At 59.6% G+C, this 57671-nt stretch carries 48 protein-coding genes, 3 tRNA genes, 1 other RNA gene and 1 pseudogene (1 of these 53 running past the window's edge); 17 read left to right on the top strand and 36 right to left on the bottom strand.

Annotation, left to right across the window (positions count from 1 at the left end):
* The 3 genes in view from BZ163_RS17385 to ptsP are tightly spaced (at most 11 nt apart) and all read right to left on the bottom strand, a layout consistent with a single transcriptional unit that may run on beyond the window.
* Nucleotides 1-1322, bottom strand: partial view of a PTS fructose-like transporter subunit IIB gene (locus BZ163_RS17385; protein ID WP_128871935.1) — the 5' portion only. It extends 418 nt beyond the left edge of the window; the window shows 1322 of its 1740 coding nt (coding positions 1-1322); the start codon lies at nucleotides 1320-1322; its stop codon lies off the left edge, out of view.
* Nucleotides 1323-1333: 11 nt separating this feature from the next.
* Nucleotides 1334-2275 carry a 1-phosphofructokinase gene (gene pfkB, locus BZ163_RS17380; protein ID WP_128871934.1) on the bottom strand — a complete coding sequence of 314 codons (942 nt, stop codon included), beginning with the start codon at nucleotides 2273-2275 and terminating at the stop codon, nucleotides 1334-1336.
* Nucleotides 2275-5136 (bottom strand): phosphoenolpyruvate--protein phosphotransferase, encoded by a 2862-nt coding sequence (gene ptsP / locus BZ163_RS17375; protein ID WP_128871933.1) that lies wholly within the window; start codon nucleotides 5134-5136, stop codon nucleotides 2275-2277. Before ptsP ends, pfkB begins: the two co-directional genes overlap by 1 nt.
* 299 nt (nucleotides 5137-5435) lie before the next feature.
* Between ptsP and cra the strand changes: the two genes are divergently transcribed.
* Nucleotides 5436-6431, top strand: coding sequence for a catabolite repressor/activator (gene cra, locus BZ163_RS17370; protein WP_128871932.1), 996 nt, complete (start codon nucleotides 5436-5438; stop codon nucleotides 6429-6431).
* 3 nt (nucleotides 6432-6434) lie between these two features.
* On the top strand, nucleotides 6435-7211 hold the full coding sequence (locus BZ163_RS17365) for a TatD family hydrolase (RefSeq protein ID WP_128871931.1): 777 nt from the start codon (nucleotides 6435-6437) through the stop codon (nucleotides 7209-7211).
* A gap of 130 nt (nucleotides 7212-7341) precedes the next feature.
* Here BZ163_RS17365 and BZ163_RS36460 read toward each other — a convergent pair whose 3' ends face one another.
* The 3 genes from BZ163_RS36460 to ampD form a co-directional block, all read right to left on the bottom strand.
* Nucleotides 7342-8046 (bottom strand): methyl-accepting chemotaxis protein, encoded by a 705-nt coding sequence (locus tag BZ163_RS36460; protein WP_371916815.1) that lies wholly within the window; start codon nucleotides 8044-8046, stop codon nucleotides 7342-7344.
* A 1508-nt stretch (nucleotides 8047-9554) separates the two neighbouring features.
* Nucleotides 9555-10391, bottom strand: coding sequence for a regulatory signaling modulator protein AmpE (gene ampE / locus BZ163_RS17355; RefSeq protein WP_128871929.1), 837 nt, complete (start codon nucleotides 10389-10391; stop codon nucleotides 9555-9557).
* Entirely contained in the window at nucleotides 10388-10948 is a 561-nt protein-coding gene (gene ampD, locus BZ163_RS17350) for a 1,6-anhydro-N-acetylmuramyl-L-alanine amidase AmpD (protein WP_128871928.1), read from the bottom strand. The genes ampE and ampD overlap by 4 nt, the downstream gene beginning before the upstream one ends.
* 232 nt (nucleotides 10949-11180) lie before the next feature.
* On the opposite strand from ampD, the gene nadC reads away from it, so the two are divergent.
* Complete coding sequence (gene nadC, locus BZ163_RS17345) at nucleotides 11181-12029, top strand: carboxylating nicotinate-nucleotide diphosphorylase (protein ID WP_128871927.1); 849 nt, start codon at nucleotides 11181-11183, stop codon at nucleotides 12027-12029.
* A 117-nt stretch (nucleotides 12030-12146) separates the two neighbouring features.
* Here nadC and BZ163_RS17340 read toward each other — a convergent pair whose 3' ends face one another.
* The 17 genes from BZ163_RS17340 to rlmE all read right to left on the bottom strand — a co-directional run bounded on the left by BZ163_RS17340 (nucleotide 12147) and on the right by rlmE (nucleotide 28147).
* Nucleotides 12147-12452: a DUF6388 family protein gene (locus BZ163_RS17340; RefSeq protein ID WP_128871926.1), complete on the bottom strand. Its 306-nt coding sequence runs from the start codon at nucleotides 12450-12452 to the stop codon at nucleotides 12147-12149.
* Between the two features lie 133 nt (nucleotides 12453-12585).
* Nucleotides 12586-12661 (bottom strand) — tRNA-Thr (locus BZ163_RS17335).
* Between the two features lie 172 nt (nucleotides 12662-12833).
* A complete protein-coding gene (gene pnp / locus BZ163_RS17330; RefSeq protein WP_123365224.1) occupies nucleotides 12834-14939 on the bottom strand; it encodes a polyribonucleotide nucleotidyltransferase in 2106 nt (701 codons plus the stop codon).
* A gap of 209 nt (nucleotides 14940-15148) precedes the next feature.
* Nucleotides 15149-15418, bottom strand: coding sequence for a 30S ribosomal protein S15 (gene rpsO, locus BZ163_RS17325; RefSeq protein WP_003176135.1), 270 nt, complete (start codon nucleotides 15416-15418; stop codon nucleotides 15149-15151).
* A 117-nt stretch (nucleotides 15419-15535) separates the two neighbouring features.
* Nucleotides 15536-16453, bottom strand: coding sequence for a tRNA pseudouridine(55) synthase TruB (gene truB, locus BZ163_RS17320; protein ID WP_128871925.1), 918 nt, complete (start codon nucleotides 16451-16453; stop codon nucleotides 15536-15538).
* 3 nt (nucleotides 16454-16456) lie between these two features.
* On the bottom strand, nucleotides 16457-16858 hold the full coding sequence (rbfA, locus tag BZ163_RS17315) for a 30S ribosome-binding factor RbfA (RefSeq protein ID WP_045060039.1): 402 nt from the start codon (nucleotides 16856-16858) through the stop codon (nucleotides 16457-16459).
* Nucleotides 16859-17017: 159 nt separating this feature from the next.
* Nucleotides 17018-19546, bottom strand: a complete 2529-nt coding sequence (infB, locus tag BZ163_RS17310; protein ID WP_128871924.1) for a translation initiation factor IF-2 — start codon at nucleotides 19544-19546, stop codon at nucleotides 17018-17020.
* Nucleotides 19547-19573: 27 nt separating this feature from the next.
* Complete coding sequence (gene nusA, locus BZ163_RS17305; RefSeq protein ID WP_008024459.1) at nucleotides 19574-21055, bottom strand: transcription termination factor NusA; 1482 nt, start codon at nucleotides 21053-21055, stop codon at nucleotides 19574-19576.
* Nucleotides 21056-21102: 47 nt separating this feature from the next.
* Nucleotides 21103-21561, bottom strand: coding sequence for a ribosome maturation factor RimP (gene rimP / locus BZ163_RS17300; RefSeq protein WP_010463487.1), 459 nt, complete (start codon nucleotides 21559-21561; stop codon nucleotides 21103-21105).
* A gap of 138 nt (nucleotides 21562-21699) precedes the next feature.
* Nucleotides 21700-21776 (bottom strand) — tRNA-Met (locus BZ163_RS17295).
* Nucleotides 21777-21873: 97 nt separating this feature from the next.
* Nucleotides 21874-21959, bottom strand: a tRNA-Leu gene (locus BZ163_RS17290).
* A 22-nt stretch (nucleotides 21960-21981) separates the two neighbouring features.
* Entirely contained in the window at nucleotides 21982-22365 is a 384-nt protein-coding gene (gene secG / locus BZ163_RS17285; protein WP_017336473.1) for a preprotein translocase subunit SecG, read from the bottom strand.
* 4 nt (nucleotides 22366-22369) lie between these two features.
* Complete coding sequence (gene tpiA, locus BZ163_RS17280) at nucleotides 22370-23125, bottom strand: triose-phosphate isomerase (protein ID WP_128871923.1); 756 nt, start codon at nucleotides 23123-23125, stop codon at nucleotides 22370-22372.
* A 66-nt stretch (nucleotides 23126-23191) separates the two neighbouring features.
* Complete coding sequence (gene glmM, locus BZ163_RS17275; RefSeq protein ID WP_128871922.1) at nucleotides 23192-24529, bottom strand: phosphoglucosamine mutase; 1338 nt, start codon at nucleotides 24527-24529, stop codon at nucleotides 23192-23194.
* A gap of 15 nt (nucleotides 24530-24544) precedes the next feature.
* Complete coding sequence (gene folP / locus BZ163_RS17270; RefSeq protein WP_128871921.1) at nucleotides 24545-25396, bottom strand: dihydropteroate synthase; 852 nt, start codon at nucleotides 25394-25396, stop codon at nucleotides 24545-24547.
* An 8-nt stretch (nucleotides 25397-25404) separates the two neighbouring features.
* The gene (ftsH, locus tag BZ163_RS17265) at nucleotides 25405-27315 is read right to left on the bottom strand and encodes an ATP-dependent zinc metalloprotease FtsH (protein ID WP_128871947.1); all 1911 of its coding nucleotides are present in this window, start codon (nucleotides 27313-27315) and stop codon (nucleotides 25405-25407) included.
* A 202-nt stretch (nucleotides 27316-27517) separates the two neighbouring features.
* Nucleotides 27518-28147, bottom strand: a complete 630-nt coding sequence (gene rlmE / locus BZ163_RS17260) for a 23S rRNA (uridine(2552)-2'-O)-methyltransferase RlmE (protein ID WP_128871920.1) — start codon at nucleotides 28145-28147, stop codon at nucleotides 27518-27520.
* A gap of 105 nt (nucleotides 28148-28252) precedes the next feature.
* Between rlmE and BZ163_RS17255 the strand changes: the two genes are divergently transcribed.
* On the top strand, nucleotides 28253-28561 hold the full coding sequence (locus BZ163_RS17255; protein ID WP_008057408.1) for a YhbY family RNA-binding protein: 309 nt from the start codon (nucleotides 28253-28255) through the stop codon (nucleotides 28559-28561).
* Between the two features lie 9 nt (nucleotides 28562-28570).
* On the opposite strand, the gene BZ163_RS17250 is transcribed toward BZ163_RS17255, so the two are convergent.
* The 8 genes and pseudogenes from BZ163_RS17250 to grpE form a co-directional block, all read right to left on the bottom strand.
* The gene (locus BZ163_RS17250; RefSeq protein ID WP_128871946.1) at nucleotides 28571-28975 is read right to left on the bottom strand and encodes an MFS transporter; all 405 of its coding nucleotides are present in this window, start codon (nucleotides 28973-28975) and stop codon (nucleotides 28571-28573) included.
* A 28-nt stretch (nucleotides 28976-29003) separates the two neighbouring features.
* Nucleotides 29004-29480 carry a transcription elongation factor GreA gene (gene greA / locus BZ163_RS17245; RefSeq protein WP_128871919.1) on the bottom strand — a complete coding sequence of 159 codons (477 nt, stop codon included), beginning with the start codon at nucleotides 29478-29480 and terminating at the stop codon, nucleotides 29004-29006.
* On the bottom strand, nucleotides 29477-32698 hold the full coding sequence (carB, locus tag BZ163_RS17240) for a carbamoyl-phosphate synthase large subunit (protein WP_128871918.1): 3222 nt from the start codon (nucleotides 32696-32698) through the stop codon (nucleotides 29477-29479). The genes greA and carB overlap by 4 nt, the downstream gene beginning before the upstream one ends.
* Before the next feature lie 117 nt (nucleotides 32699-32815).
* Nucleotides 32816-33952: a glutamine-hydrolyzing carbamoyl-phosphate synthase small subunit gene (gene carA, locus BZ163_RS17235; protein ID WP_128871917.1), complete on the bottom strand. Its 1137-nt coding sequence runs from the start codon at nucleotides 33950-33952 to the stop codon at nucleotides 32816-32818.
* 258 nt (nucleotides 33953-34210) lie between these two features.
* Nucleotides 34211-35014 carry a 4-hydroxy-tetrahydrodipicolinate reductase gene (gene dapB, locus BZ163_RS17230; RefSeq protein WP_128871916.1) on the bottom strand — a complete coding sequence of 268 codons (804 nt, stop codon included), beginning with the start codon at nucleotides 35012-35014 and terminating at the stop codon, nucleotides 34211-34213.
* Between the two features lie 10 nt (nucleotides 35015-35024).
* Nucleotides 35025-36149, bottom strand: a complete 1125-nt coding sequence (gene dnaJ / locus BZ163_RS17225; RefSeq protein ID WP_128871915.1) for a molecular chaperone DnaJ — start codon at nucleotides 36147-36149, stop codon at nucleotides 35025-35027.
* Between the two features lie 297 nt (nucleotides 36150-36446).
* Nucleotides 36447-38362 (bottom strand): annotated as a pseudogene (gene dnaK / locus BZ163_RS17220) (molecular chaperone DnaK).
* Between the two features lie 102 nt (nucleotides 38363-38464).
* Nucleotides 38465-39028 carry a nucleotide exchange factor GrpE gene (gene grpE / locus BZ163_RS17215; protein ID WP_128871914.1) on the bottom strand — a complete coding sequence of 188 codons (564 nt, stop codon included), beginning with the start codon at nucleotides 39026-39028 and terminating at the stop codon, nucleotides 38465-38467.
* A 241-nt stretch (nucleotides 39029-39269) separates the two neighbouring features.
* Here grpE and recN point away from each other — a divergent pair, with 241 nt between their 5' ends.
* Nucleotides 39270-40943 (top strand): DNA repair protein RecN, encoded by a 1674-nt coding sequence (gene recN, locus BZ163_RS17210; protein ID WP_128871913.1) that lies wholly within the window; start codon nucleotides 39270-39272, stop codon nucleotides 40941-40943.
* Between the two features lie 75 nt (nucleotides 40944-41018).
* Here the strand turns inward: recN and fur are convergent, their stop codons facing one another.
* A complete protein-coding gene (fur, locus tag BZ163_RS17205) occupies nucleotides 41019-41423 on the bottom strand; it encodes a ferric iron uptake transcriptional regulator (protein ID WP_003197684.1) in 405 nt (134 codons plus the stop codon).
* Between the two features lie 97 nt (nucleotides 41424-41520).
* Between fur and BZ163_RS17200 the strand changes: the two genes are divergently transcribed.
* On the top strand, nucleotides 41521-42048 hold the full coding sequence (locus tag BZ163_RS17200) for an outer membrane protein assembly factor BamE (protein ID WP_128871912.1): 528 nt from the start codon (nucleotides 41521-41523) through the stop codon (nucleotides 42046-42048).
* A 65-nt stretch (nucleotides 42049-42113) separates the two neighbouring features.
* Here BZ163_RS17200 and BZ163_RS17195 read toward each other — a convergent pair whose 3' ends face one another.
* The 3 genes from BZ163_RS17195 to BZ163_RS17185 are packed head-to-tail and all read right to left on the bottom strand — an operon-like array spanning nucleotide 42114 to nucleotide 44266.
* On the bottom strand, nucleotides 42114-42428 hold the full coding sequence (locus tag BZ163_RS17195) for an RnfH family protein (RefSeq protein WP_128871911.1): 315 nt from the start codon (nucleotides 42426-42428) through the stop codon (nucleotides 42114-42116).
* Nucleotides 42421-42855 carry a type II toxin-antitoxin system RatA family toxin gene (locus tag BZ163_RS17190; RefSeq protein WP_128871910.1) on the bottom strand — a complete coding sequence of 145 codons (435 nt, stop codon included), beginning with the start codon at nucleotides 42853-42855 and terminating at the stop codon, nucleotides 42421-42423. The genes BZ163_RS17195 and BZ163_RS17190 overlap by 8 nt, the downstream gene beginning before the upstream one ends.
* Nucleotides 42856-42862: 7 nt before the next feature.
* Nucleotides 42863-44266: a sodium-dependent transporter gene (locus tag BZ163_RS17185; protein ID WP_128871909.1), complete on the bottom strand. Its 1404-nt coding sequence runs from the start codon at nucleotides 44264-44266 to the stop codon at nucleotides 42863-42865.
* A 118-nt stretch (nucleotides 44267-44384) separates the two neighbouring features.
* Here BZ163_RS17185 and smpB point away from each other — a divergent pair, with 118 nt between their 5' ends.
* Nucleotides 44385-44867: an SsrA-binding protein SmpB gene (smpB, locus tag BZ163_RS17180; RefSeq protein ID WP_123405120.1), complete on the top strand. Its 483-nt coding sequence runs from the start codon at nucleotides 44385-44387 to the stop codon at nucleotides 44865-44867.
* A gap of 143 nt (nucleotides 44868-45010) precedes the next feature.
* Here the strand turns inward: smpB and BZ163_RS17175 are convergent, their stop codons facing one another.
* Nucleotides 45011-45778: a GntR family transcriptional regulator gene (locus BZ163_RS17175; RefSeq protein WP_128871908.1), complete on the bottom strand. Its 768-nt coding sequence runs from the start codon at nucleotides 45776-45778 to the stop codon at nucleotides 45011-45013.
* Nucleotides 45779-46040: 262 nt separating this feature from the next.
* Between BZ163_RS17175 and BZ163_RS17170 the strand changes: the two genes are divergently transcribed.
* From BZ163_RS17170 to BZ163_RS17125, 10 genes are all read left to right on the top strand, one after another.
* Nucleotides 46041-47735 carry a lactate permease LctP family transporter gene (locus tag BZ163_RS17170; protein WP_128871907.1) on the top strand — a complete coding sequence of 565 codons (1695 nt, stop codon included), beginning with the start codon at nucleotides 46041-46043 and terminating at the stop codon, nucleotides 47733-47735.
* A 150-nt stretch (nucleotides 47736-47885) separates the two neighbouring features.
* Complete coding sequence (locus BZ163_RS17165) at nucleotides 47886-48710, top strand: (Fe-S)-binding protein (protein WP_128871906.1); 825 nt, start codon at nucleotides 47886-47888, stop codon at nucleotides 48708-48710.
* Nucleotides 48707-50161: a LutB/LldF family L-lactate oxidation iron-sulfur protein gene (locus tag BZ163_RS17160; RefSeq protein ID WP_128871905.1), complete on the top strand. Its 1455-nt coding sequence runs from the start codon at nucleotides 48707-48709 to the stop codon at nucleotides 50159-50161. Before BZ163_RS17165 ends, BZ163_RS17160 begins: the two co-directional genes overlap by 4 nt.
* Complete coding sequence (locus BZ163_RS17155) at nucleotides 50161-50832, top strand: lactate utilization protein C (RefSeq protein WP_128871904.1); 672 nt, start codon at nucleotides 50161-50163, stop codon at nucleotides 50830-50832. Before BZ163_RS17160 ends, BZ163_RS17155 begins: the two co-directional genes overlap by 1 nt.
* A complete protein-coding gene (locus tag BZ163_RS17150) occupies nucleotides 50829-53639 on the top strand; it encodes an FAD-binding and (Fe-S)-binding domain-containing protein (RefSeq protein ID WP_128871903.1) in 2811 nt (936 codons plus the stop codon). The genes BZ163_RS17155 and BZ163_RS17150 overlap by 4 nt, the downstream gene beginning before the upstream one ends.
* Nucleotides 53640-53768: 129 nt before the next feature.
* Nucleotides 53769-54044: a hypothetical protein gene (locus BZ163_RS17145; RefSeq protein ID WP_128871902.1), complete on the top strand. Its 276-nt coding sequence runs from the start codon at nucleotides 53769-53771 to the stop codon at nucleotides 54042-54044.
* Between the two features lie 298 nt (nucleotides 54045-54342).
* The gene (locus BZ163_RS17140) at nucleotides 54343-54621 is read left to right on the top strand and encodes a hypothetical protein (RefSeq protein ID WP_128871901.1); all 279 of its coding nucleotides are present in this window, start codon (nucleotides 54343-54345) and stop codon (nucleotides 54619-54621) included.
* Nucleotides 54622-54716: 95 nt separating this feature from the next.
* Nucleotides 54717-55110: a transfer-messenger RNA gene (ssrA, locus tag BZ163_RS17135) on the top strand.
* A gap of 184 nt (nucleotides 55111-55294) precedes the next feature.
* Nucleotides 55295-56551, top strand: a complete 1257-nt coding sequence (locus BZ163_RS17130) for an integrase domain-containing protein (RefSeq protein ID WP_128871945.1) — start codon at nucleotides 55295-55297, stop codon at nucleotides 56549-56551.
* A 69-nt stretch (nucleotides 56552-56620) separates the two neighbouring features.
* Nucleotides 56621-57112: a transposase gene (locus BZ163_RS17125; RefSeq protein ID WP_128871900.1), complete on the top strand. Its 492-nt coding sequence runs from the start codon at nucleotides 56621-56623 to the stop codon at nucleotides 57110-57112.
* Nucleotides 57113-57671 lie beyond the last annotated feature (559 nt).

Below are 57671 nucleotides of genomic sequence, written 5' to 3'. Positions count from 1 at the left end.
GCATAACTCTGCGACGCCAGCAGTCCCACCGAGAAGGCATAAGCGGCTTTGTTGATCGGTCCGCCGAGGTCGACGCACATCATGCCGCCGAGCAACACACCGAGCAGGATCGCGTTGGTGGTGCCCATGCTGTCGAGGAAGTGCGTGAGCCCGGTGAGCATCCCGGCCACCGGTTTGCCGACCACGTAGATCATCACCAGGCCGGTGAACAGGCTCGCCAGCAACGGGATGATCAGGATCGGCTTCAGCGCTTCGAGACTTTGCGGCAAGCGCGCGTAGCGATTGATCGCCTGCGCCGCATAACCGGCGATGAAGCCGGCAATGATCCCGCCGATGAAACCGGCGCCCAGGGTGCTGGCCAGCAGACCGCCGATCATCCCCGGTGCCAGGCCCGGACGGTCTGCGATCGAGTAGGCGATGTAACCCGCCAGCAACGGCACCATCAGCTTGAACGCGGTCTCGCCCCCGATCTGCATCAGGGCGGCCGCGAGAGTGCCCTCCTCCTTGAACGCGGTGATGCCGAACACGAACGACAAGGCAATCATCAGGCCGCCCGCCACCACCATCGGCAGCATGAACGACACCCCGGTCAGCAGGTGTTTATAGACGCCGGTCTTCTCTTGCTTGGCCGGGCCTTTGCCGCCGGTGGCAGCCGTTTCCTGCGTGCCTTCAGCCAGCGCCTTGTTCAGCGTCGCTTCGGCTTGCTTGAGCGCAATGCCGGTGCCGCACCGGTAAATCTTCTTGCCGGCGAACCGCTCGGTGGCGACTTCGATGTCCGCCGCCAGCAACACCACATCGGCATCGGCAATGGCGGCGGCGCTCAACGGATTGCGCGCGCCGACCGAGCCCTGGGTTTCCACTTGCAGGTCGTAACCCAGGCGCTTGGCTGCCTGCTGCAAGGCTTCGGCAGCCATGAAGGTGTGGGCGACGCCGGTCGGGCAGGCGGTCACTGCGACCAGCCGCGGGGCGTTTTTGATCACAGCCGCAGGCTCGGTGACCGTTTGCGGGGCGACGTATACCCGGGCTTCTTCAGCACCCCGGCGCAGCACCGCTTCGACATCTTGCAGGGCCTGGGCCGGCGTGCTCTGGAACACCCGCTTGCCGACGAATCGCGACAGGTCCACCGGTGCGCTGGTCACCAACAGTACCCACTCGGCGGCTTCGATCGTGGCCGCCGACAATTGACGCTCCGGATGCGCGGCATCGGTGACTTCGACGCTGGTGCTCCAGCCCTGACGCTGGGCTGCGGCATCGAGCAACCGCGCGCACAGCACACTGGTGACCATGCCGTTCGGGCAGGCCGTAACAATGGCTAACTTCATGACTAACCCTCTTATTGTTCTGTCAGGGGGCGTATGCGCACACCCTGTTCGAGCCGCGCCAATTGCGCGACGTCGCCGATGCCGAAACCGATCTGGGTGACCGCCATCGCGGCAATCGCCGTGGCGGTGCGCAGGGTCTGTTCAGGCGTGTCGGCGCTGAGCAGACCGTGAAGCATGCCGGCCAGTAGCGAATCGCCCGCACCCACGGTGCTGGCGACGCTGACCTTGGGCGGCGCGGCATGCAAGGCCGAACCGACACTGAACCAGTTCACCCCCTCGGCACCGTGGGAAATCACCACGTGTTCGATGCCTTGAGCGTGCAAGCGGCTCGCGGCCTCGGCCTGGGCAGTGACCGAAACCACCTCGCAACCGAGCACGTCGGCCAGCTCTTCGGTGTTGGGCTTGATCAGCCACGGCGCGGCCTTGAGCCCGGCACGCAAGGCTGCACCGCTGGAGTCCAGCGCCACGTTCAGCCCGAGGTTTTTCAACCGCACAATCAACGCCTGCAGCCATTCGGGGCTGATGCCTTGGGGCAGACTGCCGGCAACGACGACCGCATCATGACCGGGCGCCAGTTGCTCCAGGCGATCGAGCAACGCCTGCTGCGCCGCTTCACTGACCAGGGGTCCGGGACCATTGATGTCGGTAATGCGTCCATCGCTTTCCGCCAGTTTGATGTTGCTGCGCGTTTCGCCGGGGACGCGAATGAACGCGTCGATAAAACCGCGCTTGGCGAACAGTGCTTCGAACGCCTGGGGATTATCTTCGCCGAGAAAACCGCTGACCGTGAGCTGATGCCCAAGGTCCGCCAGCACCTGCGCCACGTTCACCCCTTTGCCGGCGGCGTGGGTGTGCATCTCGTCGCTGCGGTTGACCTGTCCGGGGTCCAGGCGCGGCAACTGGACGGTGAGGTCCAGTGCCGGATTAAGGGTCAGGGTCAAGATCTTGGCCATTACAGGGCCTCCACTAATGCGCGCACTTCATTTGCGCTGCCCACGGCCAGGGCCTGTTGGGCAAGGGTTTGAGTCTGGGCCAGGCTGAGTTCGCGGATGCGCGCCTTGACCTCGGCAATGCTGCGGCCCGACACGCTGAGCTCATCCACCCCCAGTCCGACCAGCACCGGCACCGCCAGCGGGTCGGCCGCCAACTCGCCGCACACGCCGACCCACTTGCCATGGGCATGAGCCGCCCGCACGGTGATGTCGATCAGTTGCAGCACCGCCGGGTGCAAGCCGTCAGCCTGGGCCGACAAGGTTGGATGGCCGCGGTCGATGGCCAGGGTGTATTGGGTCAGGTCGTTGGTGCCGACGCTGAAGAAGTCGACTTCCTTGGCCAGCACCGGCGCCAGCAAAGCCGCCGACGGCACTTCGATCATGATCCCCAATTGCAGATCGGCCACGGGGATTTCCAGGCGCAGGCGTTCGGTCATGTCCCGGGCCTGACGCCACTCATCGACGCTACCGACCATGGGAAACATGATGCGCAGCGGACGGTTATCCGCCGCACGGAGCAAGGCGCGCAATTGCGCCTCCATGATGTGCGGGCGTTGCAGGGTCAGGCGAATGCCGCGCACACCGAGGAACGGGTTTTCCTCTTTGGCGATCGGCCAATACGGCAGCGGTTTGTCGCCACCGACATCGAGGGTGCGCACCACCAGCGGCCGACCGGCCAGGCCATCGAGCACGCGACGGTATTCGACTTCCTGGGTGGCCTCGTCCGGCGCTTGCGAGTGGGCCATGAAAATCAGTTCGGTGCGCAGCAGGCCAATGCCTTCGGCGCCCTGCTCCACCGCGCTGGTGACGCCGGCGCTTTCGCCGATGTTGGCGAACACTTCCACGGCGTGGCCGTCGGTGGTCAATGCCGGTTGATGGCGTTGTTCGGCGGCGGCCTTGAGGCGTTGCTCGCGGGTGTCACGTTCTTCGGTGGCGCGCTGCAAGGTGGCCGCGTCGGCGTCCACGTGCAGGCGACCGCGTTGGCCATCGAGCAGCAACGGCGTGCCCGGCGCCAGCAGCAATACCGCCGCACCCGCGCCCACCAACGCTGGAATACCCAGGGCCCGGGCGACGATGGCGCTGTGAGCGGTGGCACCGCCACGGGCGGTGAGAATGCCGGCGACGCGAGTCGGGTCGAGACGGGCAACGTCCGACGGGCCGACTTCATCCATCACCAGAATGTACGGCTGCTCGGGCTCGCTCGGGGTTTCGACACCACAGAGTTGCGCCAGCACCCGCCGACCGATATCGCGCAAGTCGGCGGCACGTTCGGCGAGCAAGGCGTCCTGCAACGACTCCTGCTGTTTGGCAGCCGCTTCAATCACCGCCATCCACGCCGCTTCGGCGCTTTCCCCTTGCTTGAGGCGGGTGGCGACTTCATCGGTCAATTCCGGGTCGTCGAGCATTTCCTGGTGGGTGATGAAGATCTCGCGAATCGCCTTGGATTTGCTGCGCTCGATCAGGCCTTCGATGTCGCGACGCACCTGCGCCAGCGCCTGCTGGAGACGCTCGCGCTCGATGGCGGCGGACTCACCGCGCAGCGGGTATTCAATGGCTTGCAGCACTTGAATGTGCGCCGGGCCAATCGCGATGCCCGGTGCGGCGGCGATGGCCTGAACCAGACTGCCGGACGCTGGCGCAAGGATGACCTCGGCCACATCGGCGATCACTTCGCGCTGTTGGCTCACGGCTGGCAGCGGCTCGACTTCTTCACCGAGGCCTTCTTCGATGGCGGCCATCAAGGCCGGCAAGGCATCGGCGGCGATGCTCGGTTCGGCGACAAACTCCAGCACCTGACCGCGCCGGGCGCCGAGGCTGAGCAGCTTGCTCAAGCTCTTCACCGACACCGCGCTGTCCTGGCCATCGACGATGCGCACACGAATTTCGCCTTCGAAACTTTTCGCCAGTTGCGCGAGGATTTTTGCCGGACGCGCATGCAGTCCGTGGGCATTGGCCAGGGCGATGCGCGCGCTCGGCCAGTCCGCCGGCAGTTCGCCACCGAGTACTTCGAGGACCTTGCGGCTGCTGGTGGCGCGACCCAACTCATGGCCACGACCTTCGATCAACAATGCACACAGCCGCTCCAGCAACGCCTGATGGGCTTCACCAAGGCTGGCCAGGCAGAACAGACCGCTCAACGGCTGGCCGAGATAACGCATCGGCTTGTCCGGGGTGACGAAGGCCAGGCCCGGACGCTTGACCGTTTGCTCACTGTGCAACCACCACAGGCCGTCGCCCAGCGGCAACGCTTCGACCTGCTGCAGCACCGCGGAGAAACCGTTGCTCACGCAGTCGGCCTGACGCAATAAACGCGCACCGCGCCAGACCAGCTCTTCGAAATCATCGGCAGACACACCGAGGCCGATCATCTGCGCATCCAGCGCCAGCTCCTGCGGCGCGCCTTGCAGCAGTTTCAGCAAGGCTTCGGCGGAACTGGCGCGGCGCAGGGCCTGGCCCAGGTCGGTCTCGCCAAGCGCTCGGGTCAGCAGTTGCAGCAGGCGCAGGTGTTCGTCGGATTTGGCCGCAATACCGATCGCCAGGTAGACGATCTGACCGTCGCCCCAATCCACGCCCTCGGGAAACTGCATCAGCCGCACCCCGGTGGAAAACACCTGGTCGCGGGTTTCCGGAGTACCGTGGGGGATGGCAATACCTTGACCGAGAAAGGTCGAGCCCTGGGCTTCGCGCGCCTGCAAGCCGGCGAGATACCCCTCGGCCACCAGACCATCGGCGACCAGGTGCCGGGCCAGCAGGTTCAACGCCGTGGACTTGTCCACAGCCGATTGGCCCATGGAAATCTGCTCTATGGTGAGCTCGAGCATGCTTTCTCCTTTTTGGTGCCTGGGCACCAGGTATTGTTGTGAATGTTCAGCTTAGGCGCTGGGTACGAGCTTTTCAGAAGCCATTTGGCAGTTTCGCGGCAGAACCGGACAAATGCGCCTTAAACGTAGAAAATACGCTTGCTGAAACGTTTAATCTAGATTGATTGGCACGTTACTCGATAATGTCTCATCCTTGAAGCCCAACTTGTCGGATGCGTTGAGACAAGGGTCGCCTGCCTGAATCGGGTAGGATTGGCGAAAATGTCGCGGCACGCTCGAAAAAACAAGGAAATCCCGGGTTGAAACTCAGTGATATTGCACAGTTGGCCGGTGTGTCCGTTACCACCGCCAGTTATGTCATCAATGGCAAGGCCGAACAGCAACGCATCAGCAGTGCCACCGTCGAACGCGTGCGCGCGGTCGTCGAACAACATGGCTTCACGCCCAACCCCCAGGCCGCCGGACTGCGCAGTCGGCACACCCGCACCCTGGGCTTCATTCTGCCGGACCTGGAAAACCCCAGTTACGCGCGGATCGCCAAACTGCTGGAACAAGGCGCCCGGGCGCGCGGCTATCAATTGTTGATCGCCAGCTCCGACGATGCGCCGGACAGCGAACGGCAGTTGCTGCAACTGTTCCGCGCCCGACGCTGCGATGCACTGATCGTCGCCAGCTGCCTGCCGGCCGGTGATGACAGTTACCGTCAGTTGCAAGCCAAGGGCATTCCGATCATCGCCATCGACCGGGTGATGGAGCCTGAGCATTTCTGCTCGGTGATCAGCGATGACCGCGAGGCCAGCCTGCAGCTCACGCGCAGTCTGCTTGAGCCGTTGCCCAAGCAGATCGCGCTGATCGGCGCCCGCCCGGAACTGAGCATCAGCCAGGAGCGTGCGGCCGGTTTCAAACAGGCGTTGGCCGGGTTTGACGGCGACATCCTGATCGAACACGGCGAATCGTTCAGCCGCGAGTGCGGCAAACAGTTGATGGACGAATTGCTCCAGCGCCTGGGCCATTTGCCGGATGCGCTGGTGACCACGTCCTATGTGCTGCTGCAGGGCGTGTTCGATGCCTTGCACGATTTCCCGCTGAAATCCCGCCCGCTGCGCCTCGGCACCTTTGGCGACACGCAGTTGCTGGACTTCCTGCCATTGCCGGTCAATGCCATGGCCCAACAGCATCAACTGATTGCCGACAAGGCCCTGGCGCTGGCGCTGGCCGCCATCGAGCAGTCCGATTACCAACCCGGCGTGCAAGCCATCGCGCGGACCTTCAAGCAGCGCATTCGCCAGGACTGAATCGTGGAGCTGATCGACAGCCACACTCATCTGGATTTCCCGGACTTCGACGAGGACCGCCAGGCGCTGCTGGCCGAAAGCCGCGCCCTGGGGGTGCGGCGGATGGTGGTGCTGGGCGTGTATCAGGGCAACTGGCAGCGGGTCTGGGCGCTGGTGCAAAGCGATCCCGACCTGCATGCGGCGTTCGGTTTGCACCCGGTGTATCTGGATGACCATCGCCCTGAAGACCTGAAAACACTCGGCGACTGGCTGACGCGGTTGGCCGGTCATCGACAGGTGTGTGCAGTGGGCGAGATCGGCCTGGATTACTTCATCGAGACCCTCGATCGCGAACGTCAGCAGGGGCTGTTCGAGGCGCAGCTTGGGCTGGCAAATGACTTCAATCTGCCCGCGCTGATCCATGTCCGGCGCAGCCACGCGGCGGTGATTGCCACGCTCAAACGGTTCAAGTTGCAACGCGCGGGGATCATCCACGCTTTCGCTGGCAGCAAGGAAGAGGCCCGCGAGTACATCAAGCTCGGTTTCAAACTCGGTCTCGGTGGCGCCGCGACCTGGCCACAGGCACTGCGCATGCACCGGGTCCTTGCCGAACTGCCGCTGGATTCGGTGGTACTGGAAACCGACTCACCGGACATGGCGCCCGCGATGTTTCCCGGGCAACGCAACAGCCCGGCGCATTTGCCGGCGATCTGCGAGGCGCTGGCGGGGATCATGGCGGTCAGCCCCGAGCAACTGGCGGCTGCGAGCACCGCCAATGCCTGTGAGTTGTTCAACTGGTAACTCAGTTGTGCACACAATCCCTTGTGGGAGCGGGCTTGCTCGCGAAAGCGGCATGACAGTCGACATAGATGTTGAATATCAGTCAGCCTTCGCGAGCAAGCCCGCTCCCACATTTACTCGCGGTGTGGCACTACACCCGGAACGCGCTGATCAGCTGCTTGAGCTCCACCACCTGAGCCGACAACGCACGACTGGCATCCTCGGTCCGGCTCGCACCTTCGGCGGTCCGCTCGCCGGCGCGGTTGATCTCGACGATGTTCTGGTCGATGTCGTGAGCCACGGCGGTTTGCTGCTCCACTGCGGCTGCGATCTGCTGGTTCTGGTCAACGATCATGCCGACGGCACCGAGAATGTTTTCCAGCGCCTGCTGGACCTTTTCCGACTGCCCTACGGTGCCGCTGGCCATCTGATGGCTGGCGCCCATGGCCTTCACCGCAGCGCCGACACCGCTGTGCAGCCTGGCGATCATCTGCTCGATTTCTTCGGTCGATTGCTGAGTACGCTTGGCCAGGGTCCGGACCTCATCCGCCACCACCGCAAAACCCCGGCCCTGCTCACCGGCCCGGGCGGCTTCGATGGCGGCGTTGAGGGCCAGCAAATTGGTTTGCTCGGCGATGCTCTTGATCACTTCCAGGACGCGACTGATGGACTGGCTGTCGCTGGCCAGTTGATTGATCACCCGCACCGACTGATCGATTTCGTTGGCCAGTGCCGCGATGCTGCCCTGTTGGGACTCCACGAGCCCGCGACCGCTGATGGTCTCGTCGTTGACGCTGTGGGCGCTGCTGACCGCCGCAGCGGCACTGCGCGCCACCTCCAGAGAGGTCGCCGACATCTGGTTCATCGCCGTGGCGACCTGCTCGATCTGCGAACGCTGCCCTGCGACTGCCTGGCTACTCTGGGTGGAGACGTTTTCGACCTGCCCGGCCTGGCGCTCGACCTCGCCGACGGTCTGCCCCACCCGCTCGATCAAGTCATGGATTTTCTTCACGGTGCCGTTGAACACCTCGCCCAACTCGCCCAGTTCATCGCGACTGTTGGCATTGAAGGTCACCGTCATGTCGCCGGCCGCCACCTTGTCCATCATCGCGCCCAGGTGTTTGAGCGTGGTGCGGGTCGACGCGTAGAAGCCGCCGTAAAGGTAAAAAATCAACACGAACACCACCGACAACGCCACAGTCTGCAACACCATGTGAGTGCGGTTCTGATCCAGCCGCTGCTGCAATTGAGTGCCCAGAAACGTCAGGGTGGCTTCGTTGAGTTGATAGGTCTGATCCATCAGGCCCGTAACCTGATCGTAAAAGGCCTGCCATGGCGCATCGAGGGTGTCGGCCATCACCACCTGCTCCTCGAACAGCTCGATGGCTTTTTTCAGCGACGCTTTACTGCTCTCCGCCTGACCGGCCAGGGTTTGCTGCGCCGCGTTGCTTGAACCCAGCGCATCTTGCAACTTCAACCCGTATTCGGCGTGCAGTTTTTCGATCTGTGCCAGTAGCTCGTCGAAACGGGTGCTCGAGGATGAATTGAGAAAACCCTGCCCCAGGGAGTAAGCACCCATGGCTCGACCATCGCCCAGGGTCTGGGTGATGAGGGGGGTGACGTGGGTGATGAGTTCGCTCAGCTGTCGCATGTCGCTTTGGTTGTCGCGGCTGAGCCCGGCCTGACTGGCGACGATCTGGCTGAAGATTTGCGCATTGCCCAGCAACTTGCCGATCAGCGCACTTTTGCTTTGCATCGAGGTTTCCGCCTGCTGGGCCTTGAACGCAGCAATCATTTCATCGCGCTTGGCGTCGAATACGCTGATTTGCTCCGGATCGGTCGCCATCGCCGCCAACCCTTGCATACGCGCGAGGACGCTTTGCTCCAAGGCATTGATCTTGCCCTCGACATTGCTGGCCTTGCCGGATTGACCGAGGGTGACGTTGATCTGTACCAGGTTGTTCAGGGTCTCCAGGTCGCGCCGCAAGGTCAGGCTGCTGCCCAGCAGGTCGAGGCTTTGCAGTTCGACCCGGGTGCCCTGGAATTCGCGATAGGAATCGCGTACCAGATAAAAGTTGGTCACCAGCATCGGCACGAGGAACAGTACGCTGATCAGACTGAACTTCATCCCGAAACTCAGGCGGTTCATCAGCGCGACGGCGGGATAGAGCAAGCTCTTCACGGGTAGTCTCCCTTGGATTTCTTATTTTTATTCAGGCACGGATCGAGAGCAGATTGCCACTATTCGACGCGGTCTCTGTATAACTTAAATCGGCGGGAGGTTTTGTAACTTAAGGTTAACGGCAAAAGATCGTCCGAAGGTTCGGGCCGCGTTCGGACGATCTTTTAATCTTTATGCACCCATCAGGGCAGGACAGTCCACAGCGCAAAACCCGCATACCAGAGCACTGCCGCGCGCAGCAGCAGTTCCCAGATCCGGTCGAGGCTGTTGATGCCATCCGGGCCGACCACCGGTGCCGGAATTTCACCCGCCACCAGTCCGACCTTCTCGATCAACCGGGCGGCGCTGATGTTCCAGTTCAGCAGCTCGTGCAACATCACCCGGCCGACCGCGACAAAGTTGCCGACCAAGGCAAAACTCGCCGCCAGCAACCGCACCGGCACCCAATCGAACGCGTGACGCAGTTGTGCCGCGCGCTCGACCACGGCCGGGTTCTGCCCGTGTTCTTCGGCCAGCGCCAGCAGTCGATAGCTCAGCGCGGCGACCGGCCCCAGCAGGAAATACCAGAAAATCACCGCAAAGAAGCTCTGGTACGCCTCCCACAACAGATGCCCCTGGACCCGCTCCAGCAACTGGTCGGCGCTGTCGGCGCAGATTCCCAGGTCACGTTGCGCCACGTGGGCGGCGGCCTGCAGGTCTTCCCGACGCCAGGCATCGCGAAACGGGCCGAGACCGGCCAGCAGATCACCGCGGCCCAGGCTGTAAATCACCACCAGCAAATGCACGGGCAACGCCAGCAGACCGTAGGCCACCGGTTCCAGCACCAGCAACAGCAAGCCCAGCAGCGCCACGGGCAACAACACCAGCACCAGCAGGATCAGCCATGGCCGATTGACCAGACGTGCACTGGCCTCAAGCTTGTGCAGTTCGCGCACCCAACCGCCATCACGCTGGACCCGATGGCGCAGGGCCGAGAACTTCTCTATCCAGACCGCCAACAGCAACACCAGAAAACTCATTGTTGTTCCTCTTTTTCCAGAGCGGCGCGATAGCGTGCCCAGTCGAACGCTGGCCCCGGATCGGTTTTGCGGCCAGGGGCGATGTCGCTATGCCCGCAGATGCGTTGCGCGGTGATGGCTGTGAAGGTGCTTTGCAGCTGCCGGGTCAGGGCCGTCAACGCCTCATACTGCGCATCGGTGAACGGCAGATCATCCGTGCCTTCGAGCTCGATGCCCACGGAAAAATCGTTACAGGTTTCCCGACCTTCAAAACTCGAGACGCCGGCGTGCCAGGCGCGCTCGAGACACGAGACAAACTGAGTGACAGTGCCATCACGTTCGATCAGGAAGTGCGCCGACACGCGCAGGTCGGCGATTCCTGCAAAGTAGGGATGCTCCGTGACATCCAGACGATTCTGGAAAAATTCCTGCACCTTGCCGGTGGCGAACTGTGCCGGCGGCAGGCTGATGTTGTGGATCACCAGCAGGGAAATTTCGCCCGGGGGGCGCGCATTGAAGTTGGGCGATGGGCATACATTCACGCCCTGACACCAACCGCTCGCGGGGTCCAACTGCATACAGATTCCTTCAACGACGACTGTGTTGGCGCCCAGTATGCCGCGATAGACCCTCAGGGCGCGATCACTTGCCGCGATTGAGCCGTTGCAGGGTGCCGATCACCGACGCCAGGGCCGCTCGAACGGCGAATCGACCGGATGCAGGTCCCAGAGTGATGGCAAAGACGCTGATGCCTTGGGTTGCTCCCCGCCATGGCCCTATAATCGAACCACTTTGTTTGTGGAGTCTGTTATGCCGAATCTACGTCTCGCCGATCTGACCGCCGAAATCGAAGCCAACGTGCGCCGTGCGTTGCGCGAAGACATCGGCAGCGGCGACATCACCGCACAGCTGATCCCGGCCGAACGTCTGGCCAAAGCCACCATCATCACTCGCGACGCCGCCGTCATCGCCGGCACCGCATGGGTCGACGCGGTTTTCCGGCAACTGGACCCGCGGGTTGCCGTGCATTGGCAAGTGAACGATGGCGAACGGGTGAAACCCAATCAGGTGCTGTTCCACCTCGAGGGCCCGGCACGCTCGCTGCTGACCGGCGAACGCAGCGCGTTGAACTTCCTGCAATTGCTGTCGGGGGTTGCTACCCGTGCGCAGGACCTGGCGGATTTCGTGGCCCAGACTCAAGTGAAACTGCTGGACACCCGCAAGACCCTGCCCGGGCTGCGCCTGGCCCAGAAGTACGCCGTGACCTGCGGCGGTTGCCATAATCACCGCATTGGCCTGTATGACGCCTTCCTGATCAAGGAAAACCATATCGCCGCCTGCGGTGGCATTCCCGAGGCCATCAACGCCGCGCACAAGATTGCCCCGGGCAAACCGGTGGAGATCGAAGTGGAAAGCCTGGATGAGCTCAAAGAAGCGCTGGCGGCCGGTGCCGACATCATCATGCTCGATGAGTTGAGCCTGGATGACATGCGCGAAGCGGTGCGCCTGAACGGCGGCAAGGCGAAGCTGGAGGCCAGCGGCGGGATCAACGAAAGTACGCTGCTGCCGATTGCGCAGACCGGGGTGGATTACATTTCGATCGGCGCGATGACCAAGGATGTGAAGGCTGTCGATCTGTCGATGCGCTTGAGCCTTTGATCACACGACTGTGAAATGAATAACTGTAGGAGCTGGCTTGCAGCGAAAGCGGTGGATCAGTCGACATCGTTATCGACTGAAAGGACGCCTTCGCTGGCAAGCCAGCTCCTACAGGGGTCAGACCACCAGATTATTCATCTCGCAGTACTCTTCCCACTCGACGCCCAATACCTCGGCCGCCTCCTTGTGCAGCACCAGGCGCGCCGCCTCGAACTCTTCAGGGCTCGAGGTGTACTTGAGCGTCAGCTCCCAAGGCTGCAAGCCCTGGGATTCCGCCTCATCCTCGAACGCCCACTGGATCTGGTCTTTCTGATCATCGGCGGGCAAGTCCTTGATCTCTTCAGCGAGCTGGGGGGATTCCAGCAAGTATTTCTTCAGCGCTTCTTCGTGCCGGGCTTCTTGAGTCAATTCTTTAACGGTCATGTCGTTCTCTCTGATCTTGGGGAATGGAAGATGGATCTGGATCATCAAGGATCTCTCTGACGCAAAAAACCGTGCAAACCCGGTTTATCTGGCCTTCAGAACCATTCGGGATCATCTGAAAACAAAGTGTCGCTGGTGCCCGAGACAGGAATCGAACCTGCGACCTTCGCGTTACGAGTGCGCTGCTCTACCGGCTGAGCTACACGGGCGGTGGGCTAAACCTAGCACTGACCATGGAGTCAGGCAACTTCGCTTACCGTAAAAGCAAAAGATCGCAGGCTGCGATCTTTTGATCTTTCTGTACAGAGCAAAAAAAAATGCCCCGCAGCTTTCACTGCGGGGCATTTCTACAACGTTGGAACGGTCAGGCGTTGGGCGTGATTAAACGCCCGAAGCCTTGGCCGCTGCCACGTCTTTGATGGACAGCTTGATACGGCCGCGGTTGTCCACGTCCAGTACCAGTACTTCCACTTCCTGGCCTTCTTTGAGGATGTCGGTCACTTTCTCAACGCGAGCGTCGCTCAGCATCGAGATGTGAACCAGACCGTCCTTGCCAGGCAGGATGTTGACGAATGCGCCGAAGTCGACGATGCGCTCAACCTTGCCGACGTAGATCTTGCCGATCTCGGCTTCAGCGGTGATGCCCAGAACGCGCTGACGTGCTGCTTCAGCCGCTTCCTTGGTTTCGCCGAAGATCTTGATCGAGCCGTCGTCTTCGATGTCGATCGAAGCCTTGGTCTCTTCACAGATCGCACGAATGGTCGCGCCGCCTTTACCGATGACATCACGGATTTTGTCGGTGTCGATTTTCATCGCGATCATGGTCGGAGCATTTTCCGACAGTTCGGTGCGGGACTGACCAATGATCTGGTTCATCTGACCGAGGATGTTCAGGCGCGCTTCCAGGGCTTGGCCCAGAGCGATTTCCATGATCTCTTCGGTGATGCCCTTGATCTTGATGTCCATCTGCAGCGCGGTAACACCTTTGGCGGTACCCGCTACTTTAAAGTCCATGTCGCCCAGGTGGTCTTCGTCACCCAGGATGTCGGTCAGGACGGCGAACTTCTCGCCTTCTTTAACCAGACCCATGGCGATACCGGCAACCGGTGCCTTCATCGGAACGCCAGCGTCCATCAGGGCCAGGGAAGCGCCGCAGACCGAAGCCATGGAGCTCGAACCGTTGGACTCGGTGATTTCCGACACCACACGGATGGTGTACGGGAACACGTCGGCAGCAGGCAGCATGGCTGCAATCGAACGACGGGCCAGACGGCCGTGACCGATTTCGCGACGACCGGCGCCACCCATGCGACCACATTCACCTACCGAGAACGGAGGGAAGTTGTAGTGCAGCATGAACGGGTCTTTTTTCTCGCCTTCCAGGGTGTCCAGCAGCTGTGCGTCACGGGCGGTGCCCAGCGTCGCGACTACCAGGGCCTGGGTTTCGCCACGGGTGAACAGTGCCGAACCGTGGGTCTTTGGCAGAACACCGACTTCGATGTTCAACGGACGTACGGTCTTGGTGTCGCGGCCGTCGATACGTGGCTTGCCGTTTACGATGTTTTCGCGAACGGTGCGGTATTCGATTTCGCCGAAGGCAGCTTTCACTTCGCTGGAAGAAGGCTGGCCTTCTTCACCGGACAGCTTGGCAACCACCTGGTCTTTCAGCTCACCCAGGCGAGCGTAACGGTCGGCCTTGATGGTGATGGTGTAAGCCTGGGAGATCGCGTCGCCGAACTCGGCACGGATAGCGCCCAGCAGAGCGGTGGCTTCAGGCGCAGGAGCCCAGGTCCAGGTTGGCTTGGCAGCTTCAGCGGCCAGTTCTTTAACGGCGTTGATCACCACCTGGAACTCGTCGTGAGCAAACAGTACCGCGCCCAGCATCTGGTCTTCGGTCAGCTCTTTGGCTTCCGATTCAACCATCAACACGGCTTCCGACGTACCGGCAACGACCATGTCCAGGCTCGAAGCTTTCTGTTGTTCGTAAGTCGGGTTCAACAGGTAGCCGGTGCTTTCGTGGAAGGCAACACGGGCAGCGCCGATCGGGCCATCGAAAGGAATGCCGGAGATGGCCAGTGCAGCCGAGGTACCGATCATCGCAGCGATGTCCGGATCGGTCTTCTTGCTGGTGGACACGACGGTGCAGACAACCTGCACTTCGTTCATGAAGCCTTCTGGGAACAGCGGACGGATCGGACGGTCGATCAGTCGGGAAGTCAGGGTTTCTTTCTCGGAAGGACGGCCTTCGCGCTTGAAGAAACCGCCAGGGATCTTACCGGCAGCGTAAGTCTTTTCCTGGTAGTGAACGGACAGGGGGAAGAAGCCCTTGCCTGGATCGGCTTGCTTGGCGCCGACCACAGTCACCAACACGCTGACGTCGTCGTCAACGGTGACCAATACTGCGCCGGAGGCCTGACGGGCGATACGGCCAGTCTCGAGGGTAACGGTCGACTGACCGAACTGGAATTTTTTGATTACCGGGTTCACGGTGTCCTACCTTCTTTGTGGCTCTTGGGGAACTTGTCTTCTTGCGAAATTCTTGGGCAACGCCGGGAATCGGCCCGACTGTCATTGTCCAGGTGCTGCGTTCAGGTAAAGCAGGTGTCCAGATAAAACTTGAGGCTGGGAGCCTGCCATGCGCCAGCGGGAAACCCGCTGACGAACGACAGACAACCAACCTCTAGCGCAATCGCTTATTAGCGACGCAGACCCAGGCGACCGATCAGAGCCTGGTAACGGCCCAGATCCTTGCCTTTCAGGTAGTCCAGCAGCTTACGACGCTGGTTTACCATGCGGATCAGACCACGACGGGAGTGGTGATCTTTACCGTTGGCCTTGAAGTGACCTTGCAGTTTGTTGATGTTGTGGGTCAGCAGTGCAACTTGCACTTCTGGCGAACCAGTGTCACCAACAGCTTGCTGGTAGTCAGCTACGATTTGAGCTTTTTCTTGAACGTCGAGAGCCATGAGGCAATCCTTTTATCAGGAAACTGTTTCAGAAAAACAGTTTCAACAGGCCAGGGACAAATCCCTGTATCTAAAAATGAGTAGTGACCGTGCCTGTTGACAGCCACCCTCGTCCGGTCATTCTGACCGAATCAGTCGACGCGGCGCGATGCGCCCGTCTTCGCTCACTTCACCGATACCGATGAAGCGACCGTTGTGATCCTGTACCCGTACCATGCCGAACTTCGGTGCATCCGGGGCGCGTACCGGCTGGCCGTTAAGCCAGTAGAACGAGCTGTGCTCCGAGAACTGCAACAGTGGCCAATCCAGCAGGCCGCTGTCCGATGGCATCAGGAAGCGATCGACCGCTTCGTTGCCGCCTTCGGCATGTACCGCTTCCAGCTCTTCCAGGGTGACCGTCTGCGCCAGGGTGAAAGGCCCGGCCTGGGTACGTCGCAATTCAGCAACGTAAGCGCCACAACCGAGTTGCTCACCGATATCCTCCACCAGGGTGCGGATATAGGTGCCTTTGCTGCAATCCACCGCCAGCCGCGCAGTATCACCTTCAAAGACCAGCAATTCCAAGCGCGCAATAGTAACAGAACGCGGTTCGCGCTCCACTACTTCGCCTGCACGGGCCAGCTTGTACAGCGGCTGGCCATCACGCTTGAGCGCCGAGTACATCGGCGGTATCTGACTGATTTGCCCACGAAAACCGGGCAACACCGCTTCGACATCGGCGCGACCAACGGTCACCGGCCGCTCCAGCAAAACTTCACCTTCGGCATCGGCCGTGGTGGTGGTCTTGCCCAGCTGCGCCAGGGTTTCATAGGCTTTGTCGGAATCGAGCAGGTACTGCGAGAACTTTGTAGCCTCGCCGAAGCACAACGGCAACACGCCGGTGGCCAGCGGATCGAGACTGCCGGTATGCCCGGCCTTCTCGGCGTTCAGCAGCCAGCGAACCTTCTGCAACGCGGCGTTGGAGGTAAACCCCAGCGGTTTGTCGAGCAGAATGATGCCACTGACGTTACGACGGATGCGTTTGACCTGAGCCACCGATTACTCCTTGGCGTCTTCGGGTTCAGCGGCTACCGGGCGCTGACTGTCTTCAGCCACCGCACGCTCGATCAGGGCCGACAGGTGCGCGCCACGCACGACGCTTTCGTCGTAGTGGAAGTGCAACTGCGGAACGCTGCGCAACTTCATTTCGCGGGCCAACTGCATGCGCAGGAAACCGGCGGCGGAGTTGAGCACCTTGATGCTTTGCGCGATGTCTTCGGCGTTGTCCTGGCCCATCACGGTGATGAAAATCTTGGCGTGACCGACGTCACGGCTGACTTCAACAGCGGTAATGGTGACCAGGCCGACGCGCGGGTCTTTGACTTCACGACGGATCAGCTGTGCCAGCTCACGCTGCATCTGATCGCCGATACGTTGGGTACGGCTGTATTCTTTTGCCATGTCTTGTTACCTGTTACTGCCTCACGGTGAAACCCGTGTGGTCTGAAAGCGGCAAACGCCCGGCCTGACAGAAGCCAGACCGGGCGTTGCGTTTAGAGTCCGACTGATGCGCCGCGCAGTTGAACGCGGCGGGCCATCACGGCTCTTGAAGTGCGCGAGTTAGAGGCTGCGAGCAACCTGAACCTTCTCGAAGACTTCGATCTTGTCACCGACTTTGACGTCGTTGTAGCTCTTCACGCCGATACCGCATTCCATGCCGGCACGTACTTCGGAAGCGTCATCCTTGAAGCGGCGCAGGGATTCCAGCTCGCCTTCGAAGATAACGATGTCTTCACGCAGTACACGGATTGGACGGTTACGGTGAACAACACCTTCGATAACCATGCAACCGGCGATCGCGCCAAACTTCGGCGAACGGAACACGTCACGCACTTCAGCAGTACCCAGGATGTTCTCGCGAACATCGCTGCCCAGCATACCGGTGAGGGCTTTCTTGACGTCTTCGATGATGTCGTAGATCACGTTGTAGTAACGCATATCCAGACCTTCCTGCTCGACGATCTTGCGAGCGCCAGCATCGGCACGCACGTTGAAGCCGAACAGTACAGCATTGGAGGCCAGTGCCAGGTTGGCGTCGGACTCGGTGATACCACCGACACCGCCACCGACAACACGCACTTGCACTTCGTCGTTACCCAGGCCGTTCAAGGCGCCGTTCAACGCTTCGAGGGAACCACGGACGTCGGATTTGAGGACGATGTTAAGCGTCTTCTTCTCTGCCTGACCCATGTTCTCGAAGATGTTTTCCAGCTTGCCGGCGTGAGCACGAGCCAGCTTGACTTCGCGGAACTTGCCTTGACGGAACAGAGCCACTTCACGGGCTTTCTTCTCGTCCGACAGCACGCTCATCTCGTCGCCAGCGTCCGGGGTACCGTCCAGGCCGAGGATCTCGACAGGGATGGAAGGACCGGCTTCCTTGATTGGCTTACCGTTCTCGTCGAGCATGGCACGTACACGGCCGTAGTTCGAACCGACCAGGACCATGTCGCCTTGGCGCAGGGTACCGTCTTGAACCAGAACGGTTGCAACCGGGCCACGACCCTTGTCGAGACGCGACTCAACCACAACACCGCGACCTGGGGCCGATGGGGTTGCTTTCAGTTCGAGTACTTCAGCTTGCAGCAGGACCGCTTCGAGCAGATCGTCTACGCCAGTACCGACTTTCGCCGAGACGGAAACGAACGGCGTATCACCGCCCCACTCTTCGGAAGTCACGCCGTGAACCGACAGTTCGCTGCGGATGCGATCGAGATCAGCGCCCGGCTTGTCGATTTTGTTCACTGCAACAACCAGTGGAACACCAGCGGCCTTGGCGTGCTGGACAGCTTCAATGGTCTGCGGCATCACGCCGTCGTCCGCTGCAACTACCAGGATCACGATGTCGGTCGCCTTGGCACCACGGGCACGCATTGCGGTAAACGCGGCGTGACCAGGGGTGTCGAGGAAGGTGACCATGCCGCGCTCGGTTTCAACGTGGTACGCACCGATGTGCTGGGTGATACCGCCGGCTTCGCCAGCAGCTACCTTGGCACGACGGATGTAGTCGAGCAGCGAAGTCTTACCATGGTCAACGTGGCCCATTACGGTCACAACTGGCGCACGGGAGAACGTCTCACCTTCAAACTTCAAGGACTCGGCCAGGGAATCTTCCAGGGCGGTGTCGCTGACCAGGGTCACTTTGTGGCCCAGTTCTTCGGCTACCAGCTGAGCAGTTTCCTGATCGAGCACCTGGTTGATGGTCGCTGGAGTACCCAGTTTGAACATGAACTTGATGATTTCAGCAGCCTTGACCGACATCTGATTGGCGAGATCGCCAACAGTGATGGTCTCGCCGATCTGCACATCACGCACGACAGGGCCGGTAGGGCTCTGGAAACCGTGAGCGTTGCGCTTCTTCAGCTTGGCCTTGCCGCGACCACCACGACGGAAGCTGTCGCTTTCTTCGTCGGTAGTACGTGGGGCAACGCGTGGAGCAGGCGCTTTTTCCTTGACCGAAGCACGATGCGGAGCGTTTTTGCGCTCGCCATCGCCACTGCCACGACGATTGTTATCGTCGGCGCGTGGTTTGTCCGGACGGCGCTGTTCGTTCTGCTTGTTGCGAACGTCAGCAGACGGCGCTGGAGCAGCGGCTACAACCGGCGCGCTTTCGCGTACAGGTTCGGCAACTGCAGCAGGTGCTGCAGCGGCGTTGCCAGTAGCGGTTTGCGCAGCAGCAGGCTGGCGACGCGCTTCTTCTTCGGCGCGACGCTTGGCTTCTTCTTCAGCCTTCTGGCGTGCAGCATTTTCTACTGCGCGACGTTCTTCCAGTTCGCGTTTGCGCTCGGCTTCGATTTCTTCCGGGCTGCGCTGTACGAAGACTTTCTTCTTGCGTACTTCAACGCTGATGCTTTTGCTGCCAGCAACACGCAGGGTGCTGGTGGTTTTGCGCTGCAATGTAATCTTGCGCGGTTCTTCCACTTTCGCCTTGTGGCTGCTCTTCAAGTGAGTCAGCAAAGACTGCTTCTCACTATCGCTCACACCTTCATCGGCGGCGGTGTGCGGCAGACCTGCCTCACGCATCTGCTGCAACAGGCGCTCTACCGGTGTTTTGACCTCATCGGCCAGTTGTTTCACCGTGACTTGCGTCATGCACTTCTCTCCTCAGGCCGCGCCTAATTACTCGAACCAGTGGGCTCGGGCGGCCATGATCAACTTGCCGGCACGATCATCGTCAATGCCGTCGATGTCGAGCAGATCGTCAATAGACTGCTCGGCCAGGTCTTCGCGGGTAATTACGCCGCGCACCGCCAGTTCCATCGCCAAATCCTTGTCCATACCCTCAAGCGAGAGCAGGTCTTCGGCCGGATGGGCGTCTGCCAGCTTTTCCTCAGTAGCGATGGCTTTGGTCAACAAACGATCCTTGGCACGAGCACGAAGCTCGTTGACGGTTTCTTCGTCAAAGCCGTCGATGTTGAGCATTTCTTCCAACGGTACGTAGGCAATCTCTTCCAGGCTGGTGAAGCCTTCATCTACCAGCACCTGTGCCAGGTCTTCGTCGACTTCCAGCTCGTCGATGAAGTTGCGCAGGATATCGCCGGTTTCTGCTTGCTGCTTAGCCTGGATGTCCGATTCGGTCATCACGTTCAGGGTCCAGCCAGTCAACTGGCTGGCCAGACGCACGTTCTGACCTCCGCGACCGATGGCCTGAGCCAGATTGTCTGCGCCAACGGCGATGTCCATGGCATGGGCATCTTCGTCAACGATAATAGCCGCCACTTCAGCCGGCGACATTGCATTGATCACGAACTGAGCCGGGTTATCGTCCCACAGGACGATATCCACACGCTCACCGCCCAACTCACCCGACACTGCCTGGACGCGCGAACCGCGCATGCCGATGCAAGCGCCTTGCGGGTCGATGCGTTTGTCCTTGGAGCGGACCGCGATCTTGGCACGCGAACCCGGGTCCCGGGACGCCGCCATGACTTCGATCAGGCCTTCAGCGATTTCCGGCACTTCGATGCGGAACAACTCGATCAGCATTTCCGGCGCGGTACGCGACAGGATCAGCTGCGGGCCGCGGTTCTCGGTGCGGATTTCCTTGAGCAGCGCACGCAGGCGCACGCCAACCCGGAAGGTTTCGCGAGAGATGATGTCTTCACGGGCCAGCAACGCTTCAGCATTGTTGCCCAGGTCGACGATCACGTTGTCGCGGGTCACTTTCTTCACGGTGCCGGAAATGATCTCTCCCAGCCGCTCGCGATAGGCATCAACGACTTGAGCGCGTTCGGCTTCGCGAACTTTCTGCACGATGACTTGCTTGGCAGTCTGTGCAGCGATACGGCCGAACTCGATGGATTCGATCTTTTCTTCGACTACATCACCAACTTGGGCGCCCGGATGCGTTTCTGCAACCTTGCTCGGCCAGGTTTCGATGGCCGGATCGTCCAGGTCTGCTTCTTCGACGACCGTCCAGCGACGGAAGGTCTCGTAAGCGCCGGTGTGGCGATTGATTTCCACACGCAGATCGACTTCGTCCTCGAAACGTTTTTTGGTGGCAGTGGCCAGAGCCAGCTCCAGCGCTTCAAAAATTACGTTTGCCGGTACGCCCTTTTCATTGGATACCGACTCAACAACCAGCAGTACTTCTTTGCTCATCGTACGCCTCGCCTTTCGCAAGCCATTGGATCCGCGGGATCCGCGTCTCAGTCAAAACTGGGAATAATGTTGGCCTTGTCGATCATATCGATCGGCAACAGGAACTCATGGTCTTCAACCTGCACCACGACGTCCTGCTCTTCTACACCGCGCAGAAGGCCCTGAAAGTTGCGTCGCCCTTCAAAAGGCGAGCGCAGCTTGATCTTCACTTGTTCACCGGCAAATTTTGCAAACTGCTCAATAGTGAACAGCGGGCGTTCCATGCCAGGCGAGGAAACTTCAAGGGTGTATTCAACGGCGATCGGATCTTCAACATCCAGGACACCGCTGATCTGACGGCTGACGATGGCGCAATCGTCCACCAACACGCCGCCTTCTTTATCGATATAAACGCGCAACATTGAGTGACGACCCTGAGCCGAAAACTCAATACCCCAGCATTCATAGCCCAGGGCCACGACCACCGGGGCCAACAAGGCCTGCAACTCTTCTAGCTTGCTCGACACCTGAACCCCCTCGTGCATGTATGTGCATGCTATGCAAAATAAAAAAATGGGCGAAACGCCCATCCTTGAAACGCCGTCGAACAGCGGCGTAGAAAGTGTCCAGCTAACAAAAAGCCCCTGAAAAGGGGCTCCTGAAACTGGTTGCGGGGGCCGGATTTGAACCGACGACCTTCGGGTTATGAGCCCGACGAGCTACCAGACTGCTCCACCCCGCGACAAAGCTGGGGCGGAAGTATACGACCGATCCCTGACAGGGTCAATGTAACCTTCCACCTACAAAAAAAGCCCGCAACAGCGGGCTCTTCTGATAATTGGTACCGAGAAGGGGACTCGAACCCCTACACCCTATGGGCACAACCACCTCAAGGTTGCGTGTCTACCAATTCCACCACCTCGGCAATACTGCGTTTGAAACCCTTCTTACTTTTGCTCTTGAGCTGGAGGCACGTCAGTCGCTGGAGTAGCCGACTTTTGCTCTTGAAGCACCGGGACATCATCAGAAGCCGGTTGTTGCTTTGGAACTTCCAACACCGCTGGATTTGGCAAACCTACTTGAGTCAGCTGGTGAGCTTTCTCTTTAGCAAAGTAACCTAACCCTAAGCTGGTTATGAAGAAACCTGCGGCAAGTATAGCAGTAAACTTACTAAGAAAGGTAGAGGAACCTTGGCTTCCGAACACAGTATTTGAAGCACCTGCTCCGAAAGACGCGCCAGCATCCGCACCTTTACCCTGCTGCAGCAAAACCAGAGCAACTACGCCCAATGCACCCAGCAGATGAAAAACGACTACGACTGTTTCCAGCATTTTTTCAGTTTCCCGCGGCGCGAATAATCGCACCGAACTCATCTGCATTCAGGGACGCTCCACCAATGAGCCCCCCATCGATATCCGGCATGCCGAACAGTTCGACCGCATTGGCCGCCTTCACGCTGCCGCCGTATAGAAGCCGCACACCTTGTGCGACCTCAGAATTCTTTGCCGCCAACTGGGCGCGAATGGCTGCGTGCACATCCTGCGCCTGTTGCGGCGAAGCCGTCAGCCCGGTGCCTATGGCCCAGACCGGCTCGTAAGCGATGACCGCCTTGGCAAAGACACCGACACCCAGCTCCTCGATGATGCTGTCCAGCTGACGCCCGACAACCTCAAGAGTTTTACCGGCTTCGCGCTGCTCAAGGGTTTCCCCTATGCACAACACCGGAATCAAGCCACATGCCTGTGCCGCTGCGAACTTGCGGATCAGCATTCCGTCCTGCTCGCCCATGATCTGGCGGCGTTCGGAGTGCCCGACAAGCACCAGGGAACAACCTGCATCCACCAACTGACTCGGTGCAACTTCACCGGTCAATGCGCCTTGCATGGATTCCACCGCAGAGTTCTGCGCGCCGATCGAAATCGGCTGGCCTTTCAAGCCATCAATCACTTGATTGATATGCAGGCAAGGCGGGAATACCGCAACGTCAACACCGCTCGGCAAGTCCAGACGACCAAGGCCGTCGATCAGCTCAGCGACGCTGGTGCGGGTACCGTGCATCTTCCAGTTACCAGCTACCATAGGGCGACGCATGCTGTACCTCGTCGGTCAAAGTGGGCGCAGATGTTACCCAACACAATCATGGCTGGCAAGCCGAATTCAGGCAGAAACTTCAGTAACGAGGTTTGCCAGCTCTTCGGCGTGGCCGCGAACCTGTGTTTCGTCTTCGCCTTCGACCATTACCCGCACCAACGGCTCCGTCCCGGACTTGCGCAACAGCACCCGCCCGCGCCCGGCCATGGCCTGGGTAACACGCTCGCTGGCCGCCTTGACCGCCGGATGATCGAGGGGGCTTGCACCACCACCGAACCGTACGTTTATCAGCACCTGCGGGCACTTGCGCAACGCCTGACGCGATTGCGCGAGCCCTTCGGTGCGCCTCTTCAGCGACATCAGTACCTGCAGGGCAGCAATGATCGCGTCACCGGTGGTGGTGTGGCTGAAGCAGACAATGTGCCCCGAGTTTTCACCACCCACCAGCCAATCGCGCTCCTGCAACTCGGAGATGACGTAACGGTCGCCGACATTGGCCCGCACAAAAGGAATGCCCAGGTCCGCAAGGGCCAGTTCCAGCCCCAGGTTACTCATCAGCGTACCGACCACACCGCCCTGCAACTTGCCGCGCTCATGCAGATCGCGAGCGATGATGAACAGCAATTCGTCACCGTCGACGACAGCACCGGTGTGATCAACCATCTGCACCCGGTCGCCATCACCATCAAAGGCGATGCCCAAATCGGCGTGCTCGGCCAATACGGCAGCCTGCAGCGGCTCCATATGGGTCGAACCGCAGTTGTCATTGATGTTCAGGCCGTTGGGATGGGCAGAAAGCACGACGACTTCGGCACCCAGCTCACGGAACACACTCGGCGCCACCTTGTAGGTCGCACCGTGAGCGCAGTCGAGCACGATCTTCAGGCCCGCGAAGCTGGTGCCGGTCGGGACGCTGCTCTTGCAGAATTCGATGTAGCGGCCCGACGCGTCGTTGATGCGCGAGACCTTGCCGATCTTGCTCGACTCGACCACGGTCATCGGGGTGTCGAGCAATTCTTCGATCATATGCTCGACTTCGTCCGGCAGCTTGGTGCCCTTTCCGGAGAAAAACTTGATGCCGTTATCGTCGTGCGGATTGTGCGAAGCGCTGATCACGATGCCTGCTTCGGCATGGAAGGTGCGCGTCAGATAGGCGATGGCCGGTGTCGGCATCGGGCCCAGGAGCATCACATCGGCACCCGCCGACGTCAGTCCGGCCTCGAGTGCCGATTCGAACATGTAGCCGGAGATCCGGGTATCCTTGCCCACCAGCACTTTGCAGGCGCCCATTTTGCGGAACGCCATACCCGCAGCCCAACCGAGCTTGAGCATGAAATCAGGCGTGATCGGGTATTCGCCGACGCGACCACGAATGCCGTCGGTACCAAAGTATTTTTTAGTCATAAGCGCTCCATCATCTTATTTGGCTGATTCCACTGCGGCAATCATCCGCAGTACATCGACTGTTTCGGCCACATCATGGACGCGCAATATACGCGCTCCCTTGAATGAGGCCAGCGCCGCGAGCGCCAGACCGCCATACAGGCGTTCTCCGACCGGGCGATTCAAGGCCTGACCTATCATGCTCTTTCGCGAAACCCCGACCAGCAGGGGCCGCCCCAAGGCATGCAAGGCTTCCATATGCTTGAACAAGCTTAGATTGTGTTGCAGGTTTTTGGCGAAACCGAAACCCGGATCCAGAATGATCCGCTCGGCGGGAATCCCTGCCGCTGCACATTGCGCCATGCGCCCGGCAAGAAACTCGCCCACTTCCCGGGTCACATCCTGATATTGCGGATTATCCTGCATGTCGCCCGGCTCACCGAGCATATGCATCAGGCAGACCGGCAAGCCGGTGGCCGCGGCCGCATCGAGCGCGCCATCGCGTTGCAGCGAACGCACGTCATTGATCAACCCTGCCCCAAGCCGTGCGGTTTCGCGCATGACGGCCGGGGTAGAGGTATCAACCGAGATGATCACATCCAGCTCGCGATGAATGCGCTCGACGATGGGCGCTACACGCTCGAGTTCCTCCAGCGGCGAAACCGCCCTGGCACCCGGCCGGGTCGATTCGCCACCGACATCGATCAGCGTCGCGCCGGCGGCCACCATGGCTTCGGCGTGGCGCATGGCCGCATCGAGCTGGCTGTATTGGCCACCATCGGAAAAGGAATCGGGAGTGACATTGAGAATACCCATGACATGCGTCAGGGCCAAATCAAGAACCCGGTTGCCGCAAGGCAACCGGGTCGAGGACTGAACAGAAGTCATTTCAAACCTTAAACGTCAGCAGCCGGACCGCCGATAGGTGTTTCCGGACGCTCGCCCTGCGCCACCGGAGGTGTTCCGGAAGTACCGGTACCACCCGACCAGTCGCGAGGTTCGCGAGGCGTACGACCGGCCATGATGTCATCGATCTGATCGGCATCGATCGTTTCGTACTTCATCAAGGCATCGGCCATGGCGTCGAGCTTGTCACGGTTATCCGTGAGAATCTGCTTGGCGGTGCCGTAGCACTGGTCAATGATGCTGCGCACTTCGGAGTCGATCAGCTTGGCCGTCTCACCGGAGAAGCTGGCGCCTTGACCGCCGCCGCCGCGACCGAGGAACACTTCACCCTCTTCTTCGGCGTACATCAGCGGACCGAGTTTTTCCGACAGGCCCCACTTGGTCACCATGTTCCGTGCGATCTGGCTGGCACGCATGATGTCGTTGGAGGCACCAGTGGTCACACCGTCGAAACCAAGGGTCATCTCTTCAGCGATACGGCCGCCGTACAGCGAGCAGATCTGGCTGATCAACGCACGCTTGGACAGGCTGTAGCGATCTTCTTCCGGCAGGAACATGGTCACGCCCAGCGCACGACCGCGCGGGATGATCGACACCTTGTAGACCGGGTCATGCTCAGGCACGACGCGACCGACAATGGCGTGGCCGGCTTCGTGATAAGCGGTGTTCTGCTTCTCTTTCTCGGACATGACCATGGATTTGCGCTCGGCGCCCATCATGATCTTGTCTTTCGCCAGTTCGAACTCTTTCATTTCAACGATGCGCTTGCCGGCACGGGCGGCGAACAGCGACGCCTCGTTCACCAGGTTCGCCAGATCGGCACCGGAGAAACCAGGGGTACCACGGGCGATCACGGCCGGAGCGACATCGTCACCCATTGGCACTTTGCGCATGTGGACCTTGAGAATCTGCTCGCGACCACGGATATCCGGCAGGCCGACCACCACCTGACGGTCGAAACGGCCCGGACGCAGCAGCGCCGGGTCCAGTACGTCCGGACGGTTGGTAGCCGCGATGACGATGATGCCGTCATTCATTTCGAAGCCGTCCATCTCTACCAGCAACTGGTTGAGAGTCTGCTCGCGCTCGTCGTGACCGCCACCCATGCCGGCGCCACGGTGGCGACCGACGGCGTCGATTTCATCGATGAAGATGATGCATGGCGCGTGTTTCTTGGCCTGCTCGAACATGTCGCGAACACGGCTGGCACCGACACCGACAAACATTTCGACGAAATCGGAACCGGAAATGGTGAAGAACGGCACTTTGGCTTCGCCGGCAATCGCCTTGGCGAGCAAGGTTTTACCGGTACCCGGAGGACCGACCATCAACACGCCGCGGGGAATGCGACCGCCCAGGCGCTGGAACTTGCCCGGGTCACGCAGGAACTCGACCAGCTCGCCGACTTCTTCCTTGGCTTCGTCGCAGCCCGCAACGTCACCCAGGGTGGTTTTCACCTGGTCTTCGGAGAGCAGGCGCGCCTTGCTCTTGCCGAAGCTCATCGGCCCGCCCTTGCCACCGGCTCCGCCCTGCATCTGCCGCATGAAGAACATGAACACGGCGATGATCACCAGGATCGGGAAGCTGGCGACCAGGAGCTGGGTCCAGATGCTTTGCTGTTCAGGCTGCTTGCCTTCGACCACGACGTGGTTGTCCACGAGGTCGCCGATCAGACCGTTATCCTGGATTGCCGGACGGATGGTCTTGAAGCTGTCACCATCGTTGCGCTTGCCGGTAATCACATAGCCATCGACGGCTACGCGCTCGACCTTGCCATCCTTGACCTGCTGGATGAAGTCGGAATAGTTGAGGGTCTGCGGCTCGTTAGGGCTGGAGAAGTTGTTCATCACCGTCACCAGGACTGCCGCGATGATCAACCACAGGATCAGATTCTTTGCCATATCGTTCAATTAACTACCCTCTGAAGCAAGCGCCGCTGATGGCGCGCGCTTCGCATGATATTCACCGGCCTAACTTACTACATTACCTACGACTCTGGCAGGCGCCGTCTGTAACCCTTTGTGAAACACTTTCTACACAATATTCGCTAATGCTCACAGGGCGAAATACGAAAATCCTATCGACCCGCAAAAAAACCTCGATTTACTCGCTACGGGCGCGGTAGCCCCAAGCCAGCATGTATTGCTCGCGGGAACTGCCACGGGAAGAGTCCGGCTTGATCATCTGGACCTTGTCGAATTTCTGACGAGCGTCCTTCACGTAAGCATCAAACCCTTCGCCCTGAAACACCTTGATCACGAAATTACCACCCGGCTTGAGTATCCGAGCCGCCAGATCAAGAGCCAGTTCACATAGAAACATGGCTTTTGGCATGTCCACCTCAGGCGTACCACTCATATTGGGGGCCATATCGGAAATCACAAGGTCCACCTGCGAATTACCCACGGCTTCAAGGATCTGAGCGAGCACTTCGTCCTCGGTGAAGTCACCCTGGATGAAAGTCACGTCCGGAATGCTGTCCATTTCCAGAATGTCCGAGGCGATCAGACGCCCCTGACCACCGATCAGCCGACTAGTGACCTGCGACCAGCCGCCGGGCGCCGCACCCAGGTCGACAACGCTCATACCTGGACGGATCAGTTTGTACTTCTCCTGAACCTCCAGAAGCTTGTAACTCGCACGCGAACGGTAACCATCCTTCTGCGCCTGCTTCACATAGGGATCATTAACATGTCTTTGCAGCCACTTAAGGCTTGTCTTGGAACGGGCCACGGGCCACCTCGAAAATAAAACGGGTCGTGATTAACTGGGCGGTCCCGGACTCGCTCGGGTAAACTGGCCGCCGCTTTTTACAAGATCAGACGCAGGGGTCAGATTATGCCGCTCACTCAAGAGCAGAAGAAACAGTACAAATCCATTGGCCACCATCTGAAACCAGTTTTGATCGTGGCTGACAACGGTTTGACTGAAGGTGTGTTAGCCGAACTTGAACGCGCGCTAGCGGATCACGAGCTGATCAAAATCAAGCTCAACATCCTCGATCGCGAGTCGCGCCTGGCGAACATTGCAGAACTGTGCAAGGTCGGTAAAGCGGACCTGGTTCAGGTCATCGGCAAGATGGCACTGATTTACCGCAAGAACTTCAGCGTCAACAAGCAGCTGTCGAACGTTCATCGCTTCAAGTGATGGCAAGGGTCAGGGGTGTGCTTCGCGCACCCTGCCACTCCATCCCGGCACCGGTTGCAATACCAGCACCAAGCCGGAAAACCCCAGCACCAGATAGCTGAACACGTGCCAGCGCACCGCCTCCGGCCAGCCGAAGCGCACCGCGAAGTACATCGCACACGCATACAGCGCCGTCATCAGCAGTTGCCCGCGAATATCGCGCCATAGACTGGCAAGGCCCTCGGCCTGAACCAGCACCAAAGCCTGAAAAATCACACACACTGCGGCGAATCCCACCATCAGTGTATTAAGCATGTCCACGATTTCGTCGATCAGCAGCGGTGCCAGGCCGATATGACCCAGCACCGGCAGCAGACCGATATGCAACAGCCACAGGCCGCCCACCCATAACATCTGGGTCAGCTGCCAAAGCATGGCGCCCGCATGCAGCGGGCGCCTTCTTTCAGATGTGACGAACTTCGACAATCTCGTACTCGATAACGCCGCCTGGCGTTTTCACGGCGACCACGTCACCCTCTTCCTTGGCAATCAAGGCGCGAGCCAGTGGCGAACCCACCGAAATCTTGCCGAGTTTGAAGTCAGCCTCATCCTCACCCACGATGTGGTAAGTGACGCGTTCATCCGTCTCGACATTGGCGATTTCAACGGTGGTGCCGAAAATCACTTTGCCGGTGTGAGGAATGGTCGTGACATCGATGATGACCTGGTTCTGAATCCGGCCTTCGATGTCACGAATCCGCGCCTCGACCATCCCCTGCTGCTCGCGGGCAGCGTGGTATTCGGCGTTTTCCTTCAAGTCACCCAGTTCGCGGGCCGTGCCGATGTCCTGGCTGAGCTTCGGACGGATGACCTTGGTCAGGTGAGCGTGTTCTTCTTCCAGGGCTTTGGCACCCTGGACAGTCATTGGGTACTTGATCATGCCTTCAATCCTGCGTGTAGATCCTGCAAGCGACGTACGGTCTTCTCGGGACCGAACTTGAGCGCTTCGCAGATGGCTTCGCCTGCAGCAATGGTGGTGGTGCAGTAGATCTTGTGCTGCAAGGCGTTGCGACGAATGGAATACGAATCCGCGATCGACTGACGACCTTCGGTGGTGTTGATGATCAAGGTGACTTCGTCGTTCTTGATCATGTCGACCACGTGCGGACGACCTTCGGTCACCTTGTTCACACGACGCACTTTCAGGCCTGCGGCTTCGATCAGCCTGGCAGTACCGGCAGTGGCGACCACTTCAAAGCCCAAGTTGATCAGATCACGTGCCACGCCTGCAACCAGTGGCTTGTCATCGTCACGTACGCTGATGAACGCGGTACCGCCGGTCGGCAGCACTTCGCTGGCGCCCATCTGGGCCTTGGCGAATGCTTCACCGAAAGTGTCGCCCACGCCCATCACTTCACCGGTGGACTTCATCTCAGGGCCCAGGATCGGGTCCACACCAGGGAATTTGGCGAATGGGAACACCGCCTCTTTCACGCTGTAGAAGTTCGGGATGATTTCCTTGGTGAAGCCGATTTCCTTCAGGGTTTTACCCGCCATCACGCGCGCAGCGATCATGGCCAGGGAAACACCGATGCACTTGGACACGAACGGTACGGTCCGGGAAGCGCGCGGGTTGACTTCGATGACGTAGATGTCTTCGCCTTGCAACGCCAGCTGCACGTTCATCAAGCCGACCACGCCCAGTTCCAGGGCCATTTTCTTGACCTGTTCGCGCATTTCGTCCTGGATGTGCGCAGGCAGCGAGTACGGCGGCAGGGAGCAGGCGGAGTCACCGGAGTGCACGCCGGCCTGTTCGATGTGCTGCATGATCGCGCCGATCACCACGTCGGTGCCGTCGCAGACCGCATCCACGTCCATTTCGATGGCGCAGTTGAGGAAGTGGTCCAGCAGCACGGGGCTGTCGTTGGACACTTTCACTGCATCGCGCAGGTAGCGCTTGAGTTCTTCTTCTTCGTAGACGATTTCCATCGCACGACCGCCCAGTACGTAGGACGGACGCACCACCAGCGGGTAACCGATCTTGCTGGCGGCACGAATCGCCTCGTCTTCGCTGCGCACAGTGGCGTTTGGCGGCTGACGCAGGTTCAGGCGCTCGACCATCTGCTGGAAGCGCTCACGGTCTTCGGCACGGTCGATGGCATCAGGGCTGGTACCGATGATCGGCACGCCGGCTTCTTCCAGGGCACGCGCCAGTTTCAGCGGGGTCTGGCCGCCGTACTGGACGATCACGCCTTTCGGTTTTTCGACGCGGCAGATTTCCAGCACGTCTTCCAGGGTCACTGGCTCGAAGTACAGGCGATCGGAGGTGTCGTAGTCGGTGGACACGGTTTCCGGGTTGCAGTTGACCATGATGGTCTCGTAACCGTCTTCGCGCAGGGCCAGTGCCGCGTGTACGCAGCAGTAGTCGAACTCGATGCCCTGACCGATACGGTTTGGACCGCCGCCGAGGATCATGATCTTGTCGCGGCCCGACGGCGCGGCTTCGCACTCTTCCTCGTAAGTCGAGTACATGTAAGCGGTATCGGTGGCGAACTCGGCCGCGCAGGTATCAACGCGCTTGTAGACCGGATACACGTCGAGCTTGTGACGGTGGCGACGCAGGCTCTTTTCGGTCACGCCCAGCAGCTTGGCCAGACGCATGTCGGAGAAGCCTTTGCGCTTGAGCTTGAACATCATGTCGCGGTCGATGCTGGACAGACCCAGGGTCTTGACCTTCTCTTCTTCCTTGATCAGATCTTCGATCTGCACCAGGAACCACGGGTCGATCATGTTCATGCCGAAGATGTCTTCGACCGACAGGCCGGCGCGGAAGGCGTCAGCCACGTACCAGATGCGCTCGGCACCCGGCACGGTCAGTTCGCGCTTGAGGATGCTCATGCTTTCCGGGTTGCCCAGGTCGAGCTTCTCGTCCAGGCCGCAAACGCCCACTTCCAGGCCGCGCAGGGCTTTCTGCAGGGATTCCTGGAAGGTCCGGCCGATGGCCATGACTTCACCGACCGACTTCATTTGCGTGGTCAGGCGCGCGTCGGCTTTCGGGAATTTCTCGAAGGCAAAACGTGGCAGCTTGGTGACGACGTAGTCGATCGACGGCTCGAAGGATGCAGGCGTAGCGCCGCCGGTGATTTCGTTTTGCAGCTCGTCCAGGGTGTAGCCGATCGCCAGCTTGGCAGCGATACGCGCAATCGGGAAACCAGTGGCTTTCGAGGCCAGTGCCGAAGAGCGGGATACACGCGGGTTCATCTCGATCACGACCATACGGCCAGTGTCCGGGCAGATGCCGAACTGAACGTTGGAGCCGCCGGTTTCCACGCCGATCTCACGCAGTACCGCCAACGAGGCGTTACGCATGATCTGGTATTCCTTGTCCGTCAGGGTCTGTGCCGGAGCAACGGTGATCGAGTCACCGGTGTGCACGCCCATCGGGTCAAAGTTTTCGATCGAGCAGACGATGATGCAGTTATCCTTCTTATCGCGGACAACCTCCATCTCGTACTCTTTCCAGCCGATCAGCGATTCGTCGATCAGCAGCTCTTTGGTCGGCGACAGGTCCAGGCCGCGAGCGCAGATTTCTTCGAATTCTTCACGGTTGTAAGCGATGCCGCCACCGGTGCCGCCCATGGTGAAGGACGGACGGATGATGCACGGGAAGCCGAGCTTTTCGAGGACCGCGTTGGCCTCTTCCATGCTGTGGGCGATACCCGAGCGCGGGCAGTCCAGGCCGATGGATTTCATCGCCTTGTCGAAGCGCGAACGGTCTTCAGCCTTGTCGATGGTGTCGGCATTGGCGCCGATCATCTCTACGCCGAACTTCTCCAGAACGCCTTCGCGCTCCAGGTCCAGTGCGCAGTTCAAAGCGGTCTGGCCGCCCATGGTCGGCAGCAGCGCGTCCGGACGCTCTTTCTCGATGATCTTGGCAACGGTCTGCCATTTGATCGGCTCGATGTACGTGGCGTCGGCCATGTCCGGGTCGGTCATGATGGTCGCCGGGTTGGAGTTCACCAGGATGACGCGGTAGCCCTCCTCGCGCAGGGCTTTACAGGCCTGGGCGCCGGAGTAGTCGAATTCGCAGGCCTGGCCGATCACGATCGGGCCAGCGCCGAGAATCAGGATGCTTTTAATGTCTGTACGTTTTGGCATGGGTTGTCACTCAAATCCGCAGGTCAGTCGGCAAGCCGTCTTGTTCAATCTGTGAAGGCCTGAGGGGGTCGCCGGTGTCGGGACCGCCCTCAAGCTTTGCTGCATCAAGGCGAGCGATCAGCGTCGCTTGGCCATTTCGTTGATGAAGCGATCGAACAATGGCGCTACGTCGTTCGGGCCAGGGCTGGCTTCAGGGTGACCCTGGAAGCTGAAGGCGCTCTTGTCGGTAAGCTCGATGCCTTGCAGGGTGCCGTCGAACAGCGATTTGTGGATCGCGCGGACGTTGCCTGGCAGGGTCGCGTCGTCTACCGCGAAGCCGTGGTTCTGACTGGTGATCATCACCACACCGCTGTCCAGGTCCTGGACCGGGTGGTTGGCGCCGTGGTGGCCGTGCCCCATTTTCAGGGTCTTGGCGCCGGCGGCCAGGGCCAGCAGCTGGTGACCGAGGCAGATGCCGAACACCGGGATGTCGGTTTCCAGCACGTCCTTGATCGCCTGGATCGCGTAGTCGCAAGGCTCGGGGTCACCCGGGCCGTTGGACAGGAACACGCCATCCGGATTGAGCGCCAACACGTCAGCCGCTGGCGTTTGCGCCGGCACCACGGTTACGCGGCAACCGCGCGCCACCAGCATGCGCAGGATGTTCAGCTTGACGCCGTAGTCGTAGGCAACCACGTGGTACGGCAGCTCGGAGGCATCGATGGTCGCATGGCTGTCGGTTTTCAGATCCCAGACCGTCGAGCGCCATTCGTATTGCTCTTTGGTGCTGACGACTTTCGCCAGGTCCATGCCCTTGAGGCCAGGGAAACCTTGCGCGGCGGCGATGGCCGCTTCTTCGGAAATGTTGTCACCGGCCATGATGCAGCCGTTCTGCGCGCCTTTCTCACGCAGGATGCGCGTCAGTCGGCGAGTGTCGATACCGGCGATTGCCACCACATTGTTGGCTTTCAGGTAATCGGACAGCGACAGCTTGTTACGCCAGTTGCTCGCCACCAGTGGCAGGTCACGGATGACCAGGCCAGCGGACCAGACGCGATCGGACTCGGCGTCTTCCGGCGTGGTGCCGGTATTGCCGATGTGCGGGTAAGTCAGGGTAACGATCTGTTGGGCGTAGGAAGGATCGGTAAGGATTTCCTGATAGCCGGTCATGGCGGTGTTGAACACCACCTCACCAACGGTTTGACCGTCGGCTCCAATGGCTTCGCCGCGAAAAATGCTGCCATCAGCAAGGGCGAGTATGGCTGGCTTAGTCAAGAAGACCTCCCGTAAATAAAGCCTGAAAGGGCGATCGCAGGTTGTAAAAAAGCGGAGTGACGTATGGACACGTCACCCCGCTTCTTCACCGAATAATTCTGCGCGCTTTTAGTGGACACACTAAAGCTGTAGCTTACAGAAAAAGGCATTTTTGGTCTACCGCCAATGAGCCCAAAAGGCCGGAGAATGCGACAGGACGTCGCTGGCGGGGTAAAACCGGGTCCAAACGCTGAGTCCGGACCCGATTTCGGGCGCATCTTACCGCAGGTCGAGCACGTCTTGCATGTCGTAAAGGCCTGGACCGCGTCCGTCCAGCCACAATGCAGCACGAACCGCACCCTTGGCGAACGTCATGCGACTGGAAGCCTTGTGCGTGATCTCGACACGCTCACCGTCGGCGGCGAACAGCACGGTGTGATCGCCAACGATGTCACCGGCACGCACTGTGGCGAAGCCGATGGTTTCGCGAGCACGGGCACCGGTCTGACCTTCACGGCCGTACACCGCCACCTTCTTCAAGTCGCGACCCAACGCATCGGCAATCACTTCCCCCATGCGCACGGCAGTCCCCGACGGCGCGTCGACTTTATGCCGGTGGTGGGCTTCGGAGATTTCGATATCGACGTCGTCACCCAACACACGGGCAGCCGTGTCGAGCAGCTTCAGGCACAGGTTGACGCCGACACTGAAGTTGGCGGCGAAGACGATAGGAATGTCCTTGCCCGCCTCGGCCAGCAACTGCTTCTCTTCAACGCTGAAGCCGGTGGTGCCGATGATCATCGACTTCCCGTGCTTGCGGCAGAACGCGAGGTTCTTCAGGGTCACCGTCGGGTGCGTGAAGTCGATCAGCACGTCGAACTCGTCGACCACCCGTCCCAGATCACCGGACAGCGGCACGCCGATACGACCCAACGCCGCCAACTCGCCGGCATCGGCACCGACCAGTGAGCTGTCCGGGCGATCCACCGCCGCCGTCAGACCGGCACCCGGCGTTTGCTGCACGGCTTCGATCAGGGTTTTGCCCATGCGCCCGGCGGCGCCCATCACTGCAATACGTCGCATGCCTGTCTCCTTACAAATCGCCGAAGAAGCGCTTTACGCCTTCGAACCAACCAGTGGTTTTCGGCGAATGACTGTTATCGTCCGCCAGCGAGCTACGGAACTCTTCCAGCAGTTCGCGCTGGCGACGCCCCAGGTTGACCGGGGTTTCGACCGCCACGCGACACATCAGGTCACCGGCACCGCCGCCTCGCACTGGCGCGACGCCTTTGCCGCGGACACGGAACTGCTTGCCGGTCTGAGTGCCCTCGGGGATCTTCAGTTTGACCCGACCATCGAGGGTCGGAATCTCCAGTTCGCCACCCAGCGCCGCGTCGACAAAGCTGATCGGCACTTCGCAGAACAGGTGTTTGCCGTCACGCTGGAAGATCGCGTGCTCGCGCACATTGATCACCACGTACAGGTCGCCGGTCGGGCCACCCTGTGCACCCGCCTCGCCTTCGCCGGACAGGCGAATGCGGTCACCGGTATCGACGCCGGCCGGCACTTTCACCGAGAGCGTCTTGTACTCTTCGACACGGCCTTCGCCGTTGCAGGAATCGCACGGGTCGGAAATGATCTTGCCCTGGCCATGGCAGCGCGGGCAGGTCTGCTGCACCGAGAAGAAGCCCTGCTGCATGCGGACCTGGCCGATACCGCCACAGGTCGGGCACGTGACAGGCGAAGAGCCTTTCTTGGCGCCCGAGCCGTCGCACGGCTTGCAGTTGACCAGTGTCGGAACGCGGATATTCACGGTGGTACCGCGCACCGCCTCTTCCAGGTTCAGCTCCAGGGTATAACGCAGGTCGCTGCCGCGCTGAGCGCCGCCACGGGAACCGCCGCGACCGCCACCGAAGAAGTCGCTGAAGACATCACCAAAGATGTCGGAGAAGTTCTGGCCGCCAAACCCGGCACCGCCGCCGCCCATGCTTGGATCGACACCGGCATGGCCGTACTGGTCGTACGCCGCGCGCTTGCTGGAATCGGACAGCACTTCGTAGGCCTCGTTGGCCTCCTTGAACATCTCTTCCGACGCTTTGTCATCGGGATTACGGTCCGGGTGGTGCTTCATCGCCAGGCGACGGTAGGCCTTCTTCAGGTCCGCTTCGCTTGAGCCGCGCTCAACACCCAATACTTCGTAATAGTCACGCTTTGCCATAAGTCTTTGCACTCTTAAGGACGTTCGGCAAACCCCTCCTGAGCCTCGCCAAACTCGTTGAGCCCCAATACAGGCCCGGACCCAACTCACGTCAATTCAACGATCCTGGTCTTTGATTCGATGCGGTACTTGCGGCTCGAAAAGCAGGAGCATCCTCGGCCATACCATCAACATCCGAACGTTGTCGCATGCTGTAAAAATTCGCTAACTCCAGACACGCCAACGCGGGAGCAAGCTCCCGCGCGGCGACATCCTACCAGTCACCGCCTGAAGGCAGTCAACCGGGCGACCAACAACTTACTTGTGGTCTTTGACTTCTTCGAACTCGGCATCCACGACGTCGTCGGCTTTTTCAGCTTTTTCGTCGTTCGGTGCCGCACCTTCAGCCGGCTGAGCCTGCTCGGCGTACATTTTCTGAGCCACTGGCGCGGAGACTTTGGACAGCTCTTCAACCTTGGCGTCGATAGCAGCCTTGTCGTCGCCTTTGATGGCGGCTTCCAGGGCAACTACTGCAGCTTCGATAGCAGTCTTCTCTTCAGCGGTCACTTTGTCGCCGGCATCAGCGACCATTTTACGCGTCGAGTGCACCAGGGCGTCGCCCTGGTTGCGGGCGCTGGCCAGCTCTTCGAACTTGCGGTCTTCCTCGGCGTTCACTTCAGCATCACGAACCATCTGCTGAATTTCTTCCTCGGACAGACCGGAGTTGGCCTTGATCACGATCGACTGAGTCTTGCCGGTGGCCTTGTCTTTCGCGCCGACGTGCAGGATGCCGTTGGCGTCGATGTCGAAGGTCACTTCGATTTGTGGCACGCCACGTGGTGCTGGTGGAATCTCGGCCAGGTCGAACTTGCCCAGGGACTTGTTCTGGGCGGCTTGCTTGCGCTCACCTTGCAGCACGTGAATGGTCACCGCGCCCTGGTTGTCGTCGGCCGTCGAGAACACTTGCGATTTCTTGGTAGGAATCGTGGTGTTTTTCTCGATCAGCGCAGTCATCACGCCACCCATGGTTTCGATACCCAGGGTCAGCGGGCTGACGTCGAGCAGCAGCACGTCTTTCACGTCGCCGGCCAATACCGCACCCTGGATAGCAGCACCCATGGCAACGGCTTCGTCAGGGTTGACGTCTTTACGTGCTTCTTTACCGAAGAAATCGGTGACCAGCTTCTGAACCAGTGGCATACGGGTCTGACCGCCGACCAGGATCACGTCGTTGATCGCGCCAATTTCGATACCGGCGTCTTTCATTGCAATGCGGCAAGGTTCATGGTGCGTTGAACCAGGTCTTCAACCAGCGCTTCCAGCTTGGAACGCGAGATTTTCACGTTCAAGTGCTTTGGACCGGTCGCGTCTGCGGTGATGTACGGCAGGTTCACGTCGGTCGACTGGCTCGAGGACAGTTCGATCTTGGCTTTTTCAGCCGCTTCTTTCAGGCGCTGCATCGCCAGCGGATCACCTTTGAGGTTCATGCCGCTTTCTTTCTTGAATTCGTCGACGAGGTAGTCGATCAGACGAATGTCAAAGTCTTCACCGCCCAGGAACGTGTCGCCGTTGGTGGCCAACACTTCGAACTGGTGCTCGCCATCGACTTCAGCGATTTCGATCACGGAAACGTCGAAAGTACCGCCGCCCAGGTCATAAACGATCACGGTGTGATCGCCTTTGGCCTTGTCCATACCGTAAGCCAGCGCAGCTGCGGTCGGTTCGTTGATGATACGTTTAACGTCCAGGCCCGCGATGCGGCCGGCATCCTTGGTGGCTTGACGCTGGCTGTCGTTGAAGTAGGCCGGAACGGTGATCACCGCTTCAGTCACTGGCTCGCCGAGGTAGTCTTCGGCGGTCTTCTTCATCTTCTTCAGAATTTCAGCCGAGATTTGTGGCGGTGCCATTTTCTGGCCGTTCACTTCAACCCAGGCGTCGTTGTTGTCAGCCTTGACGATCTTGTAAGGGACCATCTGGATGTCTTTCTGCACGACTTCTTCGTCGAAACGACGACCGATCAAACGCTTCACCGCATACAGGGTGTTGTGCGGATTGGTCACTGCCTGACGCTTGGCGGACTGGCCAACCAGGATTTCGCCATCGTTGGCATACGCCACGATCGAAGGGGTGGTACGCGTGCCTTCGGCGTTTTCGATGACTTTGGCTTTGCCGTTTTCAAGAATGGAGACGCAGGAGTTGGTAGTCCCCAGGTCGATACCGATAATTTTGCCCATGTTCACTCTCCCGAAATTTTGGATTTGGATGCCGCAGCAGTGGTGGCTAACTGTGGTAGCACTTAAACGCTTGACTTCTAAATGGGGGCCTTGCGGCTAATTTCAAGCCTGCTCGTCAATAGAAGGCGAAACTGGCGCAGGCACTTTGCTGACCACAACCATGGCCGGGCGCAGCAGGCGGCCGTTGAGCTGATAGCCCTTCTGAAACACCTTGAGCACGCTGTTCGGCTCGACGTCGGCGCTTTCCTGCATGGCCATTGCCTGATGCTGCGATGCATTGAAGGGCTCGCCTTCAGGGTCGATCACTTCCAGCTGATAACGCTTCAGGGTGTCCTGGAACATTTTCAGGGTCAGTTCGATACCTTCACGCATCGGACGAATGTTTTCGTCGTCAGGGCTGGACAACTCCAGGCCACGCTCGAGGCTGTCGATGATCGGCAGCAGGTCACCGGCGAATTTCTCCAGGGCGAACTTGTGAGCCTTCTCTACATCCTGCTCGGCGCGACGGCGGACGTTCTGCAGATCAGCCGCTACACGCAAAGCCTGATCATGCGCACCAGCCAATTGCTCTTCGAGCACTTGTACACGAGCCGCCAGCTCATCACCCTCCTGGGCAGCCTGGTCGGCGTCTAGATTTTGCGTATCCACTGTCTGTTCGTCAGCCATAGATTTCTCCTTTCAATATCGTCCGCGAGCTCAACTCGCGCTTCTGCCCCGATATATGGGGCCGCAAATTCGAGCTTCAAGGGCCGCTCGCTGATTAACCCTACAAAAAACAGCTGCATTGTCATTCCCGGTCGCACTAAGGATTTCATCGGCCCAAGCAAATCGAGCTAACGAGGGCCATTGTCAGCCAGAATCAAAACACTGTATAAATAACCAGACCTAATGCCTGGGAGCGGCCTTTATGCTGGTGCACCTGTCCGTACACAACTACGCCATCGTTGAACATCTCGATCTCGAACTCGATCGCGGGATGAGCGTGATCACAGGGGAAACCGGCGCCGGCAAGTCGATCATGCTCGACGCCCTGGGCCTGACCCTGGGCGATCGCGCCGACAGCGGCGTGGTCCGCCCCGGCGCCGACAAGGCCGATATCCTGGCCACCTTCGACCTGGTCGACATTCCGGAAGCCAGCACCTGGCTGGCCGAGCGCGACCTGGAGAGCGACGGCCCGTGCATCCTGCGCCGGGTGATCACTGCCGAAGGACGCTCGCGGGGCTACATCAACGGCACCCCCTGCCCGCTTGGGGACCTCAAGGCCCTGGGCGAGTTGCTGATCGATATCCACAGCCAGCACGAACACCAGTCCTTGCTCAAGACCGACACCCACCGCCGCCTGCTCGACGAGTACGCCGGCGCGACGGACCTTGCCCGCCAGGTGCAACTGGCCGCCCAACGCTGGCGCCAGACGCGCCAGGAACGGGATCGCCTGTCCAACTCCGGCGACGAGCAGCGCGCTCGTCACCAGCTGCTCAGTTATCAACTCGAGGAGCTGGAAAACCTCGGTCTCGGTGAAAACGAGCTGGAGCAACTCGAGCAAGAGCACAAGAACCTGACCAACGCCGAAACGCTGCTGGGCATCTGCCGGCAGGTGGTCGAACAATGCAGCGAAAGTGATTCAGGCAATGTCCTGAACGCGCTCACCGCCAGCCTCAACCGCCTGTCGAGCGTGAACAACTCGATCGGCGCCCTGGGCGAAGCCAGCAGCCTGCTGACCAGCGCACAAATCCAGGTCGAGGAAGCCGTGGGTGAACTGAACCGCTTCCTCGATAACTTCGACGCCGACCCGGCGCGTCTTCAGTACCTGGAAGAACGGCTCGACGCGATTTACACCATGGCGCGCAAACATCGCATTCAACCGACCGAGGTCGCGGAGATGCAACAGCGCCTGCTGGATGAAATCGAAACCCTGAATGCCAACGACGAATCCATCGAACGACTGAGCGATGAGCTGGCGTCCTACGCCCGTCATTATCAGGAGAAGGCCCGGGAACTGAGCGACCTGCGCCATCAAGCCTCAAGCAGCCTGGCCAGCGCCGTGGAGCAGGAAATCCAGCGACTGGGCATGCCGGGGGGGCGCTTTACCATCGAACTGCGACCCAACAGCAGCGATGAATTGCTGCCCAACGGTCTCGAACAGGTAGAACTGCTGGTGAGCGCCAACCCGGGGCAGCCGCTCAAAGCCCTGGCAAAAGTGGCCTCCGGTGGCGAGCTGTCACGAATCAGCCTGGCGATTCAGGTCATCACCGCGCAAACCTCGCGCGTACCGACCCTGGTCTTCGACGAAGTGGACGTGGGTATTGGCGGCCCGACTGCCGAGATTGTCGGCCAGTTGCTGCGTCGTCTCGGTGAACGTGGGCAGGTGCTGACAGTGACCCACTTGCCGCAGGTAGCGGCGCAAGGTCATCAACATCTATTTGTGCACAAGGTGCGCGGCGAGGACGCAACCCGCACGGCGGTCTCCAAGCTGAACAAGAATGATCGCATCGAAGAAGTGGCGCGAATGCTGGGCGGTATCGATCTGACCAAGGAATCCTTGGCTCACGCGAAAAAAATGGTCGTCATTGCAAAGATTTAGCCATGGCAGATAGCACGAAGGCGACCCTGGGGTCGCCTTCGTTCGTTTCGCGAACCTCAAGTTCGCGTGACATGCTTACTTTTTCTTGCGCACGTACAGTACAAGGTTGTGATCAACCATCTCGAAGCCATACTTGTCGACGATTGCCTTCTGCAGTCGCTCGATTTCTTCATCGAAGAATTCGATCACTTCGCTGGTTTCGACGTTGACCATATGGTCGTGATGCTTGCCGTCATCCAGCTCGAAGACCGCATGGCCTCCGTCGAAGTTGTGCCGCACCACAAGGCCAGCTGCCTCGAACTGGGTCAGAACACGGTAAACCGTGGCCAGACCGACGTCCTCACCAGCTTCCATCAGTGCCTTGTAGACGTCCTCGGCACTCATGTGGCGTTGCTCGGCGGAATCGAGCATTTGCAGAATCTTGACCCGTGGAAGGGTCACTTTGAGGCCGGCTTTGCGTAGTTCGCTATTTTCAACCATGGTCAGCTTTCTCGCGATGCTGCTTCGCAGCTTCTCTTAATGCGGGTATGATCGGCGTTTACGTTGTCCCAGCCAAGATAGTGGAAGTCGCCCACCGATGCAAAACACCAAGCTCTTGCTAACCAGTTTCACCTTTGTGGGACTGCTCGCACTCGCCGGTTGTTCATTCCCCGGGGTTTACAAAATCGACATCCAGCAGGGCAATGTCGTCACGCAGGACATGATAGACCAGTTACGCCCGGGAATGACCCGTCGGCAAGTACGGTTTATCATGGGCAACCCCCTGCTGACTGACACGTTCCATGCCGATCGCTGGGATTATCTCTATAGCCTGCAACCGGGTGGCGGTGAACGCCAACAGGAACGCATTAGCGTTATCTTCAACCCAAATGACCAACTTGTCAGCCTCTCCGGTGATTTCATGCCGGGCATGAGCCGAGACGAAGCCATTCTTGGCAAGGACAGCGGCACCAGCGTGACCGCACCTGCAGAAAATGCCGAGAAGCCGAAACCGGAAAAACCAGTCAAGCCAGGCTCGTTGCTGGATCAGATCCAGAAGGACGTCGACGGCGTAGAAACCGTTCCGGTCCCGACGCCACAACCGCTGGACACCTCGCCGCAATAATAATTGCGAGGCAATAAAAAACCCGGCATGTCCGGGTTTTTTTTATCGCCTGGCGTTTATCCGCGTCACTGATTCCGCGCCTTGGCCTCGGCCGCCTTGGCGGCGCGCAGCCGACGAATTTCTTTCGGATCGGCCAGCAGCGGCCGATAAATTTCGATGCGATCCCCTGCCTGAACTGCACGACTGTCCGGATCGAGGATCACCTTTGCGAAGATCCCCACAGGACAATTGGCCAGATCCAGTTCCGGAAACTCCTCGCCGATACCCGACTTCTGCAAAGCTGCTCGCACTGTAGTCCCCGCAGGCACCGTCACAGCGAGCAGCACCTGACGATCAACGGCGGCATACACCACCTCGACCTCCATCATTGCCTCAACCATGCATCTGCCTGGCCCGCTGGCAGAACGCATCCACCAGCGTATTGGCCGCCTGATTGAACAACGGCCCCAAGGTCGCGCGAATGATCGGCCCGGCGTAATCGAACGACAGATCCAGGCTGATCTTGCACGCCTTCTCGCCCAGCGGCTTGAACACCCACACGCCGTGCAGCTGAGTGAACGGACCTTTTTCAAGGTTCATTTCGATCGACTGTCCGGGCACCAGGGTATTGCGCGTCACAAAGTGCTGACTGAGCCCGCCCTTGGCTACGCCCACACTGGCGCGCATGTGCTCGGGGGAGCTTTCAAGGACTTCGGCCGACGAGCACCACGGCAGGAACTCCGGGTAACTCGCTACGTCGTTGACCAGGTCATACAGCGCTTGCGCGGGGTACGGCAGCAGGGCCGAACGTTGAATGTGTGTCGTCATGTCAGCGTCACTTCCACAGCTGGGCGGCAAACACTACGAGAATGCCGATGGGCGCCACATAGCGCATCAAGAACAGGGACAGGGCGAACAACGTCGGGCTGCGGATCGACAATTCGTCGCGTACCGCTTCCCGACCCATCACCCATCCCGCAAACACCACGAAACATAATCCACCGAGTGGCAACATGATTCGCGAGGTGAAGAAATCGATCACTCCGAAGAAGTCCAGGCCACCGGCCGCACCCCATTGGTAGAGATGGAACATCCCGCCTTCGTTCACGAAAAACTTGGCTTGCTTCCAGATATTGAAGGAAAAGACCGTGCCCAGGCCGACAAACCAGCAAGTGAATGCCAACCAGAACGTCACCCAGGCGCGCCTGACTTTAGTGCGCTCAACCAGGTAAGCCACCATCGGTTCGAGCAAGGAAATCGCCGAACTCCAGGCGGCAATCGCCACCAGTACGAAGAACACTACGCCCATCAACTGGCCGAAGGCTACGTTGCCAAAGGCAAATGGCAGGCTGACGAACATCAGCCCCGGCCCTTCGCTCGGGTTCAGGCCCGCGGCAAACACAATCGGAAACAACGCCAGGCCCGCGACCAGGGAAACGAACGTATCCAGCAGCGCCACGCCGACGATGGTGCCGGAAATAGACGAATCCTTCGGCATATAGGCGCCATAGATCATGATCGAACCAACGCCCACGCTCAGGGAAAAGAACGCGTGTCCCATGGCTGGCAGCAAGCCGTCCAGGACTTTTTCCGGGTGGAAGTCGAACATGAAATGCACGCCCTCCATGAAATGGCCGGTGGTCATGCTGTAGCCCAGCAACACCAGAATCATCACGAACAGCAGCGGCATCATGATGCGCAGGCTGCGCTCGAGGCCGGCCACCACGCCCTTGGCGATCACGATGGCGGACAGCAGCATGAAAATCGTGTGCCAAAGTGTCAGGCGCCATGGATCGGCGATCACATTGCCGAAATACGCGCCAACCTGGTCTGCCGTCGCCCCCTGAAAATCACCGCGCCCCATGTCGATGATGTAATCCAGCGACCAGCCGCCGACCACACTATAGAACGACAGGATCAGCAGCGCCGTGATCATCCCGGCGAAAGCCCCCCAGGACCACTTCGCCGAATGCCCCGCTTCGAGCGCCAACACCTTCAAGGCATTGGCCGGGCTCTGCCGGGCGCGACGGCCGATCAGGGTTTCCGCCAGCATGACCGGCACACCGATCAGCGCGATACAGGCCAGGAACATCAGCACGAAGGCGCCGCCGCCGTAGACGCCGACCATGTACGGGAATTTCCAGATGCTACCCAGGCCCACGGCCGAACCGGTCGCGGCGAGTATGAAGACCCAGCGGCTAGCCCAACTGCCGTGGACAGAAACCTTGTCTGTCGACATCGTTATCACGCCCAAGCGTTCAAAAAAGAGGCCGCATTGTCCGGGATTCAATCAACCTGCTCAAGCACGTAGCGATACCGTAGCCGACTAGCGAGTAACTCCCTATAATGCCGCCCCTATGGCTAAACAGAAGAAACACCCAACAGGGACCATCGCGCAAAATAAAAAGGCGCGACACGATTACTTCATCGAGCATAAGTTCGAGGCTGGTCTGGTCCTGGCCGGCTGGGAAGTAAAAAGTCTGCGGGCAAGCAAGCTGCAACTGGTTGACAGTTACGTGCTGCTCAAGGATGGCGAAGCCTGGCTGCTTGGCAGCCACATTACGCCGCTGATGACCGCCAGCACCCACGTCATCGCCGATCCGACCCGCACCCGTAAATTGCTGCTCAACCGACGCGAGCTGGAAAAGCTGGCCTCGGCCGTGCAGCAGAAAGGCTACGCCTGCGTGTGCCTGTCCTGGTACTGGAGCAAGCACATGGTCAAGTGCGAGATCGCTCTGGGCAAGGGCAAGAAGGAATACGACAAGCGTGATACCGAACGCGAACGCGACGCCGGTCGCGAGTTGCAGCGTGCGGTGCGGAACAAGGGCAAGGAAGATTGATCTTCCAGCCTTGAGGTCCCCATCGCGGGCAAGCCCGCTCCCACAGGGTTCCGGGTTTGCCGCAAACATATCGGCGTCCACGGACCTTGTGGGAGCGGGCTTGCCCGCGAATGCAATCGCATAAACGATACAAAACCCACTGACTACATCCCCTTGCGCCGCTCCGCCCGAGCCATGCGCTGCACTTCCTGACGCACCTCCTCCAGCACTTCCTGCACATACAAAATGTGCCGGCTGGAGACTTCCCGCGCCTGCTCCGCCCTGCCTTCGATAATCGCCAGGTACAACTCCCGATGCTGTGAAATCAGCATGTCGCGGGTTTCGGTGCGTTGCTTGTACATCCCGCCGATGTTGGTCACCACATTGCGCTTGAGCAGATCGAACAGCCCGCGAATCGTGTGCAGCAACACCGCGTTGTGACTGGCTTCAGCGATCGCCAGATGGAATTTCGCATCCGCTGCGCCCTCTTCCGCACGGCTCACCTCATCGTGGCGCGTGTAGCAGTCCTGCAATTCGTTGAACGCCGTAGCCAACCGTTCGCGATCGACATCCGTGGCACGCAACGCTGCGTAATAGGCGCAGGACGCTTCCAGGGTGTGACGAAACTCCAGCAGGTCGCGCTGGGCTTCAGGGTTGCTTTCCAGCAGATGCAGCAGCGGATCACTGAACGTCGATCCCAGCGACTCCACCACATAGTTGCCGCCCCCCTGGCGACTGACCAGCAAACCCTTGGCCGCCAGTTTCTGAATCGCTTCACGCAACGAAGGGCGTGACACACCAAACTGCTCGGCCAACGTCCGTTCGGCCGGCAGACGCTCGCCCGCCTTCAGCGTGCCCTCGAGGATCATCCCCTCGAGCCGCTCGACTATATCGTCAGACAAACGGCGCTGACGTATCTGATCAAACCCCATAACTCACTTCTCCACGGTCCCGGCAGCTCGCCGGGCCTTCTATTCTGGCCGATCGGCGCTGAATCGGCACCCTGGCAGATGGCATTGGACCGACCGCATCAGACGACTGCGCGCCGGGTATTCGACAAAAGTTGCAGGGTGACAAATTGACACGCCGCCCATAAGGCTTTTACCCTAGCCAACAGCGATTGTAAATTGGTATTACCAATTAACCAAGAACGCTGACCAGTGCCTGACCAACAACAATTAGGGGCCACCCCATATGCAAACCTGGCAACAGCTCTATAGTCCGCTCGGCAGTCTCGGCCTTTCCGCGCTCGCGGCCGTCATCCCCATCGTGTTTTTCTTCCTGGCCTTGGCCGTGTTCCGCCTCAAGGGGCATGTGGCCGGCAGCATCACTCTGGCCTTGTCCATCGCGGTGGCCATCTTCGCGTTCCAGATGCCGGTCGACATGGCGTTCGCTGCCGCCGGCTACGGGTTCGCCTATGGCCTGTGGCCGATTGCCTGGATCATCGTCGCGGCGGTGTTCCTCTACAAACTCACGGTCAAGAGCGGCCAGTTCGAAGTGATCCGCAGCTCGGTGCTGTCGATTACCGATGACCAGCGCCTGCAAGTGCTGTTGATCGGCTTCTGCTTCGGTGCGTTCCTGGAAGGTGCCGCCGGTTTCGGTGCGCCGGTCGCGATTACCGCCGCACTGCTGGTGGGATTGGGTTTCAACCCGCTGTACGCCGCAGGCCTGTGCCTGATCGCCAACACCGCACCGGTCGCATTTGGTGCCCTGGGGATCCCGATCATCGTCGCCGGGCAAGTCACTGGCATCGACGCGTTCAAGATCGGCGCCATGACCGGCCGTCAATTGCCGCTGCTGTCGCTGTTCGTGCCGTTCTGGCTGGTGTTCATGATGGACGGCTTGCGCGGCGTGCGGGAAACCTGGCCGGCAGCGCTGGTGGCGGGCCTGAGCTTTGCCATCACCCAATACCTCACCTCCAACTTCATCGGCCCGGAACTGCCGGACATCACCTCGGCCCTGGCCAGCCTGATTTCCCTCACCCTGTTCCTGAAAGTCTGGCAGCCGAAACGTGCCGCAGGCCAACACATCGTCGGCGCCGTCTCGGCTTCGGTGGTGAGCGCCAGCGCCGGCGGTTTCGGCCTGCCGCGCAGCACCGTGGCGTCGCCCTACAGCTTCGGTGAAATCCTCAAGGCCTGGTCGCCGTTCCTGATCCTCACCGTGCTGGTCACCATCTGGACATTGAAACCGTTCAAGGCAATGTTCGCCGCTGGCGGCTCGATGTACAGCTGGGTGTTTAACATCGCCATCCCCCACCTGGATCAGTTGGTGATCAAGGTCGCACCGATCGTGACCGCCCCGACGGCCCTGCCGGCGGTGTTCAAGCTCGACCCGATTTCCGCGACCGGTACAGCGATCTTCTTCTCGGCGCTGATCTCGATGCTGGTGCTGAATATCAATGTCAGAACTGGTCTGACCACTTTGAAAGAGACCTTCTACGAGCTGCGCTGGCCGATTCTGTCCATCGGCATGGTGCTGGCGTTTGCCTTCGTCACCAACTACTCGGGCATGTCCTCGACCATGGCCCTGGTACTGGCAGGCACCGGCGCGGCGTTCCCGTTCTTCTCGCCGTTCCTCGGCTGGCTGGGCGTGTTCCTGACCGGTTCCGACACTTCGTCCAACGCCCTGTTCAGTTCGCTGCAAGCGACCACTGCGCACCAGATCGGCGTCAGCGATGTGTTGCTGGTTGCGGCGAACACCAGCGGTGGCGTGACCGGCAAGATGATCTCGCCACAATCGATCGCCGTCGCCTGCGCCGCGACCGGGCTGGTGGGCAAGGAATCGGATCTGTTCCGTTTCACCCTCAAGCACAGCCTGTTCTTCGCAACGATCGTCGGCCTGATTACCTACATCCAGGCCTATTGGCTCACCGGCATGCTGGTGCACTAAGTACTACACGAAAAAAGCAAAAACCGACGCCGGACCACGATTCCGGCATCAGCTATTCACAACCCGGTCTGTAAGGCTGCTGAAAGCTTGCCTCTCTATATTCAGCAGCCTCAACAGACGGATAACCGGGACCACCCGGAGACACGCCTGATGAGCGAGCTTTTTTACAACGCTGTGCCGAATGCGACCCGCGTCGCCCCGCCACTGTCCGAGCCTCGGCAATACCCCAGCGAGAAACCATCACGGGTCTACCTGTTCGGGACCTGCGTGGTGGATTTGTTCTACCCCGAAGCCGGGATGGATGCGATCCACTTGCTGGAACGCGAAGGCATTCGTGTCGAGTATCCGCAAGGGCAAAGCTGCTGCGGGCAGCCGGCCTACACCTCGGGTTACACCGAGCAGGCGAGGACCGTGGCACGCTCGCAACTGGCGCTGTTTGCCGGGGATTATCCGGTGGTGGTGCCGTCAGGTTCTTGTGCGGGCATGTTGCGCGAACATTACGCCGACTTGTTCAAGGACGAGCCGGACACGCTGAAACAGGTTCAGGCCCTGGCTGCCCGAACTTATGAACTGGCCGAATTCCTGCTGTTTGTCTGCAAGGTGCAGCTCAAGGACAGTGGCGAGCCAGTCAAAGTCGCGTTGCACACCTCGTGTTCGGCGCGGCGTGAGATGAACACCCACCTGCATGGCCGCGAGCTGTTGGCGCAGCTAGGCAATGTGGAGCGAGTCGATCACAGCCACGAAAGCGAATGCTGTGGCTTCGGTGGGACTTTCAGCGTCCGTATGCCAGACATTTCCGGCGCGATGGTGGCTGACAAGACCCGCTCGTTGAAGGAGTCCGGCGCGCACCAGGTACTCAGTGCCGACTGCGGTTGCCTGATGAACATCAATGGCTCGCTGGAGAAACAGCAGGAAGCGTTACGCGGCCAACACCTGGCCAGCTTCCTTTGGCAGCGAACCGGAGGTGTTCTATGAACGCCTCCGCGATTATTCCTACGGTCGCCGTAGAAGAAGATTTTCGCACCCGGGCTCACGAGGCTTTGGGTGACAAGCAATTGCGAAACAACTTTCGCACGGCGATGGATTCACTGATGACCAAACGGGCAGCGTCCTTCAGCGATGCCCATGAAAGAGAACATTTGCGAGCGCTGGGCAATGCCGTCCGCGCCCGTGCGTTATCCAAGTTGCCCGACCTGCTCGAGCAGCTTGAACAAAACCTGACCCGCAACGGTGTGACAGTGCACTGGGCGGAAACGGTGGACGAGGCCAATGGCATCGTCTTGTCGATCATCCGCGCTCACGAGGGGCGGCAAGTGATCAAGGGCAAATCGATGGTCAGCGAAGAGATGGAGATGAACCATGTCCTCGCTGAACAGGGCATTGAATGCCTGGAATCGGACATGGGCGAGTACATCGTCCAGCTCGACCACGAGAAGCCTTCACACATTATTATGCCGGCGATCCACAAGAACGCCGGTCAGGTCGCGTCCTTGTTCCACGACAAACTTGGCGTGGAGTACACCAAGGACGTTGACCAACTCATTCAGATCGGGCGCAAAGTCTTGCGCCAGAAATTCTTCGAAGCGGACATCGGCGTCTCCGGCGTCAACTTCGCCGTGGCCGAAACCGGCACCCTGCTGCTGGTGGAAAACGAAGGCAACGGACGCATGACCACTACGGTGCCGCCGGTGCACATCGCCGTCACCGGCATCGAAAAAGTCGTGGAAAACCTGCGCGATGTCGTGCCGCTCTTGTCGCTGCTGACCCGCTCGGCCCTCGGCCAGCCGATCACCACCTACGTCAACATGATCTCCGGCCCGCGCAAGGAACACGAACTCGACGGCCCGCAGGAAGTGCATTTGGTCCTGCTGGACAACGGTCGCAGCCAGGCGTTTGCCGACAGTGAATTGCGCCAGACCCTGAACTGCATCCGCTGCGGTGCCTGCATGAATCATTGCCCGGTCTACACTCGAATCGGCGGTCACGCCTATGGCGAGGTTTACCCAGGGCCTATCGGAAAAATCATCACCCCGCACATGGTCGGCCTGGCGAAAGTCCCCGATCACCCGAGCGCGTCGTCCCTGTGCGGTGCCTGTGGTGAAGTCTGCCCGGTGAAAATCCCGATCCCCGCCTTGCTGCGACGCCTGCGGGAAGAGAACGTCAAAGCGCCGGACAGCCCGCATCAAGTCATGCGCGGCCAGGGCAGCAAGTACTCGCGCAAGGAACGCTTTATCTGGAACGCCTGGGCCAGGCTCAACAGTTCGCCGACGCTCTATCGCCTGTTCGGCTTCTTCGCCACTCGCTTGCGCGCCCTCGCGCCGAGCAACGTCGGTCCGTGGACGCAAAATCACAGCGCACCGAAACCCGCTGCCCGCTCACTGCATGACATGGCCCGCGAGCATCTGGCCAAACAGGGAGACCGTTGATGAGCGCCAAGCAAACTATCCTCGCCAAGCTGCGCAAAAGTCTGACAGGCACCACGCCGGTGCCTGACGAGTTCGACGTCGAACTGGTGACCCAGCCCTACACCTACACGCCCGAACAACGCATCCCGCAACTGCGCAAACTGATGGAAGCGGTGCACACCGAAATCCATCTCACGACCGACGCCAGCTGGCCCGAGTTGCTGGCCCAATTGCTGCGGGAGCGTCAGCTGCCGAACCTGCTGATCGCGCCGACTACGCCCCATGGTCAAAAGGTCACTCAACACTGGGCGAAAAATCCCGGGCTGCCGACACTCAAGTCCTACGACCGTCCGGTTGAAGAATGGAAAGCCGAGCTGTTCAACGACACCGCGGCCAGCCTGACCACCACCCTCGGCGCCATCGCCGCGACCGGCAGCCTGATCCTCTGGCCGACGCGGGAAGAACCGCGCCTGATGAGCCTGGTGCCGCCGGTGCATTTTGCCCTGCTCAAGGCCAGTGAAATCCGCGACAACTTCTATCAGGTGCAGCAGGAATTCCAATGGGCCCAAGGCATGCCGACCAACGCGCTGCTGGTGTCCGGCCCATCGAAAACCGCTGACATCGAACAGGTCCTGGCTTACGGCGCCCACGGCCCGAAAGACCTTGTGGTGCTGATCCTGGAGGACCAATGAGTCTACCGACGGCTTTTCTGCGAGATGCACAGCAACTGATTCCCCAGGCACGCCGTTTCGACGACCCGTTGTCGACCCTGGCCTTCGGCACTGACGCCAGTTTCTATCGGCTGATTCCGCAACTGGTGATTCGTGTCGAGTCCGAAGACGAAGTGGTGGCGCTGCTCAGACTCGCGCAACGGGATCAGGTCCCGGTGACCTTTCGCGCCGCGGGTACCAGCCTGTCCGGCCAGGCCATCAGCGATTCGGTGCTGATCGTGCTGGGGGATAACTGGAATGGTCGCGAAATCCGTGATCAGGGCATGCAAATCCGCCTGCAACCGGGCGTGATCGGCGCTCAGGCCAACGCCTGGCTGGCACCGTTCGGCCGCAAGATCGGCCCGGACCCGGCCTCGATCAACGCCTGCAAAATCGGTGGCATCGTCGCCAACAATGCCAGCGGCATGTGCTGCGGCACCGCGCAAAACACCTATCACACCCTGGCCGGCATTCGCCTGGTGCTGGCCGACGGCAGTCGGCTCGACACCGAAGATGCGGCCAGTGTTGCCGCGTTTCGCGACAGCCACGCTTCGCTGCTTGAACGCTTGGGGGCTTTGGGCCGCGAGACCCGCGCCAACGCTGAACTGGCTGCAAGAATCCGCCACAAATACCGTCTGAAAAATACCACCGGCCTGTCACTCAACGCCCTGGTGGATTTCGACGAGCCTGTGGATATCTTGAGCCACTTGCTGGTCGGTTCCGAAGGCACCCTCGGCTTCATCAGCGCGGTGACCTACGACACCGTGATCGATCACCCGAACAAGGCGTCGGCGCTGATTGTGTTCCCCGACGTGGAAACCTGCTGTAACGCGGTGACTGTGCTGAAAAGCCAGCCGGTGTCCGCCGTGGAACTGCTGGACCGTCGCAGCCTGCGTTCGGTGCAGGACAAACCCGGCATGCCGGCTTTCGTACAACACCTGTCGAACAATGCCTGCGCGCTGCTGATCGAATCCCGCGCCGCCTCGTCCACCTTGCTGCACGAACAACTGACGCAAATCATGGCGTCGTTGACCTCGTTCCCTGTGGAGAAACAAGTCGACTTCACCGAAGACCCGGTGGAAAACGCCCGGCTCTGGGCGATCCGCAAGGACACCTTCCCCGCCGTCGGCGCCGTGCGTAAAACCGGGACCACGGTGATCATCGAAGACGTGACCTTCCCCGTGGAACAACTCGCCGCCGGCGTCAACCGCTTGATCGAGCTGTTCGACAAACACCACTACGACGAAGCGATCCTTTTCGGACACGCCCTGGAAGGCAATCTGCACTTCGTCTTCACCCAAGGCTTCAACAACCCGGAAGAAGTCGCACGCTATCAGGCGTTCATGGACGACGTCGCACAGTTGGTGGCGGTGGAGTTCGGCGGCTCGTTGAAAGCCGAACACGGCACCGGCCGCAACATGGCGCCCTTCGTCGAACTGGAGTGGGGCAGCGACGCGTACCAATTGATGTGGCAGCTCAAACGCCTGCTCGATCCCAACGGCATTCTCAACCCGGACGTGGTGCTCAGTGAAGATCCGCAGATCCACCTCAAGCACCTGAAGCCACTGCCGGCCGCCGACGAGATTGTGGACAAGTGCATCGAGTGCGGCTTCTGTGAGCCGGTCTGCCCCTCGAAAGGCCTGACCCTGAGCCCGCGCCAGCGCATCGTCATCTGGCGGGACATCCAGGCGAAGAAACGTGCCGGGGTGGACACCACAGAACTTGAAGCGGCCTACGAATACCAGGGCATCGACACCTGCGCCGCGACCGGCCTCTGCGCGCAACGTTGCCCTGTAGGCATCAATACCGGCGACCTGGTGAAAAAGCTGCGCAGCCGTAACGCGACCCATACGAAAACCGCCAACTGGCTCGAAGGCAATTTCGCCAGCGCATTGCAAGGCGCACGTTTCACCCTGCACGTGGCCAACGGCGCGCGGATGCTGTTGGGCGCGCCACGACTGGCGAAACTCTCGGCCACGCTGACGCGATTATCCAAAGGCCAGGTCCCGCAATGGACCAACGCCATGCCGCAACCGGAAAAGGCCATTCGCTTCAGCCCGAGCGTGTCGGACCAGCGCCCGCGGGTGGTGTACCTGGCGGCCTGCGTGTCACGGGTCATGGGGCCCGCGGCCGGTGATCAAGAGCAGATGTCGTTGTACGACAAAACCCGTGGCTTACTGGAAAAAGCCGGTTACCAAGTGGTGTTTCCAGACAACCAGGACAGCCTCTGCTGCGGTCAGCCCTTCGCCTCCAAAGGCTACGCCGAGCAGGCCGAACACAAACGCCAGGAGCTGATCGGCGCGTTGCTGCACGCCAGTCGTGGCGGGCTCGACCCGATCTACTGCGACACCAGCCCCTGCACCTTGCGCCTGGTTCAGGACCTGGGCGAAGTTCGGCTGGACCTGTACGACCCCGTGCGTTTCATCCGCACGCACCTGATGGATCGCCTGGACTTCACCCCCCAGGAAGCGCCGATCGCGGTGCATGTCACCTGCAGCACCCAGCACCTGGGCGAAAGCAAGGCACTGATCGATCTGGCACGCAAATGCAGCCGGAACGTGGTCATTCCCGAAGGCATTCACTGCTGCGGATTTGCCGGTGACAAGGGCTTCAGCACACCGGAGCTGAACGCTCACGCCTTACGTACGCTCAAGGATGCCGTGCAGCACTGCAGCGAGGGGATTTCTACCAGCCGCACCTGTGAAATCGGCCTGACCCAACACGGCGGAATCGACTACCACGGGCTGGTGTACCTGGTGGACCGGGTCACCCGGGCGAAGGCGACCTGAAGAAAAAATAGAACCCTGACGCACCGCCGCAGTCCACTGATCAAGCCCCGCAAAACGCGGGTCTTCCCCACACTCGGCAGCCCGTCCTGATGGCCAGCGAGACTGGACCCTCAGCTCAAGGAGATACACATGAAACGTTCTGTACTGTTAGGTCTGTTCGTTACTGCTTCCATGATGGCGTCCACCTCGTTTGCCGCTGAAGACCTCTGTGCGGTCAACTTGAAAACCATCGAAAATGCCAAGGCACAGATTTCTCCAGAGATGACTGATCAGGTGGCGGCCTCCGTCAAGAAAGCCCAAGCCGACCACGCATTGGGCACCAAGAAAGGCACTGAAGATTGCATCGCCGAGACTACTCAGACCATTCAGGATATTCAGAAGTCCAGTGACGGTGGCAAACAATAACCCAGCAAAATGCCAACCTTCGGGTTGGCCTTACGGGAATTGTTGGCTCTACCCAGATACGAAGCACACCAAAACCCGCCAATTTGCGGGTTTTGTTGCATCTGGGGGTTGGGTAATCCTCTATAGTGCCATTGCGCCTATCAGACAGCTTTTTCATAGCCCTTTTTTCAACAACCGAATTCCTGCGCAGCGCCGTAGTCTTTTAAGTAGGCCCCATCAATCGTGGCTGGTTTTCCCGACCTCGGCCGAGCCCCCGCCCATACGGCAGCACCGAGACCATCAGCTCAAGGAGATCTCCATGAAACGTACCGCACTCGCTGGTCTGTTCATTTCTGCTGCAATGTTGGCCGCTCCCGTTTTTGCTGCAGACAACAACCTGTGTACGAGCAAGCTGCAAGAGCTCAAAAGCAAAGTGAATTCACTGCCAGCGAACTCCAACAGCACCACAATGGAGATCAAGCGACTGATGTCCAGCGCCGAAGCGTCCCAAGCCGCCGGGGACGACAAAAAATGCGTCACCGAGGCCACCCAGGCATCGGCACTCGCCGACCAAGTGCGCAACCAGCCCACCCCATAATCTGCGGTGGCCAACCTTCGGGTTGGCCTTCTCGCGCGCGTTGGCGTACACTACGCAGGCTTGTTGCTCACCATGATTCACAGAGCAACAGGCTCGGGGCCGTTTAGGATTCGACGCCGGTTGCGAAACTTTAGGTGCATGCCGAGTTGGTAACAGAACTCGTAAATCCACTGTTGCAACTTTCTATAGTTGCCAATGACGAAACCTACGGGGAATACGCTCTCGCTGCGTAAGCAGCCTTAGCCCTTCCCTCCTGGTACCTTCGGGTCCAGCAATCATCAGGGGATGTCTGTAAACCCAAAGTGATTGTCATATAGAACAGAATCGCCGTGCAGTACGTTGTGGACGAAGCGGCTAAAACTTACACAACTCGCCCAATGCACCCTGCCCTTCGGGTCGCTGAGGGTTAACTTAATAGAAACGGCTACGCATGTAGTACCGACAGCGGAGTACTGGCGGACGGGGGTTCAAATCCCCCCGGCTCCACCAACTTTACATCTAAAGACGTCCACGGACGTCTTTTTTTGTGCCTGAAATCCAGTAAATACGGGGCTTTAAGCTCCACCTGCGTCCACGGGCATCCGTGAGCAGCCACGCTTTCTGGCATTCCAAATGGCATTCCAAGCCCAATAGTGCTAATTTTTGGAATGCCAAATCCCATCCTGGAATGCCAATGTGCGCACAAGCTACTCGCCTCTCTGAGCTCAAAATCAAATCTGCCAAGCCTTCTGAGAAGGACTACGTCCTGTTTGACGGTGGCGGCCTTCAAATGCGAGTGAGAAGCAATGGTTCTAAGCTGTGGAACTTCAACTATCGACACCCTGTGACGAAGAAGCGAATCAACATGGGCTTAGGTACCTTCCCTGAAGTCTCTTTAGCGCAGGCACGAAAGGGTTCCATTGCAGCGAGAGAAGTACTAGCCCAAGGTCTCGATCCTAAAGATCAACGAGACGCGGTGCTGCAAGCAAAGCAAGCTGAAACGGAGCACACCTTTCAGAATGTTTCGACGTCTTGGTATGAACTGAAGAAGGATGCAGTGACACCAGCTTATGCCGAGGACATCTGGCGCTCGTTGACGTTGCACGTTTTTCCGGATTTGGCCACTACACCGATCTCAGCCATCAGCGCACCACAAGTCATCAGCCTGCTTCGACCACTCGAAACCAAGGGCAGCCTTGAAACCGTTAAGCGGCTATCACAGCGCCTTAACGAGATCATGACCTACGGGGTCAACTCGGGACTGATTCACGCGAACCCGCTTAGTGGAATTCGCTCTGTCTTCAAGAAGCCGAAAAAGAAGAACATGGCGGCACTTGCTCCCGATGAGCTTAAAGAACTCATGGTGGCAATTGCCAATGCCAGCATAAAACGAACTACGCGCTGCCTGATCGAGTGGCAGCTCAATACCATGACCCGCCCAGCAGAAGCAGCTACCACCTGCTGGGCCGACATCGACTTTGATAAACGTATCTGGACGATCCCAGCTGAACGCATGAAGAAACGACGCGCACATATCGTGCCGCTCACAGATCAAGCCTTGGCATTGCTGGAGGCAATCAAACCCTACAGTGGACATCGGGAGTACGTGTTTCCTGCAGACCGGAACCCTCGAACCCATTGCAACAGCCAGACTGCCAACATGGCACTTAAGCGCATGGGCTTTGAAGGTCGCCTGGTAAGTCATGGTATGCGCTCAATGGCAAGCACCATCCTCAACGAACACGGCTGGGACCCTGAGTTGATTGAGGTGGCGCTCGCCCACGTCGACAAGGACGAGGTTCGCAGCGCCTACAACCATGCGGACTACATCGAGCGTAGACGCCCGATGATGGCCTGGTGGAGTGAGCACATCCAGGAAGCAGCGACGGGCAATCTGTCGGTATCAGCTATCAAGGAGAATCGGGACAGAAAAGTCGTCTCGATACGCTGATCAACAAACACCCCCTCCATGTCAGGATAGTTGTCGCTTCTTCATAGATGGAGGGCGTAGGACTGTCACATGAAACAACGCCGCTATTCGGCAGATGAGAAAGCTTGGGTGCTGGAGCAAATGGCTCCTCCCATCAGCCGTACTGTGGTTGAGATGGCCAAGCAAACGGGGATTACTGAGGTCACATTGAGGTATTGGCGTAAAGAGGCCAAGGCCCAAGGAGTGCAGATGCCGGAGACAGGTAAGCGTAATGGGCGCTGGAACAGTGCCGATAAATTCAAGGCAGTGCTGCAAACCGCTACGATGAGCGAAGCAGAGGTCTCCGAATATTGCCGCAGCTCTGGTATTTTGCCCGCCGACCTGGTCTTGTGGCGCCTAGCCTGCGAGAAGGCCAATACTCCCGCGCAGCAGGAGCCTGCCAAAGATATTCCATCGATGCAGCGGATCAAGGAGCTGGAACGCGAGCTACGACGCAAGGACGCGGCGCTGGCAGAAACGGCAGCACTATTGGTGTTGAGAAAAAAGGCCAATGCGATCTGGGGCACGGGCGAGGACGAATGACCAGCGTCTCAGATCGCAGAAGTGTTCTTGCGTTGATTGATACTGCGGTGCGAGCAGGCGCACGTCAGAGTGCTGCTTGTAACGAGTTGGGCGTCTGCATTCGTACGATCCAGCGCTGGCATCACCAGTTGCAGGATGGCAGACCCGGTGCATGCCGTTCAAAACCTGCCAACAAACTCAGCGACAGTGAGCGTTTGGCCGTGCTGCAAGCTGCCAACCGACCGGACTGCGCTGGCTTAACCCCGCATGAGATCGTCCCTAAATTGGCAGACGAAGGCGTGTACCTGGCTTCTGAATCGACGTTCTATCGTGTGCTCAAGTCTGCCGGGCAAGCCCATCGTCGAGGACGCTCGCGCAAGCCAAAAGCTCGACCGTTGACGACTCATCGTGCAGACGGCCCTAACCAAATCTGGTGCTGGGATATCACTTGGCGTGTGCCCGGAGTTCAGGGTGAGCATGGATGCTCAAATGAACCACGAGTCTATCTGGAATGTTGAACTGGGAACTCATGATGAGGAACCAAACACCCCATCGACTGTGACGGTGGTGAGTCTGAGCG

It is taken from the genome of Pseudomonas sp. VI4.1 (genome assembly GCF_002029345.1).
GTDB lineage: Bacteria > Pseudomonadota > Gammaproteobacteria > Pseudomonadales > Pseudomonadaceae > Aquipseudomonas.
Note: the sequence above shows the minus strand (reverse complement) of the source record. Positions and strands in the feature narration are given on the sequence as shown.

Excerpts from the sequence above, each read along its gene's own strand:
- BZ163_RS17255 (WP_008057408.1), top strand. The coding sequence starts at position 28,253 with ATGCCGCTCACTCAAGAGCAGAAGAAACAGTACAAATCCATTGGCCAC.
- ptsP (WP_128871933.1), bottom strand. The coding sequence starts at position 5,136 with ATGCTCGAGCTCACCATAGAGCAGATTTCCATGGGCCAATCGGCTGTG.
- rbfA (WP_045060039.1), bottom strand. The coding sequence starts at position 16,858 with ATGGCAAAAGAATACAGCCGTACCCAACGTATCGGCGATCAGATGCAG.
- nadC (WP_128871927.1), top strand. The coding sequence starts at position 11,181 with ATGCCGAATCTACGTCTCGCCGATCTGACCGCCGAAATCGAAGCCAAC.
- infB (WP_128871924.1), bottom strand. The coding sequence starts at position 19,546 with ATGACGCAAGTCACGGTGAAACAACTGGCCGATGAGGTCAAAACACCG.
- BZ163_RS17125 (WP_128871900.1), top strand. The coding sequence starts at position 56,621 with ATGAAACAACGCCGCTATTCGGCAGATGAGAAAGCTTGGGTGCTGGAG.
- rpsO (WP_003176135.1), bottom strand. The coding sequence starts at position 15,418 with ATGGCTCTCGACGTTCAAGAAAAAGCTCAAATCGTAGCTGACTACCAG.
- BZ163_RS17165 (WP_128871906.1), top strand. The coding sequence starts at position 47,886 with ATGAGCGAGCTTTTTTACAACGCTGTGCCGAATGCGACCCGCGTCGCC.
- BZ163_RS17200 (WP_128871912.1), top strand. The coding sequence starts at position 41,521 with ATGCAAAACACCAAGCTCTTGCTAACCAGTTTCACCTTTGTGGGACTG.
- pfkB (WP_128871934.1), bottom strand. The coding sequence starts at position 2,275 with ATGGCCAAGATCTTGACCCTGACCCTTAATCCGGCACTGGACCTCACC.
- grpE (WP_128871914.1), bottom strand. The coding sequence starts at position 39,028 with ATGGCTGACGAACAGACAGTGGATACGCAAAATCTAGACGCCGACCAG.
- dnaJ (WP_128871915.1), bottom strand. The coding sequence starts at position 36,149 with ATGGCAAAGCGTGACTATTACGAAGTATTGGGTGTTGAGCGCGGCTCA.
- secG (WP_017336473.1), bottom strand. The coding sequence starts at position 22,365 with ATGCTGGAAACAGTCGTAGTCGTTTTTCATCTGCTGGGTGCATTGGGC.
- BZ163_RS17150 (WP_128871903.1), top strand. The coding sequence starts at position 50,829 with ATGAGTCTACCGACGGCTTTTCTGCGAGATGCACAGCAACTGATTCCC.
- nusA (WP_008024459.1), bottom strand. The coding sequence starts at position 21,055 with ATGAGCAAAGAAGTACTGCTGGTTGTTGAGTCGGTATCCAATGAAAAG.
- BZ163_RS17140 (WP_128871901.1), top strand. The coding sequence starts at position 54,343 with ATGAAACGTACCGCACTCGCTGGTCTGTTCATTTCTGCTGCAATGTTG.
- BZ163_RS17145 (WP_128871902.1), top strand. The coding sequence starts at position 53,769 with ATGAAACGTTCTGTACTGTTAGGTCTGTTCGTTACTGCTTCCATGATG.
- smpB (WP_123405120.1), top strand. The coding sequence starts at position 44,385 with ATGGCTAAACAGAAGAAACACCCAACAGGGACCATCGCGCAAAATAAA.
- glmM (WP_128871922.1), bottom strand. The coding sequence starts at position 24,529 with ATGACTAAAAAATACTTTGGTACCGACGGCATTCGTGGTCGCGTCGGC.
- BZ163_RS17185 (WP_128871909.1), bottom strand. The coding sequence starts at position 44,266 with ATGTCGACAGACAAGGTTTCTGTCCACGGCAGTTGGGCTAGCCGCTGG.
- ftsH (WP_128871947.1), bottom strand. The coding sequence starts at position 27,315 with ATGGCAAAGAATCTGATCCTGTGGTTGATCATCGCGGCAGTCCTGGTG.
- BZ163_RS17175 (WP_128871908.1), bottom strand. The coding sequence starts at position 45,778 with ATGGGGTTTGATCAGATACGTCAGCGCCGTTTGTCTGACGATATAGTC.
- ampD (WP_128871928.1), bottom strand. The coding sequence starts at position 10,948 with ATGCAGTTGGACCCCGCGAGCGGTTGGTGTCAGGGCGTGAATGTATGC.
- BZ163_RS36460 (WP_371916815.1), bottom strand. The coding sequence starts at position 8,046 with ATGTCGGCGACCTCTCTGGAGGTGGCGCGCAGTGCCGCTGCGGCGGTC.
- ampE (WP_128871929.1), bottom strand. The coding sequence starts at position 10,391 with ATGAGTTTTCTGGTGTTGCTGTTGGCGGTCTGGATAGAGAAGTTCTCG.
- BZ163_RS17250 (WP_128871946.1), bottom strand. The coding sequence starts at position 28,975 with ATGCTTTGGCAGCTGACCCAGATGTTATGGGTGGGCGGCCTGTGGCTG.
- folP (WP_128871921.1), bottom strand. The coding sequence starts at position 25,396 with ATGACTTCTGTTCAGTCCTCGACCCGGTTGCCTTGCGGCAACCGGGTT.
- dapB (WP_128871916.1), bottom strand. The coding sequence starts at position 35,014 with ATGCGACGTATTGCAGTGATGGGCGCCGCCGGGCGCATGGGCAAAACC.
- carB (WP_128871918.1), bottom strand. The coding sequence starts at position 32,698 with ATGCCAAAACGTACAGACATTAAAAGCATCCTGATTCTCGGCGCTGGC.
- BZ163_RS17155 (WP_128871904.1), top strand. The coding sequence starts at position 50,161 with ATGAGCGCCAAGCAAACTATCCTCGCCAAGCTGCGCAAAAGTCTGACA.
- recN (WP_128871913.1), top strand. The coding sequence starts at position 39,270 with ATGCTGGTGCACCTGTCCGTACACAACTACGCCATCGTTGAACATCTC.
- BZ163_RS17130 (WP_128871945.1), top strand. The coding sequence starts at position 55,295 with ATGTGCGCACAAGCTACTCGCCTCTCTGAGCTCAAAATCAAATCTGCC.
- BZ163_RS17340 (WP_128871926.1), bottom strand. The coding sequence starts at position 12,452 with ATGACCGTTAAAGAATTGACTCAAGAAGCCCGGCACGAAGAAGCGCTG.
- tpiA (WP_128871923.1), bottom strand. The coding sequence starts at position 23,125 with ATGCGTCGCCCTATGGTAGCTGGTAACTGGAAGATGCACGGTACCCGC.
- fur (WP_003197684.1), bottom strand. The coding sequence starts at position 41,423 with ATGGTTGAAAATAGCGAACTACGCAAAGCCGGCCTCAAAGTGACCCTT.
- BZ163_RS17195 (WP_128871911.1), bottom strand. The coding sequence starts at position 42,428 with ATGGTTGAGGCAATGATGGAGGTCGAGGTGGTGTATGCCGCCGTTGAT.
- BZ163_RS17170 (WP_128871907.1), top strand. The coding sequence starts at position 46,041 with ATGCAAACCTGGCAACAGCTCTATAGTCCGCTCGGCAGTCTCGGCCTT.
- BZ163_RS17190 (WP_128871910.1), bottom strand. The coding sequence starts at position 42,855 with ATGACGACACACATTCAACGTTCGGCCCTGCTGCCGTACCCCGCGCAA.
- greA (WP_128871919.1), bottom strand. The coding sequence starts at position 29,480 with ATGATCAAGTACCCAATGACTGTCCAGGGTGCCAAAGCCCTGGAAGAA.
- BZ163_RS17160 (WP_128871905.1), top strand. The coding sequence starts at position 48,707 with ATGAACGCCTCCGCGATTATTCCTACGGTCGCCGTAGAAGAAGATTTT.